The sequence below is a fragment of the Bacteroides sp. M10 genome (genome assembly GCF_014334015.1).
Taxonomy (GTDB): domain Bacteria; phylum Bacteroidota; class Bacteroidia; order Bacteroidales; family Bacteroidaceae; genus Bacteroides; species Bacteroides intestinigallinarum.
Window position 1 is genome coordinate 1,855,929 of the sequence record NZ_CP060488.1, and the last position, 57,671, is coordinate 1,913,599.

The window sequence follows — 57,671 nt, forward strand, 5'->3', positions numbered from 1 at the left end:
CAGAAAATATCGGTGAACTCGCTGGTTCCTGCTTGTTCATACTGTACGGCACGTGTCTTGTCTTCGTTCTTAATCCAAGTGTAGCATTTCTCAAAGTTCGGTCCCATGCCGGCTTCGTTACCCAGTGACCAGAAGATGATGGACGGATGGTTGTATCCGCGTTGTACATTGCGTTGGTTACGCTCCATGTGAGCTTTAGCATAACTCGGGTTCTTTGCCAGTGTCTGATCGCCGTAACCCATTCCGTGAGATTCTACGTTGGCTTCGGCCACTACATACAGACCATATTGGTCACAAAGGTCATACCAACGGTTGTCGTCCGGATAATGGCAGGTACGCACAGCGTTGATATTCAATTCTTTCATCACTTTGATATCCTGCAACATACGTTCGAGAGAAACGACATAACCGCCGTCCGGGTCCATTTCGTGACGGTCGGCTCCTTTGAAGAGTACCGGTTGTCCGTTGACGAGTATCTGTCCGCCTTTCAGCTCAATCTTGCGGAATCCTACTTTAACGGGAATTACTTCTACTACGTTGTTACCGTTTTTCAGTGTAGCGGTCAGCGTGTAGAGATTAGGCGTTTCGGCAGTCCATTTAGCCGGGTTGGAGATGGATAGGGTAGTATTTAATTTGCCAGAGCCTTTCAGGTCGGCAGTTGCTACACTGTTACCTTGCATATCTGTCAAATCCAAAGCTACTGTGCCGCTTCCTTTCAGGTCAACGGCTATGTTCAGCGTACCGTCTTTATATTGGCTGTCCAAATCTGGAGTGAGGCGAATATCCTGGATATATTTCTTGTCGCGTGCGTAAAGATAACAGTCACGTCCTACGCCAGAGTAACGGAAGAAGTCCTGATCTTCCAGATAACTGCCGTCGCACCAGCGGAATACCTGGAAAGCAATCACGTTTTTACCCGGTTTCAGGTAGTTAGTCAGGTTGAATTCGGCTTCCAGTTTGCTGTCTTCGCTATATCCTACGTAACGTCCGTTCACCCAAAGGTACATATTGGAAGTTACCGAGCCGAAATGTGCAAAAATCTCTTTGCCTTTCCAGTCGGCGGGAAGGATGATTTCTTTCCGGTAAGAGCCTACATGATTGTTTTCTGTCGGCACTAGCGGAGGATTGTTTTTGAATTGGCTTCTCCAGGCATATCCTACGTTGACGTAGATAGGATCACCGTAGCCGTTCAATTCCCAAACGCCGGGCACCTGAAGGTCGTCCCAACCTTTGTCGTTGAAATTAGTTTGATAGAAGTCAGTCGGGCGTGCATCTGCATGTCTCACCCAGTTGAATTTCCACGGACCGTTCAAGGTCATGAAATTCGTTGAATTTTCTTTAATGCCGGCTTTAGCTTCATCAGCCGATGCGTAAGCAAAGTAATTAGTGTGCATAGCGGAGCGGTTTACGGAATTCACTTCCGGGTCTTTCCACTCATTGAAGCTTTGTGCTTGAATTGCTGTCAGTCCCAATGCAGCCAAGCAGCAAGAGAGTAGTTGTTTCTTCATGGGTTTTTTGTATTAGGTTTGAATTTCGGGAGTCAAAGATAGGGAATATTTTATTCAGTGGAGGGCTAATTATCATTCAATTAGGGTTCGTTTTTAATAAATTAGCTAGAAAATAGAGTATTTTACTGACTCTGGTGCGTAAAAAAACGTGAGACACCCTTTTCCACTCTGGGGGGGAAAGGAATCTCACGTTAATAAAAATAGGCTGTTACATTAGTCAGCTCTTATACGTTGTTTATACGTACATATAACTCATGTCTTGTATAGCTCATACGCTATGCTGCAGGATCCGGAGCCTCACCGCTACCGCCTTCATCCGGATTTTCCGGTTTATTGCTTCCTCCATTTCCGGAAGAGGTGCTGCCGCCGTTTCCTTCCGTTTTGTAAATACTTACATTATCCAGCATATCCTTAAATTTATATCCCGGAGTAAATATAATTTTCACTCGCCGTACAGTATCGGCATCTACGTCTTTTTCTTCCTTCTGACTTTTGCAGCTCATGCCCGGACGGAAACATCCGAAATCACCTAATTGTACAGATAGTCCTTTGTTAAGGTTCGTGTTTAATGTGTCAATCAGTGCATCAATCACGTGTTTCACTGCACCTTCCGGAATCATACCGAACATGGATACTTCCTTGCATAAATCTCTGAAATTTACCGTATTGGTAATTACATTCTGTGCTACATACTTTTCAGTCTTTGTTTTGTCAAAGCCAAAAACTCTTTTCTTGACAACATACTTTAGTGCCATAATCTTTCTTTTTTAATAGTTAGTTAATCTGTTTTATTGTTGTTTTGTGATCACGACGCAAAGGTATGGTTTCCGAAATTCATGGCCAAGCTAAAAAAGAATTGTGCGTTCATAAATTAATTAATAAGTAGAGTGTTGCTTTACTGGGGATTTTATGTAAAAAGATTTGGCGGAAAGATAGAAGAAGATGCCGATTGAGATATTGGGATATCAGGGGTAGGGAAGGCATCCTCTCTGAATTACTAAAAGTTAGTATAAATATGATTAGCTATCATAGATAAATAGCTAGATATAATACTTTTGACTAAAATTTATCCCGTTTACCAATATAATGCTTACCTTTGCTAAAAACGTATTCTTATGGAACAGAAAGATAAATATATTCGTTTTGATTGGGCAATCAAAAGGCTTTTACGCAATAAGGCTAACTTTGGTGTGCTCGAAGGTTTCCTTACGGTATTACTAGGCGAGAATATTCATATTATTGAAATCCTTGAGAGCGAAGGGAATCAGCAACGGGAAGATGATAAATTTAATCGTGTAGATATTAAAGCTCGTAATAGTAAAGATGAAATTATTCTTGTTGAGGTGCAGAACACCCGTGAACTTTATTATCTGGAACGAATTCTATATGGAGTAGCTAAAACTATAACAGAGCATATTGATTTGGGTGAAATCTACTCTAATGTGAAGAAGGTATATTCTATCAGTATCCTTTATTTCGACATTGGGCAGGGGAGTGATTATCTTTATCATGGCCAGAATACATTCTTGGGTGTACATACGGGCGACCATCTGAAAGTTACTACCAAAGAGCAGGGAGCTATCGTTCGTAAGCTACCTGCTGAAATCTTTCCAGAGTACTTTCTTATCCGTGTGAATGAATTTAATAAAGTGGCTGTTACTCCTCTGGAAGAATGGATTGAATATTTAAAGACAGGATGTATACGTCCTGATACAAAGGCTCCTGGACTTGAAGAGGCTCGTAAGAAACTAGTTTATTATAATATGGATACGGCTGAAAAACTAGCATATGATCGCCATATAGATGCAGTTATGATACAGAATGATGTGTTGAGTACTGCTAAATTAGAAGGACAAGAAGAAGGACGACAACTTGGACTTGAAGAAGGGAGAGATATTGGACTTAAACAAGGACTTAAACAAGGAATAGAACAAGGAATTGAAAAAGGTATTGAAAAAGAAAAAATGATTACTGCTCGTAAACTGAAATCTCTCAATATTTCTGTCGGTACTATTATGGAAGCTACTGGTTTGTCGTCAGAAGAGATAGAACGACTCTAGTTACTGCTTTTACTATTAAGCTTCCCTATCCTTGTGGGTATATAAGAGAATCCTATACTGAACAATTATCTTTTGTTCAGTATAGGATTTTTGCCAATTTCACTAAATGATGATATTTTTACTCTTCTGTTTTCTTTGCATAAACCACCAGTTTCCCGGCTCCGTAGCGTATCAACAATCCGCGTTCGATGAAAGTATTCAGCTCATTAAGTGCCCGTTGCTTATCATGTCCTGTCAATCGGCAATAATCTGCACGGGTCAGACAGGGAAATCGTTGGAGATGTTCGTTGATGATGGCTAGACACTCTTTTTCACTGTGCCCTTTTCCGTTAGGACGGGTGAATGATTTGCCGCGCTCCGGTCTCATTTGCTGGCCTACTTCTCTTTTGAACTGTTTACCTGCCCGGAAATTGATATTTTTCAAGCTGATAGATTGTGCGTGCACATCTTTCTTTTTCATCACTGGAGGTCCTTGCAGAGAGACGGAAAAGTATCCGATATCGCCTAGCTCCACAATCCATCCGTTTGCAAGCAGATCTCTTAATTCATTTTGAAAAGATTGCATGGCACCAACCAATAAGCTACGGCTTATTCCGGTGAATTTGTGAACACGATCCAGAAATTCTTCCTGATCGATTGTTCCGTTGAAAACAACACGAGGATGAAGCGGCTGTTCTTCGCCTTTCTTCTGAATGTCGGGCGTGTCGTAAAGGTCATAATGTATACTCATAATCAGAATTGTTTTATACCGGTACTTTTATTTATCCGATTGCCTGTGAGGATTTGTTTCATTAGCTATTCTTACTTCGTATGACTATAGTCTTTCTTTCGTATAACTATAGTCATACGAAAGGGAGACTATAGTTATCTTTGCGAATAACTATAGTTATACGAAAAGATGTCAGGCAACAAAGGTAATCTCTTTAGGTAATAAAACGAAATCTATTAGTGAGAAAGAAATAAAAACGTCGCAAATATTGTTTATTACCTTATGTCACCCTTTCCTTTTTTAATAAATTAGCTAGAAAGTGTGGTGTTTATTGAATAAGAACCCTTATTTTTGCAGCATGTTACAATTTGAGAATCAAAAGATAAAGCAAATAGTTCGCAAGGTGCTTCCGGTAGTAACGCTGGGAGTTATGTTATATTCCTGCGCCAGTATTGGACGGCCGGACGGAGGCCCTTATGATGAGACGCCACCCCGTTTCATCGGTAGTACTCCTGCTGCGGGTGCCCTGAATAATGAAAGGACTAAAATTTCTTTGGTATTTGATGAGTTTATTAAGTTGGAGAAAGCAACCGAGAAAGTTGTTGTCTCTCCTCCCCAGATACAGCAACCGGAGATAAAGGCTTCCGGCAAGAGAATACATGTCAACCTGCTCGACTCTTTGAAGCCTAATACTACCTATACGATTGACTTCTCGGATGCGATTGTCGACAATAATGAAGGTAATCCGCTAGGGAATTTTGCATTTACGTTCTCTACCGGTACGGAAATCGATACGATGGAGGTGTCGGGAACAATGCTCGATGCTTCTAATTTGGAACCTATTAAAGGTATGCTCGTCGGACTGCATTCCAACCTGAACGATTCGGCTTTCAATAAATTGCCTTTCGACCGTGTGGCACGTACAGACAGCCGTGGACGTTTCTCTATCCGGGGTATAGCTCCCGGCAAGTATCGTATCTACGGTTTGATGGATGCCGACCAGAACTTCACTTTTAATCAGAAGAGCGAGATGATCGCTTTCCATGATTCGTTGATTATCCCTCGTATGGAAGAACGTATCCGCATGGATACGGCTTGGGTGGATTCATTGACTTACGACACGATTGTTGAGAAGAAATATATGCATTATTTGCCGGATGATGTTATCCTCCGTGCCTTTAAAGAACTCAACTATTCGCAATACCTTATCAAGTCGGAAAGACTGGTTCCGCAGAAGTTTACGTTCTATTTTGCCGGTAAGGCGGATACTTTGCCTGTGTTGAAAGGCTTGAACTTCGATGAAAAGGATGCTTTTGTTATCGAAAAGAATCAGCGGAACGACACCATCCATTATTGGGTAAAAGACTCCCTGCTCTTTAAACAAGATACGCTTGCCATGAGCTTGACTTATCTTTATACGGATACATTGAATCAGTTAGTGCCCCGTACAGATACGCTCAACCTCGTTTCAAAGCAGAAATATAAGAAAGAGGAGCCGGATAAGGACAAAAAGAAAAAGAAGAAAAAGAAAGGTGAAGAGGATGAACCCGAACCGACAAAATTCTTGCCGGTAAATGTCGGTGCTCCTTCGTCAATGGATGTATATGGTTCTATCTCTTTGAGTTTTGAGGAACCGATAGCCAGTTTCGATACTGCGGCCATCCATCTGCGGCAAAAGGTAGATACGCTCTGGAAAGATATACCGTTCGACTTTGAACAGGACTCTGTGAATCTAAAGAGGTTTAATCTGTATTATGATTGGGAGCCGACGCTGGAATATGAATTTTCGGTAGACTCGACTGCGTTCCATGGTATATACGGACTGTTTACAGACAAAATAAAACAAGGGTTCAAGGTGCGTAGTTTGGAAGAATATGCCAAAATCACGTTTGTGGTGACGGGAGCGGAACCTAATGCTTTTGTTGAACTGCTGGATGCGCAGGATAAAGTGGTACGCCGAAGAAGAGTAGAGGAGGGAGGTTATGCCGACTTTTATTACTTAAATCCCGGTAAGTACTCCGCCCGGTTGATTAACGACCGGAATGGAAACGGTGAATGGGATACCGGTAATTTTGAAAAAGGGGTGCAGCCCGAAGAGGTGTATTATTATAATCAGATTTTAGAGCCGAAAGCCAACTGGGATCTAGAACAAAGTTGGGATATTCATGCAGTTCCGCTGGATAAGCAAAAGCTGGATGAACTTAAAAAACAAAAACCAGATGAAGACAAGAAGAAAAAGGATCGGGAACGAAATAGTCAGAACCGCCGTCGTTAGCGTTCGACGCAATTTTATTATCGGATTAGTGGCCTTACTGATGGGAGCTTTCGCCCTCCCTGCCAGTGCCCAATGTGAAGCGAAGAATGATGCGTTTCAATCCGGTGAACACGTAATGTATGATTTATATTTTAACTGGAAGTTTGTCTGGGTGAAAGCCGGACTTGCCAGTCTGACGACGAATGCTACTACTTATCATTCACAACCAGCCTACCGGATTAACCTGCTTGCTTTGGGCAGTAAACGGGCGGACTTCTTTTTCAAGATGCGCGATACGCTGACTTGTGTGATTGGAGAAAAACTGGAACCGCGCTATTTCCGTAAAGGCGCCGAAGAGGGAAAACGTTATACGGTTGATGAGGCTTGGTTTTCTTATAAGAACGGTCTTTGCCTGGTCAATCAGAAGCGTACTTACCGGGATGGAGCGTTTGATGAATCTGAAGCTAGCGATAGCCGCTGTATATACGATATGTTGAGTATTCTGGCACAGGCACGTTCTTACGACCCTGCAGATTACAAGGTGGGAGATAAGATCAAGTTCCCTATGGCTACAGGCCGCAAAGTGGAAGAACAGACGCTTATTTATCGCGGCAAAGAAAATGTAAAAGCAGAAAATGGAGTGACTTACCGTTGCCTGATTTTCTCATTAGTTGAATATGATAAGAAAGGAAAAGAGAAGGAAGTGATTACTTTCTTTGTGACGGACGATTTGAACCATCTTCCTATCCGTCTGGACTTGTTCCTGAATTTCGGTTCGGCAAAAGCATTCTTGAATAATGTGACCGGCAACCGGCATCCGCTGACTTCTATCGTTAAATAGAGATAAAGAGAAAAAACAGATAGGGCTGAAAGTACACCCGCAAAGGTAGCTTTCAGCCCTATCTGTTTTTTATTCCTGAACTTCGAAAGGCACTTTCTGATCTTTCCGGAATACACTGGATTCAAAAGTGGCAATCAAATCTCCGTTCTGATTCGTTACGTCTACCTGATAGCAGCCTGTACTTCGACCGATGTAGCGTTCGCGTGCTTCGGCAAAAAGAGTGTCACCAGGTCCGCTTGCGCGTAGAAAAGTGATGCTGGACGAGAGAGAGAAAGCCAGTGTACCGTGCGAGTTGGCTGCTGCGGCCAGTGCCAGGTCTGCCAATGTGAAAATGGCTCCTCCTTGTGTACGGGCCCCTGCATTAAGATGCTCCGGTTTTATTTCTAACTTGGCTTTACTATATCCTTGGCGTACTTCCAGCAGTACTACTCCTGCATTTTCGGCGAACAGGTCGTGCTTAAAAAACTCTTGTGGGGTCATAATTCTTATTTTTGAAGATTCTTCATTTAGCTTCTTACTTTTTCAATGAATAGATATATACCTTATCTTTCTCAATTGAGTAGCTAAATTTATTTGTTTCGGCCATAATATCCAAAATTTTCTCCAGATTATTTGTTTCAATAATAAAACTTCCATGGAAAATCAAATTCTTGAGTTGCTCTGACTCAAATGTGAATATCACATCAAACTGGCGTTCCAACTCTTTAGAAATGATCGACATGGGAACCTCATCCCAAAAAACTCTGCAGTTGATCCACTGTTCTGCATAGTCAGCACTCTCGGTCAGTTTATAAGTTTGGTCAAGTTTGTTAACTATCATTGTTTGGTTAGGCTTCATTATAAACTCTTTGTTGATGCATGATAAGGCAATAGAACCCTCTAAGAGTGATACCTTTACATAATTTTCATCGCTATAATTTTTTATGTCAAACTTAGTACCCAGTACCTTGATCTGTGCAGAGTCTGTTTGTACAACAAATGGATGCTCTCCATGCTCTACCTCAAAATATCCTTCGCCTTCCAGTCGGACATTGCGATTTTCCCGACCAAAACTCTCGGAGTAAGAAAGTTTGGAATCTGCATTTAACCACACTGTGGAACCGTCAGGAAGCTTCATTCTTAACTTCGATTTTCTTGGAGCGTATACTTCAGAAATCAAAGAATCATCAGATGTTGTAAAATTGTTAATTATAAGAGGGGTGGTGAACAGTAATATAATGATTGCTGCTGCGTAACCCGCATACCTCACAAATAAGTCTTTTTTTATCTTTCTTGCCGTGGCAATCTTATGTTTACGGATTCGTTTCGCAAATCTGTTATAGGCTCGTTCTTCATGTACAGATACATCTTCATATTCGGCAGACAGAAGCCAGATTCGTTTCTGCTGTTCAAAATATTTCTGATTCTCCGGATCGGAGCATATCCATTCGTTCAACTTATGTAAGTCCTCTTTGGCGATACTTCCCGAGAGGAAATCATCTATCAGTTTATCAAATTCTTCTTTCATACCATCTTAAACTTAATATCTATTGAGAATCACATACCTGCGCTATTATCAGGACAGTTTGTCAATAGAAGAAGTATAGTGAATTATTTTACTTTTTAATATTAATTAAATATATTCGTAATAAACATTATGATCAGGGCAAGATAAGATTTTGCTGCTTCCTTCAGTTTATCTAGTGCACTTCGCATGTGATATTTCACTGTATGGATAGTGATTCCCATGATCTCGGCAATTTCGTCTTGTCTTTTGTTCTCAAAACGGCTTAATAAAAAGACCTTCCGGGTTTCCGGAGATAAGCCGTCAATCGTTTTCTGGATAATAGAATGTAGCTCTTTACCCTCTAAATGTTCAACCGGACTTTCGCCTAAAGACCATAAATCGCTGTAAATGGTCAGATCTTTAGACGAGCAGGTTGTTTCCCTTCTCACATATTCAAGCTGAAGATAATTGATGCACTTATTGGCCACACTTCTGAAAAGGTAGTTTTTCAATGAGGTGTTAATTGTTATTTTAGAGTGGTTTTCCCATAGGCTATACACCAAATCTTCTACTATAGATTCTGATAGATAAGAATCTGTCAAATACCCTCTCGCTATTCGGCAAAGATCTATATAGTAAGTTTTATAGATGTATCGGAATGCCTCCTCTTTACCCGATTTCAGGGCCTCGATAATCTCTGTTTCCAGGTTTTTTTCCATTATGTCTTTCAGAAATCGTATATTTGATTTATTAGTTAATATATTCAGGTGAATACTCACAGGTTGTGTTTCTCCGATGGATAATTCGGGGGCAAGGTATTGAAAAAATGTAAGATGACCAAACTCACTAATAAAAAGATGAGTTGGAGGGCTGAACGAATAAAAAAATCATTTCTCACTATACTTTTTATTAATCTGGCTGTCATATTAATGAATAGGCCAATAAAGCATATTTTAACCTGAATCTCTATGAATGGTAAAAAGAAGAATTGTAAAAGAGCATAGCGCGACACTCTTTTTTGAAGTTATAAGGTATACAAACAGCTGTTTTAGTTTAGTCATACAGGATAAAGATTGCTTTCAGGAATAACAGAAAATAAGCTATTTCTTATTTAAATAATATTGTATGAAGAAACTACATTTTCTATTAAGCACATTCCTTGTGTTTATATTCACGTCATGCGGAGAAGATGAACTAAAAGGTGTTGTCTTATCCGAAGACCCGGGGTACGTAAAAGAGCCATTGGTAGCCATACAGGCAGAAGATGGCACAGGGAATTGGATAAATGGTCTTATTGACCAGAACAGTAGAGTCATAGCCTTAGATTTTCGCATTTTGGATGACCAAAGTGCGGTGAATGTGAAACTCAAACTGGCGGATGAATGGGCAAGGCCTATTGATCCGCTCACTACTGACGCTGTACTGGATTTAAGCAGCGGTATTACCCGTATTAAAGTGAATGATGGAGCAGATGATATCGAATATACCATTTTCAGCACTTCTACCCAGTTGCTTCGAGGTGTAACGGCTACTTGTAATACAGAGCAGGTTAGTGGCAGTTTTATGAATGGTGTCGCTTCGTTACGTTTCAAACAAAACACTACATTTGCAGATGTAGTGTTGATGCCGACTTTGGCAGATAACGCAGAAATCATCTCTACGGATCCCTCTAGTCAAAAAGATGAAAATGGGAACCTGATTGTTGACCTAAATAGCACACTTACTATTACTGTAAAAGACAATACGAACAACATGACTAAAAAATATCAGTTGAGTGCTGTAAATGGAATTATTGACGCAGGGGTAAACTGGAAAAATATTACTGCTGATTTAAAGAGTCAACACAGTAGTATTCGTATTCCTGATTTCATGATTGTCTATGAAAATAAAAACTTGCATGGAAGGAGCGGTAATACGGGATGGTTGATAACTATTCCTGCCGGTAGAATAAATATGAAGGTTAGCTGGGATATGAATAAAGACAATGTAACATGGGCTGAACCCACTACTCAACATCGTACAACAGCTATCATGAATGATAATATGGATTATTCATTGTTTGTTCCGGGATTGTCCGGGCAATTCTGGGTACCGATATTTTATAGCCTCGGGTGGAATGATAGTGGGCTGCTATCCGCACCGCGTCTCGGATATAACCTATCTACTTCTTTGAAGTATTGTCCGGGAACTCTGGGAATTACAGCTGATGGAAAAGCGGAGATTTCGTATGCAGAAGTGATAGATAATAACTTGTATAAGTTTACCAGCGGCGGAGCCGGCAAACAAGCTGCCAATGGGGTACAGTGGTCTCCAACCAGTGCTGTCAGTGGATATTCCTATCCGTTGCAAAAAGGGCAGATCATGATTGCCGGAGAAAATGCAGAACTTTACAAGACATTTGCCACTAATGAAGGAAGAAATACTTCGACCCGTAACAGAGGAATGGATGGTGCATTGTCAGGAAGTAATTCATGGGCTGCTAATCCGGTAAGCATTTGGACTTTTGATGGCAAGCCTGTAGGACGCCGGGCTGTCGGTATCACGGAAGAAGGAGACTTGGTCATTTTTGTAAGTAATCGTTTTACGAATTCTTATAACTCGGTAAAAGCAGCTTGGAATGTCTTTAGTGATGGCTCTTCTTTACGGGAAGTTGCTGTGGCATTGCAGGAAGTGGGTTGTACGGATGCCATTGTGTTTGGTGAGAACTATCATAGTCCTGTTGTTATTCGGGATGATAGTAGAGGGGTGCCTTTAGGAAAGGTAGCCGGTAGATACGATTGGGAAACGAACGGCAATGTGAAAAATGCGGATAATGAAGCTAGTTCGCAATCCTGGATAATGTTTAAATAAGAACATTGTAAGACAATGAGTTAGTAACAAAAGATATACATATAAAAACTTAAATCAATGAGTAAAATCATCAAATGCATGTTCTTCGTGCTATTAGCCGCAGTTCTTCCACTGTCGGTTCACGCACAGCAGGTGACCTTACATTTGCAGGACGTAACGGTGCGCAAAGCGTTCCGGGAGTTGGAGGTCAAAGGAAATGTATCCTTAGTATATGAGAAAAATGATGTGGACCTGACCCGTAAAGTAACCGTGAAGGTAGATAATCAACCGATAAGCAAGGCACTGGATCAGATTCTGAAAGGGCAGGAATTAATTTATAAAATAAAAGATAATCATATTATCATCACCCGGCCTGTCATTCAGAAATCAGATAAGAAACGGCGTATCAATGGTATCGTCAGTGATGTCAATGATGAATTGTTAATTGGAGTATCGGTATCAATTCCCGGTACTAATATTGGCACGGTGAGTAATATGGAAGGGAAATTTGAACTGGAAATACCGGAGGACGCTAAGAAATTGCAAGTGTCTTATATCGGTTTTGACACGCAGGAAATTTCATTGTCGCCTGGCAAGACGACATTCAACATTGTAATGGGAGAGAATGTGAAAATGCTTTCAGAAGTAGTAGTGGTTGGTTATGGCACACAAAAGAAGGTGAACCTGACCGGTTCGGTTGCTACGGTAAATTTGGAAAAGGAATCACTTTCCCGTCCTTTGGTCAGTGCTTCGCAGGCGTTGAGCGGTATGACAGCCGGTTTGCAGGTGATGCAAAGCTCCGGGACTCCATATAATGAAGGCTTTTCTTTCAATATCCGGGGGGTGGGTACCTTGAACAGCTCTTCACCACTCGTGTTAGTGGATGGGATGGAACAAAGCTTGAATAATGTAGATCCCAATGATATTGCTTCTATTTCTATCTTGAAAGATGCGGCTTCGTGTGCTATCTATGGTAACCGGGGGGCAAATGGGGTTATTCTGGTTACTACCAAAACCGGACAAACAGGAAAGGTCAGCGTATCTTACAATGCTACTTTTTCACTGAATCAACCTACCAAACTGATAAAAACGGTATCTAACTACGCCAAGTATATGGAATTGATGAACGAAGCTGCTACTAATATAGGAGAATCTGCTCCTTTCAGCGACATTACCATCAATCAATGGCGTGAAGCTGAAAAAGATCCGAATGGCATTTCTGCCTCCGGCTATCCTAATTATGTAGCTTATCCCAATACAGATTGGTACGATGAGATATATAGTAATGACTGGATGATGAAACATTCGCTTTCCGTCACTGGGCAGGAGGGACGTACCGGATATAATCTTTCTATATCTTATACCGACAACCCGGGATTAATCAAAGATACCGGATACCAACGCTATTTTCTGCGTGCCAATGTTTATTCGGATATTACTAAGTGGTTACGTATCGGTACTCGTGTATGGGGGTATCACACCGACCAGAAGAAAAGCGATACCGGTTCACTCACCAATATCAATACCCAAAAAATGATACCGGGCGTATATCCATATTATGACGGAAAATATGGTGCGCCGGAAGCGAACGAGGAAGATCCGCAATCTCACAATCCTCTGTGGGACATGGCGCAATCGGAAGGGCATATCAAGAACACGCAGTTCTTCACTACTTTCTATGCCAACGTGAAGTTTCTGAAACACTTCTCATACGATGTTAATCTGAACTATAAGGATTATCGTTATGAATCGATGTCCGTAAATACGGATTATGGGAAATATAGTTTTAGTACAGATCAGTGGATAGCTGCCCCCAAAGATCCTGCCGATTTGTATACCCGTATGGCGTATGTCCGTGAAAACCATTGGAAATTAACGCACTTGCTCAACTATAACCAGACTTTTTATAAGCATGATATTGGTATGTTATTGGGCTTTGAAGAAGAACGTTTTGTCAAACGGACTACCGACACTGCCAAACTTGGATTAATAGATTCGTCTGTGGGTGATCCAAGTTCTGCTACTACTCCTTCTTCCATAGGTGGTACAGGTGAGGAATTTACATCCCGTTCTTACTTCGGTCGTATTAACTATGCTTTCGACAGCCGTTATTTATTCGAGGTTAATATGCGTTATGACGGTTCCTCCCGTTTTGCTCCGGATAATCGCTGGGGACTTTTTCCATCTTTCTCTGCCGGATGGAGAATCAGTGAAGAGAAATTTATGAAAGGACTTCCTATCGACAACCTGAAATTACGTGCTTCGTGGGGTAAGTTAGGAAACAATGCGATTGGTAACTATGAATGGCAGGCTGTGTACAACTCGGCAAAGTACGCGTTTGGAGGTAGCCTTAATAATGGTTTGGCAATTACTTCTATTTCCAACAACCTGTTGGAGTGGGAAAGTACTGCCATTACGAATATTGGTATCGACTTTGCAACTTTAAGAAACCGTCTGACGTTTGAGGCTGAATTTTATAATAAAGTAACGGATGGAATCTTATATCGCCCTGATATGTATATGTCTCTCGGGACAGCCAGTGGCCCTCGTCAGAACATTGCGGAAGTGACTAACCGCGGTATTGAAATGACCCTGAATTGGCAAGACCGTATCGGTAAAGTAGAATATCGTGTATCCGGTAACTTTGCCTATAACCAGAACAAGGTCAGTAAATACAAAGGAGAGTTGCAGCGTGGCTGGGTGACAGATGAAAACGGGAACCGTGTTTATCAAACCAATATCGGTGATGTCTCTACCGGAGGATCTACCCGTGTAATAGAAGGTAAAATGATTAATGAATACTATATGTTGCAACCATATAAAGGTAATGGAAACGGCTTTAACGCAGATGGAACAGTCAATATCAACGGTGGTCCGAGAGACGGAATGATCCGTACAGTAGACGACATGAAATGGCTGAATGCTATGGTAGGGGCAGGGTATAAGTTTTATCCGCGTCAGAACGTCAGTAAGAGTGGCATTTGGTATGGTGATTACATCTATGCAGACTTAAATGGCGACGGTGTATATGGTAATGACGCTGATAATGAGTTTCAGGGATGCTCCAATGTGCCCAAGTATAACTTCGGTCTGCAGGCAAGCGCTAATTGGAAAGGCTTCGATTTCTCCATGAACTGGTCCGGTGCGGCAGGTTTCAAGATTTACTACTATCGTTTGGCATTGAACAGCAGTGCTACCATCAAAGGATATGCTATTGGGGAAGCAATAGCAAACGATCACTATTTCTTTGATCCCAAAAATCCCAATGATCCGCGCACGAACTTGAGTTCAAAGAATCCTCGTTTGACAAATAACTCCGGTAACGACCAAAGTGGTATGACACAGTCATCAGTACATTTGCAAAAAGGGGATTATATTAAACTGAAGAACCTGACTATCGGATATACATTGCCTGCTGTCCTGTCGAAAAAAGTATATGCACAGAATATCCGTTTCTTTGCTTCCGGTGAAAATTTATTTACCATTACCGGGTATGAAGGAATGGATCCGGAAATGCGTACCGCAGTGGGATATTCTACTATGAGACAATATGCATTCGGTGTAAATATCACTTTCTAAACTTACTCTAAAACGATTTTATGATGAAAAACAAAATAAAAATATTTCGGAAATTAGTAAGATGTGCATCTATTGCCTTGCTGTCTTTCTCTATGGCTGGATGCGGTGCGGACTTTTTAGATACTACTCCTACCAATAACATAAGCGGTAGTAGTATCTGGACGAAAGCAACTTTGGCCGAACAGGCTGTTATCGGCGTATATAATGTCTTTCTGGATCAATATTGTCCTAACTCCGGCATTTTGGATTCGCACCGGATTCCATGGGATGCTTATTCTTCTGTGATGGATACAGACAAGAACTGGATTAAGCGAATGCCTAATTGTACAGGAGCAGCTACTCCCTCAAGTGGCCTGTTCAGTGATATTTATAAACGTTTTTATACTTTTATCTATCGTGCTAATGATGTGATAGATAATATTGGTCAGGTTCCTGATATGTCGACCGGAGAGAAGCAACGGGCTATCGCCGAATGTAAATTCTTGCGTGCATTTGCTTATATGCGCTTGAATATCTTGTATAAAGGAGTGCCGTTATATATGAATGCAATCACGAGTCCTGAAAACGGTAACAAAGCCCGTTCTTCAGAAGCGGATGTTTGGGCGGCTATACTCCAGGATCTGACAGATTGTGTGAATGAACCCAATCTACCGGGTAAATATAATTCGGGTGACTCTAACTATGGACGGGTAACCAAAGGAGCTGCTTATGCATTACGCGGACAAGTATATATGTGGCAGAAGAATTGGGAGGCGGCGGTTGATGATTTTAATTCTGTGGCTGACTGTGGCTTCGGGTTATATACTAAGGCCGGTGCTACCAGTTATAAGCAGTTGTTGAAAATAGCAAATGAACAATGTGAAGAAATGATATTCTCTGTGCAATGCATCAAGCAATACGGCTACTCCAATACAAGGAACATCACTTACGGCAACCGTTGTACAGCAGGTTCTATGTGGAATAACTATTTGCCTAATCCGCATTTTGTAGAATCTTTTGAGACGGCGACTGGAGAAAAGTTTAATTGGGATAACTACTTGCCGGGCTATAGTGCGATGAAAGAAAAAGAACGTGTGGTGTTTTTTCTACGCGATGGACTGTCTGCGGCGGAAAAGGAACGTATGGCTGCCTATGGGGCAGATATGAACAAATATCTGGATAGTGGCAATGAAGCACGTATCAAGAAAGCTTACGAGAGCCGTGATCCACGTCTGCAAATGGCTGTCATTACCCCTTACGCACAATACAATGGTGCTTCTTCTGGAATAGCTCATACTTATACATTGCGTTGGCCTTATCGTGGCTCCGACAGTGCAGAGCCTTTTGATATCCGTACTGATACAAACGATAAGTTTTACTACCTATGGAGAAAGTTTGTACCTGAAGGTCTGGAACAGACAGAACGTGATACTTATGGATTGGATATTCCATTAATACGCTATGCGGAAGTATTGCTCCTGAAAGCAGAAGCGCTAAATGAATGGGGAAGTACCCATGAAAGCGAAGCAATTAGATGTGTTAATGAAGTAAGACGTCGTGCAGGGCATGTCGAATTGAATAATGCAACTTATCCTGCTACGAAAGTTAACGGGCAGAGTGATTTGCGTGAACGTATCCGGAATGAGTATTACTGGGAAATCGGTGGCGAAGATTCCATGTATTTCCATGAATTGCGTTGGGGAACGTGGAAAGATAAGAAGTTTGATAATAATCGTAACGGTCTGATGCAGATGTGGGGTGAAACGACTTATACCTGGTACTGGTTGGGAGATCAGTGCTGGAGCTGGCCTATTCCTGCTAAAGAAATGGAAATGAACTCGAATTTGGAACAGAATGAAGGTTGGATAAATTAATCTTAGTTTTAACTAATAAAGTATATATGAAAAAATTATCTTTTTTAATTGCAACAGCATTGTGTATCATGGCATGTTCCGGTGGCTCTGACGAACAACCGGATGGGCCGGGTAACGGTAATGGAAATGGGGGTGGGGGGAGTACCCCTAACCCTGTTTCATTCTCCAATCCTATAGTCGGCAAACAGTTGCCTGATCCGACAATAATTCATGCGGCAGACGGGAACTTTTATTTGTATGTTACCCAACAGGATAATATCTATATTCCGATTTACAAATCTACTAATATGACACAGTGGACTTATGCTGGGGCAGCCTTTCTGCAAAAACCGAACTGGCAGCCGGACACTCGCTTATGGGCTCCGGACATTAACTATATCAATGGCAAATATGTGCTCTATTATACTCTCGGGCACTGGGACTTGCCTAAGAATAGTTGTATCGGGGTGGCGGTCAGCGACTCTCCTGTAGGACCTTTTACGGATCACGGAAAACTTCTTGACTACAATTCTGGTACTATGCAGTGCATCGACCCTTGTTATTTTGAAGATAATGGTAAGAAGTATCTTTTCTGGGGAAGTTATAATAGTACTTCTAAAGGCTATGAAGGAGGTATCCGTTATGTAGAGTTAAGTGCTGACGGTCTATCCATTAAAGGGGCTGTTTCCGAAAAGATAGCGGGTCCTTCAATAGAAGGCATCATGGTTCATAAACGCGGGAATTATTATTATCTATTTGGCTCTACGGGTAGTTGTTGTGAAGAGGAAAGAAGTACGTACCGTGTAGTGGTGGGGCGTTCTAAAAATATCGAAGGTCCTTATGTGGGTAAAAACGGTACTGTGATGAAAGAAAATAGTAGTTATAATGAAGTAATTCTACAGGGTAATAACCTGTTTGCCGGAACCGGACACAATTCCGAAATTATCACGGATGACGAGGGTAATGACTGGTTCTTCTATCATGCCTGGCAGAAAGCGAAAATAGATAATGGTCGTCAATTGATGTGTGACCGCATACAATGGAGCAGTGATGGCTGGCCTTATATTACTAATGGCACACCGGCATCCGTATCTCGTGCACCTGTATTTAAAAACGAAGAAGAAAAAGAGTAATCTATGAAACTATTCAACTATTTATTGGCCGGGATATTGTGTGCTTCTGTCACTTGTCTCCCGGCGCAGCATCGGGCTGATCCCCAGAAATTGGTCAATCCGGAATCCTTTTCTATGATTTTGCTCGGTGATCCACAGGGATATACCAAGTATGATATTAACCAGCCGCTTTTTGATCTTTGTACCGCATGGATTGCGGACAATATAGAGTCGCTTAAAATTAAAGCTGTCCTTTGTACAGGCGATTTGGTGGAGCAGAATGATAATAATGTATTAAACCGTAAGATGCTGAACCAGACCAGTCGTGAAATGTGGGAGGCAGCATCGCAGGCTTTGAAAAGACTGGATAACAAAGTACCTTATATTATTGCCGCAGGCAATCATGATTATGGATACAAAGCCGCAGAAAACGGTCGTACTTATTTTCCTGATTATATTCCTTTTGAACGAAATTCTACCTGGCGGAATATCTGTGTCAGTGAATTTCCTAATCGTGAAGGCAGGGCGTCTTTAGAGAATTCGGCTTTTGAGTTTGATGAGCCGGGATGGGGAAAGATTTTGGTTATAGCAGTAGAGTTTGTGCCTCGTGATGAAGTTTTGCAATGGGCGAAAGATTTGGTAAACAAGCCGAAATACAAGAATCATAAGGTGATTTTTATCACTCATTCTTATCTTGATATAGGTAATAAGCGTGTTACGAAAGATGGGTATAAGATTTCTCCACAAAACTCGGGGCAGGCTATTTGGGAGAAACTTATTTATCCTTCTTCCAATATCCGTCTCGTACTTTGCGGACATGTGGGAAGAGACACCGGTGAATATGAGAATAATGTGGCTTATCGGGTGGATAAGAACAGTGCCGGGAAAGATGTATCACAAATGACGTTTAATGTACAATATGTAGGAGGCGGTCCGGAAGGGAACGGAGGGGATGGTTGGCTTCGCATTCTGGAATTTATGCCGGATGGTAAAACGATCAAAGTACGTACTTATTCTCCCTTGTTTGGGATTTCAAAATTGACTAAGCATTTGGCGCATCGTACGGCACCGTACGATCAGTTTGATATTATATTGGAATAACTTGACCTAGTAAAAATACTCTTAATAGAAATAATGTAGATGAGAAAAATTGTATGTTCTTTAGTGATACTTATTAATAGTGTTTATCTATTTGCACAGTGGAAACCGGTTGGCGGTCGAATTATGACGGAATGGGCGGCGAAAATAGATGTTGAAAACGTGTTGCCCGAATATCCCCGCCCAATTATGGAACGTGCTGACTGGATAAATCTGAACGGATTGTGGAATTATGCTATTTCTCCGGTAGGTCAAGCTATGCCACAAAGTTATGATGGTCGGATTTTAGTTCCTTTTGCTGTAGAATCAAGCTTGTCCGGAGTGGGGAAAAGTCTTGGGGAGAAGAATGAACTTTGGTATCAGCGTCAATTCTCGGTTCCCTCCAAATGGAAAGGACATAGGATCTTATTGCATTTTGGGGCTGTTGACTGGAAAGCGGATGTTTGGGTAAATAAGGTAAAGGTGGGACAACATACAGGAGGATTTACTCCTTTTTCTTTTGATATCACGCCTGCCTTGCTGAATGGGGAAAATGAATTGATCGTGAAAGTGTGGGACCCGACTGATAAAGGTCCTCAACCTAGAGGAAAACAGGTTAGTAAGCCGGGAGGTATCTGGTATACTCCTGTCAGTGGTATTTGGCAAACAGTTTGGCTAGAACCTGTGCCAATCCGGTCGATTGGCAATATCAAAACGACTCCTGATATTGACAGGAATAAGTTGACAGTAGAGGTTATGACAGATCATCAGATGCTTTCAGATAAATTGGAGGTGAAGGTATTAGAAGGAAAGCAGTTGGTGGCTGTAGGAAGTTCCGTAAATGGTATTCCGGTTGAAATTGCTATGCCGTCTGATGTAAAGTGGTGGTCACCGGATTCTCCGTTTTTATATGATATGGAAATTTGTCTGTATTCAGAAAATAAGTTGATCGATAAGGTTAAGAGCTATACTGCCATGCGTAAATATTCAACGAAACGCGATAAAAATGGAATTGTACGTCTACAATTGAATAATAAGGACTTGTTTCAATTTGGTCTTTTAGATCAGGGCTGGTGGCCGGATGGCTTGTATACGGCACCTTCGGATGAGGCCTTAGTATATGATATTCAAAAGACAAAAGATTTTGGATATAATATGATTCGCAAACATATAAAAGTAGAACCTGCCCGTTGGTATACGCATTGTGATCGTTTAGGGGTTATTGTGTGGCAGGATATGCCGAGTGGCGATAAGAATCCCGAGTGGCAGAATCGGAAGTATTTTGAGGGAACAGAATTCAAACGGTCTGCTGAATCAGAGGCTATTTATCGTAAAGAATGGAAAGAAATTATCGACTGCCTTTACTCTTATCCTTGTATTGGCACATGGGTACCTTTCAATGAGGCTTGGGGGCAGTTTAAAACCCTTGAAATAGCAGAATGGACAAAGCAATATGATCCTTCCCGTTTAGTGAATCCTGCCAGTGGAGGTAATCATTATACCTGTGGTGATATGCTCGATTTGCATAATTATCCCGGTCCGGAGATGTATTTATATGACGCACAGCGTGCAACTGTACTCGGAGAGTATGGAGGAATTGGTTTAGTGCTGAAGGAGCATCTTTGGGAGCCGAATCGTAATTGGGGGTATGTTCAGTTTAGTACTTCCAAAGAAGCTACTGATGAGTATCTGAAGTATGCTAATATGCTGAAGGATATGATTGCACGCGGATTCTCGGCTGCTGTTTATACACAGACTACAGATGTTGAGATCGAAGTGAACGGATTGATGACATACGACCGCAAAGTAATAAAACTGGATGAACAGAAATTGAAGAGGGCAAATACGGAAATTTGTGAGAGTTTAAAGTAAGAAGCCGGATTAGCTATTTGGCTGAACAAAAAACTCATCTGTAATAACTCGAATTATAGATACTGTTTGCAATATTATATAATTGAGAAGAGGGTATCTGAAAATGAAGTGACTCCTAAAATTTTTTGTCTAACTTTTAGGGGTCACTTCATTTTCAGATACTTTCTTAAAGAATGAGATGTGTCAATATTTTATTAATCTTATAGGCCCTAATAATCCAGAAGGTAGTAATGCCGAATCAGATTTGAAAAAATGGTAGGATGTATAATATTGGGGAGTTACACCTTTTTGTTGATCACCTATTAGTCCATTTCTCCAAAGGTTGGTGACTTTTATTTCCAGAGTATTTTCTCCAGGATTGATTGCAGCGGTTATATCAACAATAAAAGGAGCTTTCCAAAATGTGCCGCATATTTTTCCATTCACATAAACCTCTGCAATATTTTTAACTGATCCCATATCAAGTAATAGCTTATCCGATTTTTTATAATTCTCCGGTTTGATAATAAAAGAGTTAGTATAAGTAGCAGTTCCAGAGAAGTATCGGATGGAAGGAGATGAGTAGTCGGTGAAGGAAACTAAACTATCCATTAAAAGAGATTCGGAATTTCCTATTTTAGGTTGAAATTTTACAGTCCAGTTAGAATCAATTGTAGTTAATTCTTTTTTGTGAGGTAAAGGAATCTCTTGTTTTATACGTTTAGTGGGTTTTATAAATACAACGAATACAGCATCATTTTGTACCATTGAGAATTTAACAATAGTCCGTCCGTCCTTCATCTCATAAGAAACATCCTCTGAAAGTCCGGTTTCAGGATGCCAAATTTCAGGTTTCAATCCAGATACCCGAAAAGAAACTTCCGTATATAACTCTTTATCAGAAGGATTACTGACCCAATAAATATGACCATGATCAAGCAAGCGGTGTCTGTATTTTAAAGTTATATGTTTATTATTGCGGTATATAAAGTCCGGTTGCACACCTGTTGATTCCAGGATTTCTTCTATAGGAGTATCGGTATAGACGTTTTTTCGGTTGGTATGCCAGATGGAAGTTACTAACGCTTTAAATTCATCAGCATTATCCAAATTGCTTCCGCGAAAAATAGGTTCTCTGCCTAAAACAGCAACACCTTCTTCTACCAAAGATGCTATTTTTTTCAATACTTTGAGTGACATTACTTTGGTATTCTCTCCTAATATTAAAATAGAATATTTTCGTCCGGAAGGAGCTAACAAGCACTTCTTGTCCATCTTGATATCATGCACAAATCCATATGGGTCAATAAAGTCGTATTCATATCCTGCAGGTATGTCCGGAAGAGTATGTGCATATAAACCTGTAATACAATTATCTTCTCCGTAATAGTATAAAATGTCTGCCACATTATTACCTTGTTGAAGCATATAACTACTGCGCGCAAGATAATCTATCCATACTTTTGCTTGTTCAGCCCAAGTTTCATGGCGGTTAAACCATTGCCCGTATTGTATTAATCCAAGTCCCGGTATTTTATCATCCACAGGCTGGTGCGATGTCTCATGAATAACAAAACGATTTAATCCGTTTGCTAAAGCTTTATCTGCGATAGGCTTAATGTTTTCTGGACAACATGCATATGCATGGTGGGCTATAGCAGAGCCAAATTCAGCTGCTACAATGTTTTGTCCATAGATATGGGCGACTGAAGCGCTTTCTCTAATATCCGCTTGTCCCATCTGTTGTGATGAACAGGCACCGGAATTAGGCATCCAAAGTGCTGCCATGGGGAATGTTGCCGTTCTTTTTATTTCCATTCCATCACCTACATATACTCTTCCGTTTTCGTGAGCTTCTGTATATCGTCCTTTTAAACCATATTCTTTTACAATAGAATTTATGCGGTCATAATTTTTACGATACAATTCTGCGATAGCCAGGCGCCAATCGCGAAGAAAACACTCGCTTTCACTTGTGTTTTCTATGATTTCGCCGGTTAAAACAGGCAACCAAGGTAATAAATCATATCCATATTTATGCTTAAAGAAGCTAGGTAACGATGGGGTCCAAGTCTGCCAATGCGCTTCGTAACTATCCGTTATAATATATTGGATTCCGCGTTTTCCCATAAAACCGCCGGCAGCTTCTTTATACATATCCATATAAGTGCGAAAATATGAAAGCCAACTTTCCGGATCAAGTTTATCCACTTCTAAACCGGTAGCCTCGGCTGGGGCAGGATGATTGCGTTTACCTGTAAGTGAATAGCCGAAACGGTAAATGCGCCACTTCCCTTCTGGGACATTCCATTTTAAAATGCCGTTCGAGTCGAGCTTGTTCGTTAATATAATAACATTTTTTTTATCAATGGGAGTATTTGTTTCCGGTGTTGGATAGTTCATCAGGTCGTGCGGAGAAGAAAACCCCGCTTTCTCTTCTGTGTGATTTATCTTTACAGTCGGGTGTAATACAAATTCTGGTATTTGAGTACCCGGAGCATTGTTTGTAGGATTAGGAACAAGTACCCGGAAATAACGTGCTGTTGTTTCCGGAATAGATATGGTTTGCTGAGCATTACCTCCATCCGGAATTCCGCAAACCATCCGATAATCAACCCCATTGTCACTACATTGTAGAAAATTTACTGTTTGAGGAGATTCTGAACGCCATTCTGTACGCAAACGGCCACTGACAAAAGATAAAGCTCTTATCGTTTGCGGTTTGGGAAAAGAATATTCTATCCAACCATATTTATCAAATGGGTTGAACGGTAGAAGCTCGGCATTTGTAAAATCTCCGTCTGTAAGTTTATGTAGTGAGAAATTACCACCACTTGAAGTTATTTCAGCATCTAACTCATTTAACGATAATTCTTCGCTTGGCAATCGTACGGCAATCGTGGCAATATCTTCGTAATATTCGGTATAGTTGTTCATGTTTCGTATGGGGATATTTTGAAATTCCCCTGTCGTGGTATATGGGCTTGGTAGTTTCCCGGAAAACATTTTTTGACCTTCTACCGTGAATGTTCGCCACACTAGTTTTTTCATAGCATTTTTAGGATTTACCCAAGGACCTCCCGTTGAGCTCCATCCTGGAGCACTGGCTATACCGACTTCCATATTTAAAGAGTCTGCTAGATGGATGGCATAGCGGAAGGCTTTTTTCCATTTGGGAGTCATGTATACAAGCCGTTCTTTGACAATCGGTTTGGTATACAAGGAAGCGTCAAATTGATGAAATCCTCCTATTCCGATCCTATTCATCCATAATAAGTCTTTATAGATTCCTTCTTCCGTAATATTACCGTCCATCCAATGCCACCATACTCTTGGTTTTGCTTCTTGTGGTGGATTAATAAATCCCTTGTAGATTTCGTGTTCGGAAGTCAAAGCAGATGCGTGTGTCTTTATTGAATATAAGGTTAGGATATAAGAAAACAAGAGTATTGTTACTATAGGGATATTGTTAAAGTGTTTCATATAATTATAATCGTTAAAAGTATGTTTGAAATTCTAAGTTTCTCGCAGAAAGAAGAAGTGCTTTTTCTGTAAGAAACATGAATCACATAAAATGTAGAGGGGTGTGTTAAATTAACGTATTACTCCCCAAATAGTCTCTGCAATCATTTGCATTCCTTCATCATTGGGATGCGTTATGATAAAATCTTGAGTGATTACATATGGCTTCTTATTTATGTCATAAAGTGTATCGCCTATTTGTGGGCGGACATTATATAGATTATCTATCCAATAGAGTGGCACGTAAGTAAGATCGTTGGTTCGTGCGGCATGAATGATGCTCCGTTCTTTACTGTCGTTTTTCCAGAAACAACCGGTAATAATAACACGCTTTGCTTTGCTCTGACAATATTTCACAAGTCGTGAAATTGCATCTGGAAAAGTGGTAACATCTTGTACATTTTCACCTAAACGTATAATAATGATATCTTTGTTTTTGCAATAAGATCCAATTAGGGAGTCAATATCGCATGATAGATTACGCTCCCAAGATGCAATGTTTAAGGGGGTGACAGTTGAGTTCGGATGATACTTACAAAGCATCTTTTCCAATTGATGGCAATAGTCATATTCTATATTGGAAGCAGCCATACCCCAATCGGAAAACCATTCGATATCTTCTTTTATCGGATGTTTTGTAATAGAGTTTCCTAAACAAAGGACCTGTAGCGGGTCATTGACATTATGCGGTTGTTGGCAGGCGATAAATAACCCTCCACAAATAGCTGTAAATAGTATCTTTTTTATTTTATTGTATTTTTTCATTGTTATAACACGATTAATATTCCGTAATGGCTGGTTCTCCTTCAAGCCAGGCTATCATATTTAGTACTTTTTATAAGGTTCGGACATGGCATGGAATGTTTGTGGTATCCATACCCTGTAACGCCCATTGGGATTCCAATCATTGCCAGAAGAAGAAAAGTCGCAAAAATTGATAAGTTTGGGAGTCTTGTTTTCTACGTTTTCTAAATCCGTACCCAATACGGCAGGAACTGTAAGTGTGATCCAAGGGAAGGTTCCTGTTTTGTTTTTTTTAATTTTCGCTTGTATTACACCTTGATTGTTACACTTAATGGTTGCACATTCGTCTATATCACCATCGTTGAAACGACTGTCTCGTGCGAAAAGTAAAGGACCGCGTACTATGGCTTGAGAATTATTTAGTTTTACGACTTTGGTTTCTATCTTGAAATCAAGTGTCACCTTATCCGCATTTTCCCAGATACGTTCTATGTATAGGTAGCCTCCTTTATGCGTTATTTCCTGCTCCTCTCCATTTATATAGGCTTTCATCTTTTCTATTTGAGTCGGTATACGTAACGCAAGCGTGAATTTCTCCTTTTTTTGTACTCCTATGTTTACATTTACCTTACCATGTATAGGATAATCGCTCTCTACATTTAAATGAACTTTATTTTTTTTATTTAGTGAAATAGTGGCCTGTAAAGGTAAATAGAGGTTGAGATAAATGTGGTTGTCTTTTATTGTACAAGCCGTTTTGGGTATTAGAGCAAACCCTCTTGGTCCATTGGCGTTACAACAATTTATATGCATACCACATTGCTCTTCGCCGGGTTGTCTTCGACCTTCCAATGGGCTGTATTTAGAGATTTGACTGCCGTCATTTTTCATGGTTGCCATCAAAGCGTTGTACATGGTGTGTTCAAATTCTTCTGCATAGAACGAGTTGCCGGTTTTGCATAGCAGGCGATGACATAGTTGCATGTAAGTAAATGTGACGCAAGTTTCCATGGTATGGTATGTAGGCAATGTTTGTTTCTCCTTTCCTTTATACCAGCATTCAAAAGCGGCTCCTGAACCTGCTATATTAATCTCATCTTCTTGGATATTGTTTACTGCTTTCTCTGCAATTTTTATGTAAAAAGGATCATTTACTATGGTGCCAAGTTCTATCAGCCCTTCATAACATGACATCATTTCATAAGCTTTCTGACCATTTTCGAATGACCACCAAGATTTTGGAAAAGCGGAACGCTCAGAAACAGGAATGTTTTTCAATGTTTTAGTTATCAGTTGAGAACTCCCTTCCCGTTCGATAGAAGAAACAATGCTTTTGGCAAAAGATAAATATCGGGGATTTCTGGTAATATCGTATAAATAAACCACAGGCTCCAAAATGGAGCAACTGGCCATGCCTAAATAATAACCGGTTGCAGCAATATTAATATTATGTATTTGTAATTGTTCCATGAGATGGTTTATCAGTCGTTCAACTGCATTCAAGGCTTTTTTATCGCCGGTGAGCCTATAATAAGAAAGCAAGGAGAGCGAAGTGTATTTTCTTCCCCAAATATCCCAATTGGTCAGTTGTGCTTCTCGTTTGTAATTTCCTATATATCCATCACTTGTTTGGGTATTCATGAGCTTTTCTACGCTGTTTGTTATCAAATTATACAATTCTTTATCCTTTGTATATTGGTATGAAGCTATTGCCCCGAGTAGCCATTTTCCGAAAAATTCAGATTGCCAGAGATGATCCTCGTTTCGATGCTTGAAAGGCTCGATTAGGTGGTCTGTATTTTGGGATTTTACTCGATGTTCTATGCAGGTGTTAATGCGATTGCCGATATAGCCATCAATATGAATATTTTCTATGTTATATTCTTGAGAGAGAGCTGGTAGTATATTGAGTATACATAATCCGATAATCCATTTTTTATAGTTCATATATTTTTGAGTATTAATTGTTTTCTGCAAATTCATTTGTCATATGTATTGTGTTATGGTAATATTTTTGTGTGCAAATTTGACAAAAACTATACTGGCAACTGTTTTTAACTATTAACAGCTGTCGGCAATCGAATGTGTAAACAGAAGTGAGGCCCCTTCTTGGTATGCAGACGTTTGCTAGTCTATGGGCACTCACTATGTCAGGCTCACGTTAATTTGTCTTCATTATAATTCTGCTTTTATCATAATAGGATAATGATCGGAAGAAAATCGTCCTTGACGCGCATCATCCGTAATGGTTTCAAAGGAGAGAACTTTAATGCTTTTTTCCACTAAAATATAGTCGATTCGATGTTCTGGGTTGAAATCGAAATTCCAATAATGCAAAGTGCCTGCAGGACCTTTCGGGGTAGTCTCTGATATGCTATAAGAATCTTTGAATAGTCCGGAATTTAGAATAAAGGAAATAGGTTCTTCATCTGGGTCACAGTTTAAATCACCGGTACAAAAGTAAGGCAGATCTCCTGCTATTTCTTGTACTTTCTGAACAAGTAACTTTGCGGAGTTGACGCGTGCTTCATTGCTGACATGATCAAAATGCGATGAGAAGAAGAAAAAATATTTGTCCGTCTTTTTATCTTTGAATTTACCCCATGTGCAGATTCGGTTGCAAAAAGAGTTCCAACTTTTAGACGGCTTGTCCGGAGTTTCTGAATACCAAAATTGTCCATGATATAATAATTCCACTCTTTCTTTTTTGTAAAGAATAGGGCAGAACTCTCCAGCTTCTTTTCCATCGTCACGACCTGTACCTATGTATTCATATTGTTTTAATTCTAACAGATCATTCAGTTGGTTTAAAAGACACTCATTAACGCCAAAGATATCAAAATCATGTGATGTGATGATTTCTTTTGCCATTGTCTTTCGGTTTGCCCAAACGTATTGTCCATCTTCAGGTGTGTCATAGCGAATATTGAATTGGGCTACGCAAAGAGAGTTGGATGGCGTTTCATTGTTAAATGGAGGCATTTCTAGTTCATCTTCTATTGTTGAATTGGAGCAACCAATAAAAAAAAATGAAAGAAGAAAGAAGTTGTAAATGAAATTTCTTTTAGAGTTCATAGGTCTTGTTTTAATTATTAGTATTTTATAATTCCATATATTAGTGAGATGGTAAGTTTGAAAATGAATTCAGGTGAAAAAGCGGAGTTATTGCATAAATAGAGAGTTAAAACTTGCATCCTTGCAATAGCTCCACTTGATTTCCTATTGAATATTTTCGACTAAAAATTTAAGCCGTCATCCCAGCCCGGATTTTGCGTAAGTGCACCATTTGTGATGAGACGTTCATTAGAGGGTATTGGGTAAAAATAATCACGTTGTTCATTCCAGAAAAGCGTGAGGCCTTTATGAGGAGATAGATAACCTTTATTTCCATCAGAAAGTTTAATGTCGGAATCTATCTTTAAGTATGTTATACCTTGTGCATTACCAGGCTTTGTGTCTGTATAAAGACAAATATCGTTTTGTCCGTCACCGTTAAGGTCATATTCGCCGGGAGATGGAAAATACATACCCAATATGGCTTGTTTCATGTTTTGCCCGGCTTTCCAGCGCAGGATGTCATCATAACGAAAATGTTCAGAAAGCAATTCGATTGTTCTTTCACGACGAATTTCCAAGATTACCCCTTGATTAGCGCCGGAGACATTTGGGTAGCCGGTAGTGTTTGCTAATAAATAGGGGTCTGGATTTGCATTGGCTGTTTTCATGATGAGATGGGGCATTCCTACACGGTCGCGCAATTTATTGATAGAAATATCCAAATCGTCTTGAGTTAATTGGTTGATTTCAGCTAAAGCTTCTGCATAGTTAAGGTAAACTTCTGCAAGTCTAAAATAGAAGAGATCAATATCACTTTTTCCTCCTACTGCTTCATCTTCATATTTAATTAACTGATATCCGGTCACGCAAGCATTAAGGTCTGGAATATTTTTTCTGTTTGATACTATGGGCTGATAACTTGGGGTACAAATAGACTGTGCAAGACGTGGATCACGATTTTTGCATTCATCTACAAAAGTCATAGTTTCCCAATTGGGATTGTCTGTAAACCGGGAACCATCATTCATCAGATAACTAGCTATAATTTTTCTAGTCACTCCAGGACGTCCTTCACCTACGCTTGTGTGATATGTACCAACTGTATTGTATATATCATACGTTAAATTATAATTTCTTGCCATAATTACTTCCGTTGTTGGAGCATTTTGTGAAGTAAAGAGTTTTCGGTATGCCTGGTTCGTTCCACCTTCTGTATATAAGGTATAATTGCTTTCCTTCATTAATTCTCTAGAGGCTGTTATAGATTCTTGCAAGAAAAAATCGGCATTAGTGCTAAGATTTAAATTGTGGTACTTTCTGAATGTGCCTTCAAAAAGGCAAACTCTGGATTTAAGAGACAATGCTGTCCACTTTGTTACTGTATAAACAGAAGGCGTTGTAGAAAGATTGGTGATGGCAAAATCGAGATCTTCCAATATATTTTTCATGACCAATTCTCGAGAGTCTCTCGGTTTGTTTAATTGGTCTGTTTCAGAAACGAATAATTCTGTGTCATACCATGGGACATCCCCAAATCTTTTTACCATTTCGAAATAAAAATATGCTCTGAAAAAACGGGTTAATGCTTGATAACGTGTCCTGACCGTTTTATCCTTACAATTGACAGAGTATTGCAATAGAGTGTTGAAACGCCGTAAGTATCCCCATTCCCAGCCTCCTCCTGAAGCTGGAACTGTACGGGAGTCTGTTGCCGCGCTATTGGGAGTACTATGAGTTATATTATCGGCATCATCTTTATAAAGATCTCTGTCTTTGGGGAGAGAATTGTAGAAATTTGTGCTAAAAGCCTGTAAATCAGCTTCGGTAGAAAAGAACGTTTCTGGAGTGATTTTGTCTTTCGGCGTTACATCAAGTAAATCATCACATGAACTAAAGCTCAGTATAAATATTGAAGCTGCGATGAGTAAGAATATGTTATTTTTCATATAGTCAAAATTAATTAGAAGTTAATATTAACACCAAATGTGAAACTTTTTTGCCAAGGATAGACCTTCAAAGTTCCGCCTTGTCTGGCTTGTTCCGGGTCGACATAGTCGGTTTTTATTGGTGACCAATAAGCAAGATTTTCTCCGGAAAAATAAAGACGAACTAAGTCAAGGCCTATTTTGTTAGTCAGAAACTTAGGAAGTGAATAACCGATTGTCAGGTTTTTTAATCGACAATAACCAATATTTTGAAGATAGCGGTCATTCACTGTTGAAAGTTCCGAATTTTCTGTAAGGGCAACAGCTGTTCTAGGTCTGGGGAAGTAAGCGTTGGGATTATCTTCTGACCAACATAATTTTTGAAAATCCTTCGGAATAAATGTTCCGTAGGGGCGGTTGTAATATCCCCAAAATGCTTGGGCTTCTCTTCCTGGATACCAATCTATGTGGCCGATACCTTGGAAGAATATATTAAAATCAAATCCATACCATTGGAAAGCCAAGTTAGTGCCATATTGATAGCGTGGAGAACTATTTCCTAAAATTTCGCGGTCACCGGAGCTTCCGACTCTGTTTTCACCGATACTTATAGTTTTGTTACCATCCAGATCCCGGTATTTTAAATCGCCGGCACGTACTCCCCGGTATTCACCCGATGAACTATTGATAGTGGTGTTTACAGATCTTTGATCTACTTCATAGTTCTTAGCTTCTTCATCGGTCGCAAAGAAGCCATCGACGCGATATCCCCATATTTCACCAATCCGCATTCCTTCATAATAAGTCTTAGCTAATAGTTTGTCGGGGTTGTCGAATTTGGTGATTTCACTGATGTAATCACTGAATGTAAAACTCAGTTGATAAGAGAAAGGTTTGTTGCCTAACTTAAACTGATCTCGCCAAGCAACAGAGAGTTCATAGCCCTTTGTACGCATATCTGCACTGTTCATTTTAGGAGCGGAAGTGCCATATACGGCGGGTAATGTGATGCCGGCGGTAAGCATATCCTTTGTATCCCGAATATAATATTCTCCGGTGAAAGTTAATCTGTTGTCCAAAAATGTCATATCCACACCAGCATTATGTTGTTGTACAGTCTCCCATGTCAGATTGTCGGCAGAGGGAGCGGAAATGTCTGCGTAAGATGGTCTCGCACCTCCGAATAAATATCCGGTAGTTCCTATACTGATAGTGCGGATATAGTCATAATAGCCAACTTGTTGGTTTCCTAAACTACCAAAAGAGTATCTGAACTTTAAATTGTTACACCAGTCTTTCATATTGCTGAAAAACTTTTCTTCCGAGACTCTCCAACCAACAGACATAGAAGGAAAGAATCCCCAGCGATGACCAGAAGCAAAACGAGAGGTACCATCATAACGTCCGCTTAGTTCAAGTAAATATATCCCTTTGTAGTCATAGTTTATACGTCCGAAAAAACCTGCAAGTTTATATTCATTTTGCCCTCCTGTCACTTCCATCCGTTTTTGGTTTGTGGCAGGATCTACTCCTATCAGGTTAAAATCATCCAAAACATCGGAAAGAAGATTATATCCTGTGCCACGAACAGTCTTGTTGTAACGAGTTTCATAATTAAAACCACCTGTAACTTTATAATTATGTTTGTTGGATACAGAACCTTGGTATGTGGCAAATACATTCGTTGCCCAATATTCATTGGGGGCAAATTGCTCAAACATTTGATTTTGGAAATTACCGGTATTAAGTATGGATGTTTCTCCCGGATATTTGGAATATGTTCCATTAGATTGCCGGCGTATGTCGTATTGGTTATAGAGCATGTATGTCAAGTTAGCTTTTATCTCCAACCCTTTCAATGGTTTTAATGTAAGTTCTGTAGTGGTCTTGAAGTTATCTTTACGAGTTTTATTTCTGAACCCTTCGCTGTCTAATATGACTAATAAACCGTCCATAATGGCATAGTCGGTCAGTGAAGTAGTATAAAGGCTTGTCCCGTCAGGATTTTGGGTAGGGAAACTTGCCAAACCATGGTTCTGGGCTTGAGATATGTTCGAATTTATACCTCCCAATCCAGGATAAGTATAATTAGAATTGAAAAATTCAGTATTGTTACTAATGTTAAGCCAATCAGTAATATCTGCGGAAATCCTTGAATGGAAATTTATTCTTCTGAATTTGTCAGTATTTCTTCGATACATTCCTTCTTCACTATTATAACCAGCCGAAAGGTAAAATTTCAATTTGTTTGTTCCTCCGGATATGGAAATATTGTGGCTTTGCAATGGTTTCTTGTCTTTGAACAAGTATTGCCACCAATCCGTATTGGCGTAGTATAAGTATACATTCTGTCCGTTTCTCTTATCCAATACGGTCCAAGGGCGGGCAGGATCTTCTGTCTTGTCGTTTCTTCTTTCCCATAACTCTTTCATGTCTTCTTCTGTATACGAGGTATAGCGACGCCCGTTATTGGGAATGTAAAACTGGTCAACCAAAGAAACATGGTAATAACCACGGTTTTCGTAATCCGTAGATGTAGTGGGTTCTGTCCAACCAACACGCCCACTATAGCTAATTTGTACTTTCCCATCAGAAGAACCGGATTTTGTTGTGACTAAAATAACTCCGAATGAAGCACGTCCACCATAAATAGCAGCGGCGGAGGCGTCTTTTATAACTGAAATTGATTCTATATCATTAGGGTTTACACGGTCAAGGTCCCCTTCAACTCCATCGACTAACACCAATGGTGAGCCTCCGTTGATTGAGTTCGTACCACGGATATTAAAGCTTGCAGTATTACCCGGTACACCGGAAGAAGTGGTGATATTGAGACCGGGTACACGTCCTTGTAGCATGTGTGTAACGCTACTGGCCGGTCTGTCTACAAGCTCTTGAGATGTAACGGTCGAAATTGCTCCTGTTAGATTAGTTCGTTTCTGAGAGCCATAACCAACCACCACTACTTCGTCTAAGGTCTTAACATCTTCCACTAAAAAGACTTTTAAGCTATTCAAGTTCTTTAATTTTATTGTTTGTGGAATGTATCCTATATAACTGAATTGAAGAACATCACCAATGTCGGCTGATAATGAAAACTTCCCGTTTATATCAGTTATTGATCCCTGTGATATACCCTTTACTGTTATTGTAACTCCGATCAAAGGCTCCCCGGCTCTATCTGTTACCACTCCGGTGATTTTTTTTATTGTCGGGGTTTGGGTAATTTCTTTTTTAGTGAGTATTATATGGTTTCCTTCTATTTTATAAATAATAGGAGATTCATGTAGTAATATGGACAATACTTCAGAAACGGGTCTGGCCTTCACGCTGATGCTTTTGTGCAAATTTACATCTACATTTTTTTTATAGATGAATAAGTAATTGGTTTGAGATTCAATTTCACTCAATATAGATTCCAGTCTGACATCTTGCTTATTAATTGTAACTTTGGCATTTTGAGAATTTGCATTCTTTGCCATTAAGCTAAATGAGCAGAATAACAAAAGGAATATAGATGTTCGCATAATTCTAAATAATTGTTTTGAATTTGGATTTTTTTTGCAGTAAAAATCCAATAAAGAAATATTTTTCATATATTTGTAACTGATTTATTAATACGATTTTATAAAAATTGTGTTAGGCAGGAGCTGATAGATAGGGCAAATATCTGTCAGCTCTTTTGTTTTTCAATTAGTATCATTTCATAGGCTTGTTTCTCCCGTGTTATTGAGTTAATATTCTTATTATTTTATATAAATGATGTCATCTGTTGTATGTTTGTTATAAATAAAAGGTACATCCTTTTGTAATATCCGAAGGGCGTAATCCAAGCCGTCAGAGATTCTGAATTTTCCTGTTAATATTATGTTGGTAATGCTAGGCTTGTCTACTATAATTTTCAGGTTATAATATTTCTCCAAGTCTTTTATTATTTCTATGAACGATTTGTTTTTGAAGCAATACAATCCTTCTTTCCAGCGATATATATTATAATCTTCAATTTTGCTTATCACTAATTTGCCATTTTTTAGGGTGCTCTTATAGTCAGGTAATAAAACTTGTGAAATATTATTGCCGGAAGGTGATTTGATTTTTATTTTTCCTTGTATTAAAGAAGCTTCGAAGTTTTGTTGTTTAGCATAAGCCTCTACATTAAATTTTGTGCCCAATACTTCTATGTCCATTGCATGAGTATGTACTATGAACGGGCACTTTTCGTTACGGGCAACATCAAAATAGGCTTCTCCGTCTAATATTATTTCACGTTTATCTTCCATGAATGAAACAGGATATTGCATTTGTGTTCCTGCATTTAGCCAAACATTTGATCCATCGGGCAATTCAATATTTACGCGTTGTCCGGCGGGGACTATTATTGTTTGCATAGCTATGTCAACATGCTTATGATGCTCATTCGTTATTGAAAAGATAGTAGCTGTAATACTTACCGCAATGATTATCACAGAAGCAATCTTTAAGAATTCCCTGATGAAATATCTGTTTCTTTTTGTTGTATTTATTGCTGTCCATTTAGGGTTTCCTATAAGAATCATTGCATTGAATAACTTGCGCTCTCGGTGAAACTGTTTGCTATGTTCTTCTGAACTTTCAGCCCACTCTTTCACTGCTCTCATTTCTTCAATAGATGCTTGTCCCTCGAAAAATCGGTATAATGAATTTTTGTCCATAGGTGCTTTTTATAATGATAGCGAACAAAGAGGGTTTATCCCTAGTGGAAAACTCATTTTTTGCAATTGTACAATTTTTTAAGTTTAGCCGCACACACAGGTTATAGAAGCTGTGTGTGCAGGTTATTTGAGTCGTTAATTAATTTGGGTAAATTTGATACATGTTATTTGTAGCCGATGGTAACTTTGTGTATAGCTTTGTTAGGACCGTCTGCTATGTATATGGTTCCATCTGTATCTTGTACAAAGTCAACCGGACTAGTGGTGCCTGAATCTTTCCAACCATTTTCGGCTTTACAAACGAGGATGATTGTGGCGTCCTGATAACCATTCTTTCCAGGTTTTAGGATCTTGGTTTTACGGGTGCCACTATTACCGTCACTGAACCATATGTAGCCATCCTTATCTACCATTAGCCCCTCTGCTTTTTCCAATTTGGCTGTTTTAGGATCTTCTGTTATATCCTCCGTTATAACTTTGTTACCTCCACCTGCAATCAATGTATAAGCGCCGCTAGAGTCTACTTTATAAATATAGCCGGCATTTGATCCGTCTGTTGCTGCTGCTATCAAGTTACCAGCAGCATCAAAAGCTATGGCTTGTATTTGACGGCCGGTAATTTTAACAAATTCCAACCTTGAACTGCTGTTATAATTTCCTGATGGATATTTTTGGATCGTTCCGGAATTACGGCAAACCGCATACATATTGTTGTATTGGTCAAATTTTACATCCATAAGGTTGTCCAACCCGTTGCGAGTTAACAAATCGGAAACTTGTTTTGTATTAGGATCCCATACGCTAATTTTATCTTCTCCTTTATATGCGAGGTAAAGTTTTCCATTAGTAGGATTAGTGGTGATTTTCAGCAGAACAGTTCCTGTGCCATTGGGGACGATTTTTTCTCGTTCCATTGTTCTTAAATCTATTGCCCAAGCCTCTGTAGCACTACCACCGTTAGTACTGTAAGCTAATCTGCCATCTTTTAAGAATGTAACGCTTTTTAAATCCTGGGTATTAATATCACTAGGTACAGTGATGAAATTTTGTGTACATTCGTAAATCCTCTCTCTTGTATCTTCGTATGTGAAAAGAGCCGGATTTTTGCCTGTTTTTACACCTACAGAGACGGTTACTGCATAAGTTCCTATTTCGTTTTGAGGTGCGATAATTTTCAATTCGGTCTCTGTGGCATATTTAACAGTTGCTATTGCATCTCCTATTTTTACAATGTTTTCTTCGGGGGTGGTACTGAAGTTCTCGCCGATGATAGTAATTTCCGTGTTTTCTGTTCCGGAGCTTGGGCTGATGGAGCTAACAACAGGAGTGTAGTCTACGTAAGTAAATCTTAAGTTCTCTGTCTTTTGGGCACCTACCATTACTTCTATAATACATTCTCCTGCTTCATTTGCCGGGGCAATTACCTGTAGTTGGGTAGCTGTTACCGATGTAATAGTAGCTTTGGCATTTTTTAAATATACTTTGGCTTGATCTGTAAAATTTTCACCGATAATGGTTATCTTAGTTCCTATTTCTCCTTTTGCGGGAGAACTGGTTGTTGTTTTCAGTTGGAGAGGTGTTGATTGCGAATTTTCATCATCACCGGAGCAGCTGAACATAAGTAAGGCTGTACAAACAGCCATGAATGCTGAAGTCGTTTTCATAATAAATTTGATTAGATGAATAAAAGTGTTTATAAATACAAATTATATAGGTTGAGTAAGAACGCTCTTCACTTTTGCGAATATAAATAGCTGTGTTTTCCATTTTTCATGTTCGCATATATGGTGGCTCTTTCATTGCGAAAATAATAGAGTAAGGTCTTATTCATAAATACTTTATTTTTTTGATGTATTTATAGTAATAACGAACAGAGTAAGTTTATCCCTAGTAAGAAAGTGTTTTTTTAGATTCTTCTTTTAAGTATTTGTGTTTTTTCTTTCATTCCGGCTTGCAGCACCTTTTTCGTGCGGAGAGGAAACCATGTGGATGTTTGTCATGTCATACTTACGTTTTTGTGCTTTTATTGATCAAAAGGTTCTGGTTCTAGAATATAGGATACATGGGAAGTGAAAAAGTATGATTGGAGTTGTAGTGGTTTTCTAGTTTAAGAAAAAAAGAAGTAGCGTTGTTGGCAAATAGTCTTTTAAAGCTATTCGTAGAACTTTTGTGGCTTTGTTTATATGATATTCGACACCTTTTGTTGTCATGTTCAATAGGTCTGCTATTTCTTTGTGGGATTTATTTTCGTATCGACTCATGGCAAAAATACGTCTGGTTTGCTCCGGTAAAGTTTCTAAGGTTCTATTTACGATTTCTTGAATCTCAGCTGTGAAAATTTCATTAGGTTCAAGTTCTTCTAGAGTTGCGATTCTATTAGATAACTCCCAAGAGTAGATTTGAAAGATTTTATCGGAAGCCATTTGACGAACCTGTTGATTTCGAAGATAATCTATACATTTATGCTTCAAGACAGTCAAAACATAAGCTGGTATGTTTATGTCTGAAGGCAATCGTTCCTTGTTTTCCCAATAATACATAATTGATTCAATGACAAAGTCCTCGGCCACGGCTTCATCATGCACGTACGTAGAGGCAAAATGAATGAAGCGGCGTTGATAGTCAATGAAAAATTGGTTGAAATTGTTGGTGTAATTGTTTTTATTGAACATGCGTTTTATAGTTATGCTCTGCAAATATACACTAATTTCCTATAAACGATGTCTTATTGGCTTCTTATAGAATTAAAAAAGGTTAAGTATTACCTTTTGGCGTGAAAGAAGCTATCTGTAATGTACTTGAAATAAGGTGTTGTTGTCATTTAAACTTCGAGTTTACACTAGTTTTATAGCGGTAGAATATAGTTTTATATCTTTAATAACAATGAATAGAAATGAATTTAATGAATGAGTTTTGAGATAATAAATACTGTGCTGACTAATTTGTTGGGTCAGTTGTGTTAAGACGACCAAACTGAGTTGGAAAGTCTTTGGAAATGCTTGTGCAAATAATTATTTCAGTAAAATGTACCAAAATAGTTCCTCATTTGGATTATTTGGGTCGGTCTATTCTCTTTAAATGCACTACTTTTGCCATCAGGAAAATTAATCACTTAATAAACAATCCATGTATTATGAAAACAATTCTTAGCGCATTAGGACTTTCCCTTTTGATCTTAACGAGTTGCGGTGGACAAAAAAAGGTTGAAGTAGACTTTATTCAGGACAACATCGACAACGCAGTTGCACAAAACACGATTCAAACGGATATTATTGAAAAATCTGGTAAGATCCTGAATCCAAGAACTATCAACAAAGACGGTAGCATTTCTTACATACCTATTGATGACTGGTGTTCCGGTTTTTTCCCCGGCAGTATATGGCTCACATATAAATTGACTGGAGATCAGAAATGGTTACCATTAGCCGAAAAATACACGGAAGCCCTTGATTCGGTAAAATATCTGAAATGGCATCATGACGTAGGTTTTATGATTGGTTGCAGTTATCTGAACGGCTACCGTTTTGCAGACAAGAAAAAATATAAAGATGTAATTATTGAAACAGCTAAGTCACTTTCTACCCGTTTTCGCCCGAATGCTGGCGTTATCCAGTCATGGGATGCTGATAGAGGCTGGCAGGGAACACGTGGATGGAAATGCCCGGTGATTATTGATAATATGATGAATCTCGAACTTTTGTTTGAAGCGACAGCTTTTTCAGGAGATTCTACTTTCTATAATATTGCAGTGAAACATGCCGATACAACAATAGCTCACCACTTCCGTCCGGACAACAGCTGCTATCATGTGGTAGATTACGATCCGGAGACAGGCGAAGTGCGCAAGAGACAAACTGCGCAGGGATATGCAGACGAATCTGCCTGGGCTCGCGGACAAGCTTGGGCTCTCTATGGATATACTACCTGCTATCGCTACACGAAAGATAAGAAATACCTCGACCAGGCGCAAAAGGTGTATAACTTTATCTTTAATAATAAAAACTTGCCGGAAGATCTCGTTCCTTACTGGGATTACGATGCTCCGAATATTCCAAACGAACCGCGTGATGCTTCTGCTGCTGCTTGTACAGCTTCCGCCCTTTATGAACTGGATGGTTACCTGCCGGGTAATCATTACAAGGAAACTGCTGATAAGATTATGGAAAGTTTAGGCTCGCCTGTTTATCGTGCAAAGGTTGGAACAAATGGAAATTTTATCCTGATGCATTCAGTTGGCAGTATTCCTCACGGTCAGGAAATCGATGTTCCTCTGAATTATGCTGACTACTACTTCCTGGAAGGACTTATGCGTAAAAGAGACTTGGAAAAGAAATAAGGAATGAGAAATACAAAAAAATAATGAACAGTAAACAGTGAACAATGAATAATCTACGGATTCTAACGTAACATGTTTACTGTTTATTATTCAATATTTATTGTTTATTATTTCCCTCTTATCATTTACTACTAACCTGTTTTTAATCATTTATCATAAACCATCATGAATAAACCTATAAACCTTCTTGTAGGAGGCTTGACGCTGTTTGCCGCACAAGGTTGCAAGGCTCCGAAGCAAGCGTCCCAACAAGCGGAGCATCCTAATATAATCTATGTATTTCCCGATCAATACCGTAACCAGGCGATGGGCTTCTGGAGCCAGGACGGATTTCGGGATAAAGTAAACTTTGAAGGAGACCCCGTGCATACTCCTAATCTGGATGCCTTTGCACGTGAATCTATGGTCTTGTCGTCTGCACAGAGTAACTGTCCGTTGAGCAGCCCTCATCGTGGAATGTTACTGACCGGTATGTATCCGAACAAAAGCGGTGTACCATTGAATTGCAATTCTACACGTCCGATCAGTTCCTTACGCGAGGATGCGGAATGTATCGGCGATGTGTTCAGCAAAGCAGGTTATGACTGTGCTTATTTTGGTAAACTTCACGCTGACTTCCCGACTCCGAACGATCCCGAACATCCGGGACAGTATGTGGAAGAAAAACGTCCGGCATGGGATGCCTATACACCGAAAGAACGCCGGCACGGCTTTAACTACTGGTATTCTTACGGAACATTTGACGAACACAAGAACCCGCATTATTGGGATACGGATGGTAAGAGACACGATCCGAAGGAATGGTCACCTTTGCACGAATCAGGCAAAGTCATTTCTTATCTGAAAAATGACGGTAACGTACGTGATACCAAGAAACCTTTCTTCATAATGGTGGGCATGAATCCTCCTCACAGCCCGTATCGCTCCTTGAATGACTGTGAAGAGCAGGATTTTAATCTTTATAAAGATCAGCCTCTGGATAGTCTGTTGATTCGTCCGAATGTCGATTTGAAGATGAAGAAAGCGGAGTCTGCACGTTATTATTTCGCTTCCGTTACCGGAGTAGACCGTGCTTTCGGACAGATTTTGACGACATTGAAAGAATTGGGATTGGATAAGAATACAGTCGTAATCTTTGCTTCCGATCATGGTGAGACGATGTGTAGCCAGCGCACTGATGATCCGAAGAATTCCCCTTATTCTGAATCCATGAATATTCCGTTCCTGGTTCGTTTTCCCGGTAAGATTCAGCCGAGGGTAGATGATTTATTGCTCTCCGCTCCTGATATTATGCCTACGGTGCTTGGCTTGTGCGGACTGGGTGATTCTATTCCGGCGGAAGTGCAGGGACGTAATTTCGCTCCTCTTTTCTTCGATGAAAAGGCTGAAATTGTTCGTCCTACAGGTGCACTGTATATTCAGAATGTAGATGGCGATAAAGATGAAAATGGATTGGTGCAGACTTACTTCCCTTCTTCAAGAGGTATCAAGACGGCTCAATATACATTGGCGTTATATATCGACCGTGATACGAAGCAATTGAAGAAAAGCCTCTTATTCGATGATGTAAAAGATCCATATCAACTGCATAACCTGCCTTTGGAAGAAAATAAGGAGATTGTGGCACAACTTTGCGGTGAAATGGGAGCTATGTTGAAGGAAATTAATGATCCTTGGTATACGGAAAAGATTCTGTCGGATCGGATTCCTTATTAGCGATTAGTAATTTATAAAACGCTGATTAACTCAAATAAGTGCCAATTTTAGGAGTAAATCTCTGCGACAATAATAGGTGTTAATCCGCATCCGCGTTTAAATTGAAAATAGTAATGAAAAACAGTTGTTTTATAGTATTATTCCTTTTGGGAATCATTCCTTCAGCTTTCGCTCAACTCATCGGATTTGAAGAAGAAGTGCCCGAAGCATTTACAGTTTCCGGAAAGGGAGAAGTGAAAATCTCTTCTCTTTTTTACAAAGAGGGTGAAAGTAGTCTGGAATGGGACTTTCAGCCCGGTTCTACGCTGGATGTTCAAATTGCTCCTTTATCGTTGAATACGAGAAACGAGAAGCAGTTCGGCATTACCTTGTGGATTTATAATGAGAAACCACAGCAGGATTCTATTCGTTTTGAGTTTCTGAATAAGGAGGGAGAAGTCTCTTATTGGTTCTCTTATCGTTTGCAGGCAGCAGGTTGGCGGGCTTGCTGGATCTCTTTTGAGTATATGCAGGGCGACAAGAAAGATAAGAAGATCGTAGCCTATCGACTGGTTGCCCCGCAACGGAAGGGACGTATCTTTCTTGACCGTCTGATTTTCCCGGAAAAGAAAATGAATCTTCGTACCACTCCCGACCAGCAGTTGCCTACCAATAATGGGCTGTCTAATCGTGACCTGTGGCATTGGTGTCTCGTGTGGAAATGGGAACAACAGTCGTATGATATTCCTCTGCCTTCTAAATTGACAAGCGAGCAAAAGAAGGAACTGAAGACTATCGAACAACGTTTGACTGACTTTCTGGAAGTGAAAAAGGCTCCGCAAGGACCGATTAATGCTGCCTATAAAACATTTGAGAAAGCGGCTATCAGTCCATCCATCGCCGGAACGGGATTTATAGGAACTCCGATTGTCACTCCTGATGAACAGGACAAGAAGAAAGGAGAAATGTCATGGAACGATATTGAAACGATGCTTTCCGGTTTTGCCTATGATGCTTATTATAACCAGAACGAAACATCAAAGAAAAACTACTTTACCGTATTCGACTATGCTATCGATCAGGGATTTGCATACGGTAGCGGTATGGGCACCAATCATCATTATGGTTATCAGGTACGTAAGATATATACAACTGCCTGGCTGATGCGTGATGCTATCTATAAACATCCTCATCGTGATGCTTATCTCTCCACATTGCGTTTTTGGGCGGCTCTGCAAGAAACTCGTCAGACATGCTCTCCAACACGTGATGAATTGTTGGATTCCTGGCATACGTTATTGATGGCGAAATTTATTTCCGCTATGATGTTTCCCGATGCAAGAGAACAGGCGCAAGCGTTGAGCGGATTGTCACGTTGGTTATCTTCTTCTTTGCGTTATACTCCGGGAACGATCGGTGGTATAAAGGTAGACGGTACGACTTTCCATCATGGCGGTTTCTATCCGGGATATACCACTGGAGTACTTGCGACTGTAGGAGAATATATTGCATTTACCAATGGTACAAGTTTTGAACTGACCGAAGATGCGCGCAAACACATGAAATCAGCCTTTATTGCTATGCGCAATTATTGCAATTTCTATGAATGGGGCATCGGAATCAGTGGCCGTCATCCTTTTGGAGGGAAGATGGGAAGCGATGATATCGAAGCATTTGCCAATATAGCTTTATCCGGCGATTTGTCCGGTCAGGGAAATACGTTTGATCGTGGTCTGGCTGCTGACTATTTACGTCTGATACGCAATAGTGATACTCCGAATGCGCGTTTCTTCAAGAAGGAAGGTATTCAACCGGCACAGGCTCCACAGGGATTCTTCGTTTACAACTATGGTTCGGCAGGCATTTTCCGTCGTGCAGATTGGATGGTGACATTGAAAGGATATACCACTGACGTATGGGGTTCTGAAATTTATACGAAAGATAACCGTTACGGACGTTATCAGAGTTATGGCTCCGTGCAGATTATGGGGAAAGGAAATCCCGTGTCACGTGCCGGAAGCGGTTTTGTGCAGGAGGGATGGGACTGGAACCGTTTGCCGGGTACAACTACCATTCATTTGCCTTTCGATTTGCTTGATAGCCCATTGAAAGGAACGACTATGGCACGCTCCAAAGAGAATTTCTCCGGAAGCAGTTCTTTAGATGGTAAAAATGGAATGTTCGCTATGAAATTGGCAGAACGGGATTATGAGAATTTCACACTAGACTTTGTGGCCCGTAAATCCGTTTTCTGTTTTGATAACCGGATGGTTTGCCTGGGAACAGGTATTTCGAACTCCAATGCGGATTATCCTACGGAAACGACTCTTTTCCAGACAAAATATAATGGTAAGGAGCCCAAAGTAGGAGAGGATAACTATTGGCTTCATGATGGTTATGACAATTATTATCATGTAGTGGACGGAACCGTTCGCGCACAGGTGGCAGAACAGGAATCACGGCATGAAAAGACGCGTGAAATAACCAAAGGAAAATTTTCTTCTGCCTGGATAGAACATGGCAAGGCGCCGAAAGAGGGGACTTATGAATATATGGTATTGATACAGCCTTCTGCTTCCGATCTCGACGAACTGCGCAAAACTCCTGCATACGAGGTGTTGCAACGGGATCAGACTGCTCACGTTGTTTATGATAAAAAGACTGGTATCACGGCGTATGCTGCTTTTGAAGCTTATCAGCCTGCCACTGATAAAGTGTTCGTGGCTATTCCTGCGGAAACAATGGTGATGTATGCAAAAGAATCTGATAAGGGGATCCGTTTAAGCGTCTGTGATCCGAATCTGAATATAGAAGAGAAGACGTATACAACGAAAGAACCCAGTCGTCCTATTACTAAGGAGATACGGCTTAAAGGGCATTGGACATTGACAAGTCCGATGGAAAATGTCCGGTTGGAACAGCAGGGAGATCAGACCGTACTGACGGTAACTTGTCTGCATGGACAGCCGATTGAAATGTTCATGGAAAATAAATAATTAGTGAATAAGATAAGAGGAAACAAGAATTTAAAGAGAGGGTATTAGTTATCATGTTTCTATGAAAAAAGAGAAGACCGGTTCGTGGTGAGCCGGTCTTCTTTGTATGTACAAGGTGCGTTGAGCACTTTCTTTTCTTGTTACTTATTCAGTCTCCATTCGAAACCGTCTTTGGTATCTTTGATTTCAAATCCGAGTGCTGTCAGTGTGTTGCGGATCTCATCGGAAGTAGCCCAGTCTTTGTTGGCTTTCGCTTTCATACGTTGTTCCAGTAACATATCTACTACCTTGCCGTATGCAGCTTCACGACCATCTGAAGAGCCTTTTTCTTCTTTCAATCCCATGATGTCGAAACTGAACAGATGGAATGTTTCTTTCAGGTCTTTCAGGTCTTCGGCGGAGATGGTGGCATTGCCGGCAATGATATTGTTTATAATGCGGGCGCCTTCGAAAAGCTGTGCGATGACAATCGGTGTATTCAAGTCGTCATTCATTGCTTCGTAGCATTTAGCGCGCAGTTCTTTCACGTTGATTCCCTCTGAAGTTGCCGATGAGGAAGTTATCTTATCCAATGCGTCAATGGCTTCCATTAGACGTTGCAGACCCTTTTCGGATGCTTGCAGTGCTTCATTGCTAAAGTCTACCGTGCTGCGGTAATGAGCTTGCAGGATGAAGAAACGGATTGTCATTGGTGTGTAGGCTTGCGCTAGCAGCTTATGAGTACCGGTGAAGAATTCGTCCAGCGTGATGAAGTTGCCAAGTGATTTACCCATCTTGGTTCCGTTGATGGTAATCATGTTGTTGTGCATCCAGTAGTGAACCATGTCATCGCCTTGTGAGGCTACCGATTGTGCGATTTCACATTCGTGGTGAGGGAAAATCAAGTCCATTCCTCCTCCGTGAATATCGAAGTGTTCACCCAGGTATTTGCGTCCCATAGCGGTACATTCGGCGTGCCATCCGGGGAAACCGTCGCTCCATGGAGACGGCCAGCGCATGATATGTTCAGGTTGTGCCTTTTTCCAAAGGGCGAAGTCGGCGGGATTGCGTTTTTCGCTTTGTCCGTCGAGGTCACGGGTGGTATTTAATACGTCGTCCAGATTACGTCCGGAAAGTTTTCCGTAGTGGTAATCTTTATTGTATTTGGCTACATCGAAGTAGACGGAGCCTTCGCTTTCATAGGCGTATCCGGCATCCAAAATCTTCTGTACCAGTTGGATTTGTTCAATGATATGTCCTGAAGCATGTGGCTCAATGCTTGGAGAAAGTACATTCAACGCTTCCATTGCTTTATGATAACGGTTCAGGAAATATTGAACAACTTCCATTGGTTCCAACTCTTCCAGACGTGCTTTCTTGGCAATCTTGTCTTCTCCGTCATCGGCATCGTGTTCCAGATGACCTACGTCGGTAATATTTCGTACGTAGCGTACTTTATATCCTAGGTGGGTGAGATAGCGGAATAACACATCGAAGGTTATAGCCGGACGGGCGTGTCCTAAATGGGCATCTCCGTAAACAGTCGGTCCACACACATACATGCCTACATGAGGTGCATGAAGCGGTACAAACAACTCTTTCTTTCTATCTAAGGTGTTGTAAATGGTAAGTTGATGTTCCATAACATTTTATATTTGTTTTATTGGAACCGCAAAGTTAGTATAAAATCTGAATATGCGCCCTATCTTTAATCGGTTGATTTTAAGTGTCGGGTCGTTTTTACCAGTAATGTGATTTGTTTCCCGGTATGAAACGATATAGGGCTCCGTGTGTCCGTAGGACATTTGGAGCCTTTGTTGTACGCTCTCCTTATTATGGGTATTCATCTCTCTTTTCTCTTTTTCGTATAATCTAATATTTTTGTTCGTTCTTTGTTTTTCAGTGTTTTTTGTTCATCTTCCTAGCTTCCTCCAGTCTTGTTCTTCCTTCTTTTGCCGTTTTTTCTTTCGTTTCCGTTCACTATAAGCACTAGTAATCTTCCCCCGCCACCCATTAGATTTCAGAGGTATCCTTTAAATGCTTAAAATACAGATTCTTGAAGTTTTGCTTCGAACCTGTTTGGTGGTGCTCTTGTACGGGCAAATACCTCTACAGTCACCATCTGTGCCTTTCCACAATGCTTGCACAGATTATATTCTTCCCAATTCTGCTTGCACACCTCCGTCCATATCTTCTTTCCCCTCTTCATTGAAGAAGGCGTAACATCCATCTGTATCTGTATGTTTCTTAGTTTCTCCCTGTTACAGCCAGCCAGAAACCCATAATGGCGTATACGTACAAATCCATGCGGAAGGATATGCAGACTGTATTGATGCAGAAACTCTTCTCCTGTGAGCTCACGCTCTTTGTGCTTACCTGCCGCCCGGTAATCTTTGTAATCAAAGGTCACAGTCCTGTCCGTCACATTCTTAATCCGGTTGTTACTGATAGCTACCCGGTGTGAGTACCTCCCCAAGTATTCCAACACTTTGCCCGCTCCACAAAAAGGCGATTTACTGTAAACGATCCATTCCGTACGGAATAGCTTCTTTCTGATCTGTGGCGTGACATCCGCCTGTCTGGTGAGTGCCGCCATAAATTTAGCTCTGAACACCTTGCTCATAGCTTTGACCGGAAACAGGAACGGGCTCTCTTTACCGGATGAGGAAAGTTTCTTCCACATACCGTTATTGTCCAGTCCCCCACAGGGAACAATGCAATGCAAATGGGGGTGATAATGCAAATTACTTCCCCAGGTATGCAGTACGGATATCATTCCCCCCTGTACCCCTTTGTTGCGGGCAAAGGTGCTCAAAGTATCCCAAGCGGCACTGAACAGAGAGTTGTAGACAGTTCTCATGTTGCCCAATGATACCGGATCCAATGCATCGGGCAGAGTGAAAACCACATGAAAGTATTTTACCGGAAGCAGGTCTTCCTTGCGGGCTTGTATCCATAACTCACGTTCCACTCCCTGACATTTGGGGCAATGCCGGTTGCGGCAGCTGTTGTAGCTGACACGTATGGCACCACATTCAGGGCAGGCATCCACATGACCTCCCAGTTCAGCGGTACGGCATTGTTCCAGATGGCCAAAAACTTTGCGAACTTGTGGGCAGGGGGCATATTTCTCATAAAACAGAGCTTTAAAGCGGGAGATTATCTGCGCAACTTCAAACTTCGTTCTCATCCTTGTGGGGCTGATTCACTCCAGCTATTACCCTGTCAAGTGGACTAAAGGACTTTCCACCTTGCTCAAGCCGGCTTATATGAAGATAAGTCATGGTTGTAGTAATGTTCGTATGCCCCAAAAGATCCCGGATGCGTAGGAGGTTTTCACCAAACTCCAACAAATGAGTGGCGTAACTGTGACGCAGGGTATGCAAAGTACAGGGTTTACGGATACCGGCAAGCAATACGGCTTCACGAAACAAAGTGCGGATGACTTCCTCGCTAATTGGATGCCCCGGTGTGCTGTTAAAGAGATAGAACTTGGGCTGATATCTGGAAAAGTATGCGCGCAAATCCAACAGGGTTTGCGCCGATAAAGGAACATACCGGTCCTTTTTTCCTTTGCCCTGATAAATCAACACTTGCATGCGACGGCTGTCAATATGGGAGATTTGCATATGACGAAGTTCGCTTACCCGAAGACCGCACGAGTAAATAAGAGAAAAAATAGCTCGCGAACGAAGACCCTCACAACTAGAGAGAAACAGAAGAATCTCCTCGCACGAAAAAACGACAGGGAGCTTCTTGGACTTGCGGATACGCGGAAGAGAAAAATGCCAGGCGGAAAGAGACATCATCTTGCGGTAGCAACGAAGGCTATAAATGGTGTGCTTGAACTTACTGATTTTACAGGAATTGCCAGAAGAAAGACAACTCAAGTAATCACGAACCTCCTCCTGACTCAAGTCTTCAGGAACTTTCTTGAAATGGAAACAAAGCGTAGCTAACTGGTGACAGTAACCGGTAATGGTACCCGAAGAATACTGTTGAACATGAAGTTCTTTACTAAACTTTTCGTACTTTTGCCTAAACTCTGGAATAGAGTCACAGGCACGCTCAATTATACTTGCCATAATGAAAATGTTTTTTTGTTGGAAAATTGATTGTTACTCCAAAGTACAACAAAAAAACGATCCCGCATGCAGAAAGCGAAACTTTAGCTATTACGTATGCGGGATTTAGTACAACTAACAGTTTCATTCCTTGAAACCAAAGGTTTCTCACCGAGAAACTAAAACTCTGCCGGCATGCCTGTAAATGTTTGGCTATTGTTGATTGCAAAACTTCTTGATTGCTTCTGCTACACCGTCTTCTTCGTTACTTAGAGTGATGTAATCTGCTGCTTTCTTTACAGGTTCTTGAGCATTTCCCATGGCAATCCCCAGTCCTGCAAACCTAATCATGGATAGGTCATTATATCCATCACCTATGGCTATAACTTCTTCACGCGCTACTCCTATTTCTTTTAACAGGACGGCCAAAGAAAGAGCCTTGTCGATACCTTGCGGGACTAATTCGAGAAAATAGGGTTCTGAACGGAAAACATTAATGCGACCTTGTAACCGGAGACAAAGTTCGGCTTCAAGTGGAATCAGTTTATCGGCATCTCCTACGATGAGGCATTTGGCTACGGGAAGCGTGATGTCTGTCAGGAAGTCATTTGTCTCCCGAACTGCCATTTTATTGAGAAAGGCTTCTTTTAATACGTATGGATCTTGAGAGTTTTCGGTTATTATCTCTGCTCCGTCATAGGTTAATATACTTAGTTGATGGGTACGGGCACATTCGTAGAGCACTGGAACAACTTCATTAGGCAACACATTTTCATATACCATCTCTTGTGTTTCCCAATTAATGATTTCTCCTCCGTTATAGGACAGGATGAATCCACCGAATTCATTCATACGTAACTCATTAGCTAATGGCACAATACCATAAGTAGGTCGACCGGAAGCTAATACCAGTCGTATTCCTTGCTCTTGCATACGTATCAGAGTTTCCCTGTTGCGGGGAGTGATTTCCTTTTTAGAGTTGGTGAGTGTGCCGTCAAGATCGAGCACGATAAGTTTGTATTTCATGTAGGGTTGTTTTGGATGCAAAGATAAATTAAAAAAGTTTTTCTGCAAGGTGGTGGGGGAAAAGATGTGGCTTTAGCTGAAATTGCACTGTGAAAGTGCAATTTGTTTTGTTATTTGCACTATTATAGTGCAAATAATCGTATCTTTGTCTATAAACCAATGCTATATGGATAAGTTATTTGAGTATTTTCACAAGATGATACGGGAGACTAATATTGAGTTTCACCGGTATATTTATTCCAGGATAAATTGGAATAGTCGCATGATAGGGCTTACGGGACCTAGAGGAGTAGGGAAGACGACTCTTGTATTACAGCACATTAAAGAAAAGCTGAATTTAAATGACTCTTTATATGTGACGGCTGAAGATTTTTATTTTGCCAGCCATCGTTTGCTTGACTTGGCAGATGCTTTTGTAAAAATGGGAGGCAAGTATTTGTTTATTGATGAAATTCATAAATATAAAGATTGGTCGAAAGAGCTTAAATTGATTTACGATTATCATTCAGAGTTGAATATTGTTTTTACAGGTTCATCTGTATTGGATATTAATAAAGGAGCTTCAGATTTGAGTCGTCGCGCTGTCATGTATCAGATGCAGGGACTTTCTTTTCGTGAGTATTTGTATTTATTTCATCGTATTCCTTCTGGAATATACAGTTTGCAGGATATTGTAGCGCATAAAGTGGAAATTCCGGGTTTGGAGCATCCGCTTCCACTCTTTCATGACTATTTGCAGAAAGGCTACTATCCTTTTGCATTGGAGGAAGATTTTGATATACGTTTGCGACAGATCATCAATTTGACTTTGGAGTCGGACATACCTCAATTTGCTGATATGAATGTTTCCACTGGGCGTAAACTTAAGCAACTTCTTGCTATCATTGCTAAGAGTGTGCCGTTCAAGCCTAATTTTAGCAGTATAGCTAAAATTCTTGAAGTGAGCCGTAATAATATATCCGATTATTGCCTTTATATTGAAGAGGCAGGGTTGATAGCGCAGTTGAGAGATGCTACCGGCGGAATACGCGGGTTAGGGAAAGTAGATAAAATTTATCTGGATAATACCAATTTGATATATAGTCTGGCTCAAGATAATTCTAATATTGGAAATATCAGGGAGACTTTCTTTTTGAACCAGACCCGTATTTTTTCGGATGTAGTAGCTTCTCCTGTTTCTGATTTCTTGATTGATGATATGACATTTGAGGTGGGAGGAAAGAAAAAGGGACAAAAGCAGATTCAGGAGGTACAGAAAGGATTTGTGGTGAAGGATGATATTGAAAGAGGCTTTATGAATGTGGTGCCGTTGTGGCAGTTCGGAATGGGATATTAGTCAATAAAAAAAGGATATCCAAATTCGGATATCCTTTTTTATTGATGTTGTAATGTTTTCTTATTCTATGTTTGCTCCGTATCCATCCATATCTGTTGCCAAGACAAATATACCGTTTTCTACATCAGTAATGGTCAGTGGTGCAGTGGCGTGAGGAGTCAATACATAGGGGTCAACTTTCGCACTTGCATCACAGTTGCTATGGTAATTATACCATTTACTGTTACTTGTTAATCCATATACGATATTATCTTTAACATCTACTGTAGTTACACTTACAGGATGAGTATCATTTCCCACGTAAGTATAAAGGTTGCTATTCTTTGCAAAACTTGAGTCTACATAAAAGATGTTTTTTGTCATCGTGAGACTACCTTTATTATGTCTGAAATATGGATTGTTTCCTGCAATATTAATTACTGTATTATTAGATATTATTGCAGTAAGATTTCCTTCTGTAAAGTCTGTTTGTAATCCCCAATTCAATATTTGACCCACATAAGGTGTTTTACTGTATACTATATTATTGGTAAATGCAAATTTCTTGTATGGAGCCAAGTTTTTGGTTGTATATAGATGTATGAGAGCTTTGTTGTCTGCATTGACCATAATACGAGTTCTATTAATAATGATCGTATTGATACCATTCAAATTGTCTTTTGCTGTATCTTGATAAATTGGGTTTTTAACGTCGCTGATCTTACATTCATCTATGATCAAAGCTGTGAAATCAGTAGCACTTGAAGTATTCGAATTGTTGAAATATTGTCCATCAGTAGTGAAACTACTCATATCTAAATGAATATTCTTTATGAAGATATTTCCAGAGACTGTTTTCCAAACCCTACTAGGTTTAATGACAGGTTTAGAATCAGAATATTTCCCAATGATAATAATTGTATTATTAAGGTTTACAGGATTGATTGTTGTAAAATCATTATTTCCTGTTAAGAATAAGATTTTGACTTTCTTGGAATTATTGATATAGCTGTCAAGTTCTGGTTCTGTTCCATCCAACTCTACTACTTCTGCATCGGGATAAGTATTTTTATCAAATGTGATATCACCGATTGTTATACTTTCTCCGTTATCGAATTTTGCTTTATAGTCAATCCGTGTTTCTGCTTCTCCAAGCTCTACCTGTATTTTTGCGATGGCAGCATATGCTCCTGAAGTTGCAAGAATAGATACGTCTTTGGTATTATCAGCGACGGCACGCGATAGAGTTTTTGCTGTTGCAGGAGCTTTTATTGTCAATGTTCCTTCATCGTTATCTGCGGACGGTTCAGACAAAGTCGCTTCCCAACCTTCGGGAGCGGTAATGATATAAGATTCTACGCCCTTCATGTGTACAATGAAATCTTTCGTAGATCCTGCTGCGATTCTTTGTATACCTACAATACTTTCATCAAACTTGCAGTAGAAGTTGCTGATGATAGGGATAGATAACTTTGTGCCATCTCTTAATTCAATATTGAAGTTGTTGCCAACCTTTTCTACAGAGTTGAAAAATTTATCTTTTACGGCTTCCCCGTCGGTTGCTTTTACAGGATTGCCTGCAGAGTCCTTTACGTTCTCATAAGTACTACCGTCGTAGCTGACTTGCCAGTATCCTGTTGCTGCATCGATTTGGAAAAGAGGAGTCTTTCCATTTTCAGCCGTTGCTTTTATAGGATTCCCGCTTTTATCTTTCAGTTGTGTGAAAGTGCTTCCGTTGTCATAGCTTACCGTCCAATAACCATCGTTGTCGATGCCCATTTGAGGAATCAAGGCACCCGCTCCAGTTTCTTCAACGAGTTTGAGTGTCTTGCCATTACTTAATGTAATGGTATATATACCATCCTTTAATTCAATATCAGTAATGGTAGCGCCTTCTTTGCAAAGTTCGCGTACGGCTTCAATGTTCCAGTTCAAATCTTGAACGGTTTTTTCAAGGGCGGTAACACGAGTCTTTAAATCGTTAACGTCGTCCCATAAGTCGTCTGTCTTATTGCATCCTACCAGACATACAGTCAGTAACATACATACGTACCAAAGTTTCTTCATAATTGTATCTTGTTTTTAAAGTTATTACTGGAGTGAATTTAACCAAGCCGGAACTGCACCTAAACGTTTGCGTAATTGGGCTTCATAGAGTGAATATGGAGTAACGGTATTACCCTGTTCTTCATTCAACTTCATTTGGCTTTCATCGAAATGAATACTACCGCCATGATATCCCACTACGATAGGAGGAAGGAACTTCCACCAAAGAGAATTGTTGTCCCACCAGATGAATGGAGAATCCGCAACATTGTTCTTGGCATTAAAGTTCCACAAAGTCAAATCGGCTAAGTGATTAGGCATTTGGTTGTAATCACCTCCCTGGCGGAATCTCATAAAACCACCTGTACAACGGTCAATCAGCGTTGCACGAGGTTGTGTGGCATGAGACTCAAAGCAACCGTCAGTTCCCCAGTCTACATTCCAAATGACAGCACCTATACTTTGCTTGGATACACCACATGCGTGGTATTGGCCTGCTCCTTGTTCGTATACATTTTTGTTATCTATAAGGAATCCGTTTGATTTGTCCGTCACTTTGCCTATAAATACGCGTGACGAGGCTTGCGAACGGATAGCTGCGTGACCACGGTTTCCGTCAATGACCACATCGTATACGGATACATTGGAACTGTTGACGATCGAACTTGCTTCGCTGACGCTACGAAAGCCCACGCGGCGCATCCATGAATTTGTCAGGCGAATAAGATTGATAGGCTTGTAGGCTCCATCGTCCTCCCATGAACCGTGATGAGTAAAGTCAACTTTAGCTTTTCCTTCAAAGGTCATATCTTCCACACCTACATTCTCATAGTGGGGATATTTTTGGATAGTCCATTTCCATTGTGGATCTACAGCATGCATGATTGGCTCTTTGAAAGTAACAGTTTGCCCGTCGATGGCTGCTACTAAATGATAATCGAAGACCTGTACGCCATCTTCATGTAGATTAGTCATGTTTGAAGTGGGTTGGTAAGGTGCTAATTCTGCTTTGATAAGTTCCGGACTATTATCAGCCAGTTGTAAACATACCCAATCTCCGACTTTAATACCTGTGGTGGAGGCCACTTCTACTGAGAAAGTCCCCTTTTCGGCGTTTCCCGTAACCTCGGTAATAGGGGATAATCCACTATTATGCTTGATTTCCAGCATGACAGGTGAGGAATACATGACACTTGGATTGGTCGGTTGGTTAGGGGCATCCATTTTTATGACAGTTTGGTCGCGTCCGTCACCTTTCAGGATTACTCCTCCCATTAATAACTGAATTGTTTGTGATTTTCCATCTACATCATCGGCTGCCGTATGCAGAATGTATTCTCCTTTAGGAAAATAGATTATCGCCTTGGCATTGTCCACTTTTGAGCCTATTTTGGCTAATATTTTGGTTAAGGCTTCCCGGTCGGACTTGCCGTCATTGGGAATAGCACCGTAATCTTTTACATTATATATAGTGTAACCTAAAGACCATACATCGGGAGGTGCGACTTCACCATGTTTATAACCAGCATAAGAGAAATCTAGCAGTACATTATCTGCTTGTCCTAAGTTAAATTTGTTCCATACATCACATGTGTTGGCATCGTAGCCTGTTGTCAGTAGTCGTACTTTGAAAGATATTATGCGGATATAGTTTTTAGAAGAAGTAATAATAATATTGATTGTTTCTTCTTTATTCTCTATATCATTTGCTTTCGGTGAAGTAATGGAAAGTTCATTATCTTTTAAAACGACATTCCATCCTTGTGGAGCTTTAATCACCGCTCCTGTAACATCTTGTTGTTCCACTTCATAAAGGCGTGTTTCGTTTAACGGGAAAATAGGAGTGTTTTCCATACCTTTTATCTTTAGATAGAATGTATCGATCACTTGAAGTTCAATGGTCTTATCGCTACCATATATAATGGTTAGTTTCTTGCTGGTAGTATCATATTCTACCTTGTCAAAGATCGAATTTTTTCCGGCACTTTCAATGGCTTCAATTTTGCTGCCGTCATTATTGGTCAGATACTGATAAGTTTTTCCATTATCATAGCTAACTAGCCAATAGCCTTCTGCATCTACTTTTAGTTTAGGAGATTGAATAGGGGTGGACGGCCCGTTAGGATCGGTCGGCTTACTGGTTGGAATGGCATATATCTTATTGCCATTAGCATCTTTTAGAGGCATGTAGGTGGTGCCTCCATCAGTGCTATAAATCCAGTATCCTTCGTTATCTACGGATAAAGTGGGGACTAGCGCATTAACGTTTTCTCCACTCATGACGGTGATACTTTTTCCGTCACTTAATTCTACAGTATAGCCATTTTCGATAGGTGTGATACCCACGATGACCGGATCATTTAATAAATACTGTAAACTTTCGATAGAAGTGTTCAGTTGATTAGCTGTTTCTTCCAATACTTGGACGCGATTTTTTAGCGAATCAATTTCAGAACGCAGGTCATCCGTTTCTTGGCAAGATTGCAGAACGAATAGCATGCTGCAAATACCAAATAGAAATAGGTAGGTAATGCTCCTGTTTTTCATACGTTTATTATTTCGGGTTATTTATAATTTTCACAATGGCAAAGATAACCGGATAAAATAAGAGTATATGGATAAAAAAATTCAGGAATACGATGAAATAATACATTTTACACGCCTCTGTGATAGATTGCGACTTTATGTATTATTAGAGCAGGTCTACCCATTGCTCGTTGCTTAACATAGGCAATGGCTCACTATCGGCAACAAATGTTTCTGCCAGTTTCCGTTTCTCATCTTGTAGGTGAAGAATCTTTTCTTCGATACTGTTTTGGGTAATGAAGCGGTAAGCAATCACTTGCTTGTCCTGCCCGATACGATGGGCGCGGGCGATTGCTTGCGATTCGGCGGCGGGATTCCACCAGGGATCTATGATAAATACATAGTCGGCTTGAGTCAGATTAAGTCCCACGCCTCCTGCTTTTAGTGAAATCAGGAATGCCTGGACGTCTTTTTGGTCGGTGAAATGGGCGATTTCGGAAGGACGGTTGTTGGTCGATCCTGTTAATAAGGCATATTTCCAACCCCGTTCGTGGAAAGCTTCAGCGAGCACCTCCAGATGTCTGACGAATGAGGAGAAAATTAAAACTTTGTGGCCTTCGCTCTGTAGCGTATCGAATGTTTCGATTATCTGTGCCGTTTTTCCGGATGTTCCGGTATAGTCGGGAAGGATAAGTTGCGGGTGGCAAGATAGTTGTCGTAAACGTAAGATGCCATTTAATACACTAAACGAATGAAGCCTGTCGGTACTTTGAGGATGCTGAAGAAGGATGTTACGCAGGCTGTTCTTCTCCTGTTCGTAACAAGTATTCTGTTCTTCAGTCATGTCGCAGTAGATGGTCTCTTCGGTAAGTGCCGGAAGTTCCGGAGCTACCTCTTTCTTGCTTCTACGGAGGATAAATGGGGCTGTCAGTTGTTGCAATAATACTTTTGCGCGGGCATTCCCCTGACGAATCGGCATTATAAACTGCTTTTGGAAAGCACTTTCTGTACCCAGTAAGTCTGGTTGTATAAAGTGAAATTGAGCCCACAGGTCCTTTAATGAGTTTTCGATGGGAGTACCTGTAAGCACAAGTCGGTGTTTACTTTGTAGTCGAATGGCTGACCGGAAGGTGAGCGATTCACTATTTTTGATATTCTGGCTTTCATCGAGCACGATGTATTCGAAACGGTATGAGCAGAGTATATCAATGTTATTCCTCATCATGCCATACGTCGTAAAGATCAAGTGAAAATGACCGAAGAATTTTTCCGGTTGTTCCTTGTCTATGGCCACGGTGTTGTTGTATTCCGCCATCGAGAGTGCTGTAAAGCGTTTGGCTTCCCGTCGCCAGTTATGAAGTAGCGATGTGGGGACAACGATCAGGGTAGCCGGTTGCCTGGGGGTAGATGGCTTATATATATACTGTAATAGGGTAAGAGTTTGAAGTGTCTTCCCAAGTCCCATGTCATCTGCCAGGCATCCGCCAAATCCTTGTTTATGCAAATGTACCATCCATGAGAATCCTTTCTGCTGATAGGGACGTAACGTTGCTTTGAGTTTTTTGGGTACGGCAACATTTTGTATCTGTTGCTTCACCGGAAATTTCTTTAATTCCTCTTCACCTAAGGCGGTCTGTGCAGCGCCCACAAATGTATGTTTCAAGCGGATTCCTTTTTCCGTTTGAATTCCCATCTCTAGTAAATTGGCATATTTGCTGAACCATTCCTCTGGCAGGAGAATCATGCGGCCATCAGGTAACAGATACTCTCTCTTTTCCTCCAGGATATGTTTGCGGAAACGTGAAAAAGGAATACGCAGATTACCGATAACAACGGTGATGTGCAATTCAAACCAGTCGACCTCATCGTCGCAACTTTGCTCGATGCGTATCTCGTCCAGGCAATAAGGTGTGTTTCCCATATTGCTGGTGAGGTGGAAGGACCGCTGCAACATCTCCCGATGGCTGTTGATCCATTCGATAATCGTTTTCTCCGGAGCTTCAGGGGATAGGCTGAAATGTGTATCATTGAATTGTTGCAAGCCTGCATCCGTTAAGAGCTGAACGGCTTGTTCTTCAGCAGTGATGTTCCGGTGAAAAAAGAAGATTCCACCGGATGTTTTCCGATAAACGATTTTCTTCATTTCAAGGGCACTATCCGGTGTAAATGTCTGATCTCCATAACGGAAACCAAGCTGCAATGCTTGTCCGTTGTATGTGCTGTCTTCGAATGAGAGAATTGCTTCACAGGGGCATTTCTCTTCCGTCATACTCAAACCGTGAGTCTCGATTTCATGATAACGAGCAATCGGGATAACAATGTTATCTATGTATTTTTCAATTTGGGAAGCGTCTACGCTGATCGATCTTTTCTTTGTAAAAGGTAAGATGCGTGCGCTTTCAATGTGCGGAAAGAAGTATAGTTCCATTCCCAATAATAGCGTGGCTGGTGCGGAAGTCAGTACAACCACAGGTTTCAACTCGCTCAAAGAGAATGGCTGTCCTTCATAATAGCACTGCAATTGATAACGGAACGTTTTATTGTCAACATGAAACGTTACGAGAATTTCTACATTATGCGGATTTATGTGATAGGCATGATGGGCGTATAG

General features: G+C 40.4%; 35 protein-coding genes (2 of these 35 cut by a window edge). 13 read left to right on the forward strand and 22 right to left on the reverse strand.

Going from position 1 to position 57,671, the window contains the following annotated elements; all coding sequences use genetic code 11:
• Together H8796_RS06660 and H8796_RS06665 are read right to left on the reverse strand one after the other, a co-directional pair.
• On the reverse strand, positions 1-1,508 hold the start of the coding sequence (locus H8796_RS06660) for a glycoside hydrolase family 2 TIM barrel-domain containing protein (RefSeq protein ID WP_117936479.1). The gene continues 1,600 nt to the left of window position 1, outside the view; the window shows 1,508 of its 3,108 coding nt (coding positions 1-1,508); it begins with the start codon at positions 1,506-1,508; its stop codon lies beyond the left edge, outside the window.
• Positions 1,509-1,783: 275 nt separating this feature from the next.
• Entirely contained in the window at positions 1,784-2,263 is a 480-nt protein-coding gene (locus H8796_RS06665; protein WP_117936481.1) for an HU family DNA-binding protein, read from the reverse strand.
• A gap of 360 nt (positions 2,264-2,623) precedes the next feature.
• Here H8796_RS06665 and H8796_RS06670 point away from each other — a divergent pair, with 360 nt between their 5' ends.
• The gene (locus tag H8796_RS06670) at positions 2,624-3,568 is read left to right on the forward strand and encodes an Rpn family recombination-promoting nuclease/putative transposase (protein ID WP_117936483.1); all 945 of its coding nucleotides are present in this window, start codon (positions 2,624-2,626) and stop codon (positions 3,566-3,568) included.
• Between the two features lie 118 nt (positions 3,569-3,686).
• Here H8796_RS06670 and H8796_RS06675 read toward each other — a convergent pair whose 3' ends face one another.
• Positions 3,687-4,298 (reverse strand): DsbA family protein, encoded by a 612-nt coding sequence (locus tag H8796_RS06675; protein WP_117936485.1) that lies wholly within the window; start codon positions 4,296-4,298, stop codon positions 3,687-3,689.
• Between the two features lie 337 nt (positions 4,299-4,635).
• On the opposite strand from H8796_RS06675, the gene H8796_RS06680 reads away from it, so the two are divergent.
• Positions 4,636-6,552, forward strand: coding sequence for an Ig-like domain-containing protein (locus H8796_RS06680; protein ID WP_117936487.1), 1,917 nt, complete (start codon positions 4,636-4,638; stop codon positions 6,550-6,552).
• Entirely contained in the window at positions 6,497-7,372 is an 876-nt protein-coding gene (locus tag H8796_RS06685) for a DUF3108 domain-containing protein (protein ID WP_117936489.1), read from the forward strand. Before H8796_RS06680 ends, H8796_RS06685 begins: the two co-directional genes overlap by 56 nt.
• 69 nt (positions 7,373-7,441) lie before the next feature.
• Here H8796_RS06685 and H8796_RS06690 read toward each other — a convergent pair whose 3' ends face one another.
• From H8796_RS06690 to H8796_RS06700, 3 genes are all read right to left on the reverse strand, one after another.
• Positions 7,442-7,852, reverse strand: coding sequence for a PaaI family thioesterase (locus tag H8796_RS06690; RefSeq protein ID WP_117936491.1), 411 nt, complete (start codon positions 7,850-7,852; stop codon positions 7,442-7,444).
• A 34-nt stretch (positions 7,853-7,886) separates the two neighbouring features.
• A complete protein-coding gene (locus H8796_RS06695) occupies positions 7,887-8,879 on the reverse strand; it encodes a FecR family protein (protein ID WP_117936493.1) in 993 nt (330 codons plus the stop codon).
• 101 nt (positions 8,880-8,980) lie between these two features.
• Positions 8,981-9,577, reverse strand: a complete 597-nt coding sequence (locus H8796_RS06700) for an RNA polymerase sigma-70 factor (protein WP_117936495.1) — start codon at positions 9,575-9,577, stop codon at positions 8,981-8,983.
• A 406-nt stretch (positions 9,578-9,983) separates the two neighbouring features.
• On the opposite strand from H8796_RS06700, the gene H8796_RS06705 reads away from it, so the two are divergent.
• Genes H8796_RS06705 through H8796_RS06730 form a run of 6 tightly spaced genes read left to right on the forward strand, consistent with a single transcriptional unit; the run spans position 9,984 to position 21,159 of the window.
• Positions 9,984-11,708 (forward strand): hypothetical protein, encoded by a 1,725-nt coding sequence (locus H8796_RS06705; protein WP_117936497.1) that lies wholly within the window; start codon positions 9,984-9,986, stop codon positions 11,706-11,708.
• Positions 11,709-11,765: 57 nt separating this feature from the next.
• Entirely contained in the window at positions 11,766-15,266 is a 3,501-nt protein-coding gene (locus H8796_RS06710) for a TonB-dependent receptor (protein WP_117936499.1), read from the forward strand.
• A gap of 20 nt (positions 15,267-15,286) precedes the next feature.
• Positions 15,287-17,119, forward strand: a complete 1,833-nt coding sequence (locus H8796_RS06715; protein WP_008776094.1) for a RagB/SusD family nutrient uptake outer membrane protein — start codon at positions 15,287-15,289, stop codon at positions 17,117-17,119.
• Between the two features lie 26 nt (positions 17,120-17,145).
• Entirely contained in the window at positions 17,146-18,231 is a 1,086-nt protein-coding gene (locus H8796_RS06720; protein WP_004307466.1) for a family 43 glycosylhydrolase, read from the forward strand.
• A 3-nt stretch (positions 18,232-18,234) separates the two neighbouring features.
• A complete protein-coding gene (locus H8796_RS06725; RefSeq protein ID WP_117936501.1) occupies positions 18,235-19,311 on the forward strand; it encodes a metallophosphoesterase in 1,077 nt (358 codons plus the stop codon).
• Between the two features lie 39 nt (positions 19,312-19,350).
• The gene (locus H8796_RS06730) at positions 19,351-21,159 is read left to right on the forward strand and encodes a glycoside hydrolase family 2 protein (protein WP_117936503.1); all 1,809 of its coding nucleotides are present in this window, start codon (positions 19,351-19,353) and stop codon (positions 21,157-21,159) included.
• 183 nt (positions 21,160-21,342) lie between these two features.
• Here the strand turns inward: H8796_RS06730 and H8796_RS06735 are convergent, their stop codons facing one another.
• The 9 genes from H8796_RS06735 to H8796_RS06775 all read right to left on the reverse strand — a co-directional run bounded on the left by H8796_RS06735 (position 21,343) and on the right by H8796_RS06775 (position 37,749).
• The gene (locus H8796_RS06735; RefSeq protein ID WP_004324296.1) at positions 21,343-24,621 is read right to left on the reverse strand and encodes a glycosyl hydrolase; all 3,279 of its coding nucleotides are present in this window, start codon (positions 24,619-24,621) and stop codon (positions 21,343-21,345) included.
• Between the two features lie 111 nt (positions 24,622-24,732).
• A complete protein-coding gene (locus H8796_RS06740) occupies positions 24,733-25,425 on the reverse strand; it encodes an SGNH/GDSL hydrolase family protein (RefSeq protein WP_229036760.1) in 693 nt (230 codons plus the stop codon).
• A 60-nt stretch (positions 25,426-25,485) separates the two neighbouring features.
• Entirely contained in the window at positions 25,486-27,387 is a 1,902-nt protein-coding gene (locus tag H8796_RS06745) for a beta-L-arabinofuranosidase domain-containing protein (protein ID WP_225473442.1), read from the reverse strand.
• Between the two features lie 192 nt (positions 27,388-27,579).
• On the reverse strand, positions 27,580-28,479 hold the full coding sequence (locus H8796_RS06750) for an endonuclease/exonuclease/phosphatase family protein (protein WP_004324299.1): 900 nt from the start codon (positions 28,477-28,479) through the stop codon (positions 27,580-27,582).
• A 161-nt stretch (positions 28,480-28,640) separates the two neighbouring features.
• On the reverse strand, positions 28,641-30,407 hold the full coding sequence (locus tag H8796_RS06755) for a RagB/SusD family nutrient uptake outer membrane protein (protein ID WP_008998194.1): 1,767 nt from the start codon (positions 30,405-30,407) through the stop codon (positions 28,641-28,643).
• 14 nt (positions 30,408-30,421) lie between these two features.
• Positions 30,422-33,982: a TonB-dependent receptor gene (locus H8796_RS06760; RefSeq protein WP_050554756.1), complete on the reverse strand. Its 3,561-nt coding sequence runs from the start codon at positions 33,980-33,982 to the stop codon at positions 30,422-30,424.
• A gap of 150 nt (positions 33,983-34,132) precedes the next feature.
• Positions 34,133-35,077 (reverse strand): FecR family protein, encoded by a 945-nt coding sequence (locus H8796_RS06765; protein WP_117936505.1) that lies wholly within the window; start codon positions 35,075-35,077, stop codon positions 34,133-34,135.
• A 164-nt stretch (positions 35,078-35,241) separates the two neighbouring features.
• Entirely contained in the window at positions 35,242-36,741 is a 1,500-nt protein-coding gene (locus H8796_RS06770) for an IPT/TIG domain-containing protein (RefSeq protein WP_004324302.1), read from the reverse strand.
• A gap of 438 nt (positions 36,742-37,179) precedes the next feature.
• Positions 37,180-37,749, reverse strand: coding sequence for an RNA polymerase sigma-70 factor (locus H8796_RS06775; RefSeq protein ID WP_004307454.1), 570 nt, complete (start codon positions 37,747-37,749; stop codon positions 37,180-37,182).
• 461 nt (positions 37,750-38,210) lie between these two features.
• On the opposite strand from H8796_RS06775, the gene H8796_RS06780 reads away from it, so the two are divergent.
• From H8796_RS06780 to H8796_RS06790, 3 genes are all read left to right on the forward strand, one after another.
• Positions 38,211-39,413 (forward strand): glycoside hydrolase family 88 protein, encoded by a 1,203-nt coding sequence (locus H8796_RS06780; RefSeq protein ID WP_117936507.1) that lies wholly within the window; start codon positions 38,211-38,213, stop codon positions 39,411-39,413.
• Between the two features lie 165 nt (positions 39,414-39,578).
• Positions 39,579-41,129, forward strand: coding sequence for a sulfatase (locus H8796_RS06785; RefSeq protein WP_117936509.1), 1,551 nt, complete (start codon positions 39,579-39,581; stop codon positions 41,127-41,129).
• Between the two features lie 113 nt (positions 41,130-41,242).
• Positions 41,243-44,104 (forward strand): chondroitinase family polysaccharide lyase, encoded by a 2,862-nt coding sequence (locus H8796_RS06790; RefSeq protein WP_117936511.1) that lies wholly within the window; start codon positions 41,243-41,245, stop codon positions 44,102-44,104.
• A 140-nt stretch (positions 44,105-44,244) separates the two neighbouring features.
• Here H8796_RS06790 and cysS read toward each other — a convergent pair whose 3' ends face one another.
• The 4 genes from cysS to H8796_RS06810 all read right to left on the reverse strand — a co-directional run bounded on the left by cysS (position 44,245) and on the right by H8796_RS06810 (position 49,173).
• On the reverse strand, positions 44,245-45,726 hold the full coding sequence (gene cysS / locus H8796_RS06795; protein WP_117936513.1) for a cysteine--tRNA ligase: 1,482 nt from the start codon (positions 45,724-45,726) through the stop codon (positions 44,245-44,247).
• Between the two features lie 398 nt (positions 45,727-46,124).
• Entirely contained in the window at positions 46,125-47,273 is a 1,149-nt protein-coding gene (locus H8796_RS06800; RefSeq protein WP_187343852.1) for an IS91 family transposase, read from the reverse strand.
• Positions 47,257-48,168 (reverse strand): tyrosine-type recombinase/integrase, encoded by a 912-nt coding sequence (locus tag H8796_RS06805; RefSeq protein WP_187343853.1) that lies wholly within the window; start codon positions 48,166-48,168, stop codon positions 47,257-47,259. Before H8796_RS06805 ends, H8796_RS06800 begins: the two co-directional genes overlap by 17 nt.
• Positions 48,169-48,360: 192 nt before the next feature.
• Positions 48,361-49,173 carry a Cof-type HAD-IIB family hydrolase gene (locus tag H8796_RS06810; protein ID WP_004307449.1) on the reverse strand — a complete coding sequence of 271 codons (813 nt, stop codon included), beginning with the start codon at positions 49,171-49,173 and terminating at the stop codon, positions 48,361-48,363.
• 166 nt (positions 49,174-49,339) lie between these two features.
• Between H8796_RS06810 and H8796_RS06815 the strand changes: the two genes are divergently transcribed.
• Positions 49,340-50,509 (forward strand): ATP-binding protein, encoded by a 1,170-nt coding sequence (locus H8796_RS06815; protein WP_004324308.1) that lies wholly within the window; start codon positions 49,340-49,342, stop codon positions 50,507-50,509.
• A gap of 60 nt (positions 50,510-50,569) precedes the next feature.
• On the opposite strand, the gene H8796_RS06820 is transcribed toward H8796_RS06815, so the two are convergent.
• The 3 genes from H8796_RS06820 to H8796_RS06830 all read right to left on the reverse strand — a co-directional run.
• Complete coding sequence (locus tag H8796_RS06820; RefSeq protein WP_004324310.1) at positions 50,570-52,555, reverse strand: PL29 family lyase N-terminal domain-containing protein; 1,986 nt, start codon at positions 52,553-52,555, stop codon at positions 50,570-50,572.
• Positions 52,556-52,579: 24 nt separating this feature from the next.
• Complete coding sequence (locus tag H8796_RS06825; protein WP_117937639.1) at positions 52,580-55,081, reverse strand: DUF4955 domain-containing protein; 2,502 nt, start codon at positions 55,079-55,081, stop codon at positions 52,580-52,582.
• 145 nt (positions 55,082-55,226) lie between these two features.
• Positions 55,227-57,671 carry the 3' portion of a DEAD/DEAH box helicase gene (locus tag H8796_RS06830; protein ID WP_117937641.1) on the reverse strand. 396 nt of this gene lie beyond the right edge of the window, so the window shows 2,445 of its 2,841 coding nt (coding positions 397-2,841); the start codon falls outside the window, past its right edge; it ends in the stop codon at positions 55,227-55,229.

Bases quoted from the DNA above. Each gene is read 5' to 3' on its own strand.
- cysS (WP_117936513.1), bottom strand. From the start codon at position 45,726: ATGGAACATCAACTTACCATTTACAACACCTTAGATAGAAAGAAAGAG.
- H8796_RS06720 (WP_004307466.1), top strand. From the start codon at position 17,146: ATGAAAAAATTATCTTTTTTAATTGCAACAGCATTGTGTATCATGGCA.
- H8796_RS06705 (WP_117936497.1), top strand. From the start codon at position 9,984: ATGAAGAAACTACATTTTCTATTAAGCACATTCCTTGTGTTTATATTC.
- H8796_RS06735 (WP_004324296.1), bottom strand. From the start codon at position 24,621: ATGAAACACTTTAACAATATCCCTATAGTAACAATACTCTTGTTTTCT.
- H8796_RS06680 (WP_117936487.1), top strand. From the start codon at position 4,636: ATGTTACAATTTGAGAATCAAAAGATAAAGCAAATAGTTCGCAAGGTG.
- H8796_RS06700 (WP_117936495.1), bottom strand. From the start codon at position 9,577: ATGGAAAAAAACCTGGAAACAGAGATTATCGAGGCCCTGAAATCGGGT.
- H8796_RS06670 (WP_117936483.1), top strand. From the start codon at position 2,624: ATGGAACAGAAAGATAAATATATTCGTTTTGATTGGGCAATCAAAAGG.
- H8796_RS06780 (WP_117936507.1), top strand. From the start codon at position 38,211: ATGAAAACAATTCTTAGCGCATTAGGACTTTCCCTTTTGATCTTAACG.
- H8796_RS06800 (WP_187343852.1), bottom strand. From the start codon at position 47,273: ATGAGAACGAAGTTTGAAGTTGCGCAGATAATCTCCCGCTTTAAAGCT.
- H8796_RS06765 (WP_117936505.1), bottom strand. From the start codon at position 35,077: ATGGACAAAAATTCATTATACCGATTTTTCGAGGGACAAGCATCTATT.
- H8796_RS06715 (WP_008776094.1), top strand. From the start codon at position 15,287: ATGATGAAAAACAAAATAAAAATATTTCGGAAATTAGTAAGATGTGCA.
- H8796_RS06770 (WP_004324302.1), bottom strand. From the start codon at position 36,741: ATGAAAACGACTTCAGCATTCATGGCTGTTTGTACAGCCTTACTTATG.
- H8796_RS06750 (WP_004324299.1), bottom strand. From the start codon at position 28,479: ATGAACTCTAAAAGAAATTTCATTTACAACTTCTTTCTTCTTTCATTT.
- H8796_RS06790 (WP_117936511.1), top strand. From the start codon at position 41,243: ATGAAAAACAGTTGTTTTATAGTATTATTCCTTTTGGGAATCATTCCT.
- H8796_RS06815 (WP_004324308.1), top strand. From the start codon at position 49,340: ATGGATAAGTTATTTGAGTATTTTCACAAGATGATACGGGAGACTAAT.
- H8796_RS06730 (WP_117936503.1), top strand. From the start codon at position 19,351: ATGAGAAAAATTGTATGTTCTTTAGTGATACTTATTAATAGTGTTTAT.
- H8796_RS06685 (WP_117936489.1), top strand. From the start codon at position 6,497: ATGAAGACAAGAAGAAAAAGGATCGGGAACGAAATAGTCAGAACCGCC.
- H8796_RS06820 (WP_004324310.1), bottom strand. From the start codon at position 52,555: ATGAAGAAACTTTGGTACGTATGTATGTTACTGACTGTATGTCTGGTA.
- H8796_RS06755 (WP_008998194.1), bottom strand. From the start codon at position 30,407: ATGAAAAATAACATATTCTTACTCATCGCAGCTTCAATATTTATACTG.
- H8796_RS06710 (WP_117936499.1), top strand. From the start codon at position 11,766: ATGAGTAAAATCATCAAATGCATGTTCTTCGTGCTATTAGCCGCAGTT.
- H8796_RS06775 (WP_004307454.1), bottom strand. From the start codon at position 37,749: ATGTTCAATAAAAACAATTACACCAACAATTTCAACCAATTTTTCATT.
- H8796_RS06785 (WP_117936509.1), top strand. From the start codon at position 39,579: ATGAATAAACCTATAAACCTTCTTGTAGGAGGCTTGACGCTGTTTGCC.
- H8796_RS06690 (WP_117936491.1), bottom strand. From the start codon at position 7,852: ATGACCCCACAAGAGTTTTTTAAGCACGACCTGTTCGCCGAAAATGCA.
- H8796_RS06675 (WP_117936485.1), bottom strand. From the start codon at position 4,298: ATGAGTATACATTATGACCTTTACGACACGCCCGACATTCAGAAGAAA.
- H8796_RS06740 (WP_229036760.1), bottom strand. From the start codon at position 25,425: ATGAAAAAATACAATAAAATAAAAAAGATACTATTTACAGCTATTTGT.
- H8796_RS06760 (WP_050554756.1), bottom strand. From the start codon at position 33,982: ATGAAAAATATTTCTTTATTGGATTTTTACTGCAAAAAAAATCCAAAT.
- H8796_RS06695 (WP_117936493.1), bottom strand. From the start codon at position 8,879: ATGAAAGAAGAATTTGATAAACTGATAGATGATTTCCTCTCGGGAAGT.
- H8796_RS06665 (WP_117936481.1), bottom strand. From the start codon at position 2,263: ATGGCACTAAAGTATGTTGTCAAGAAAAGAGTTTTTGGCTTTGACAAA.
- H8796_RS06725 (WP_117936501.1), top strand. From the start codon at position 18,235: ATGAAACTATTCAACTATTTATTGGCCGGGATATTGTGTGCTTCTGTC.
- H8796_RS06805 (WP_187343853.1), bottom strand. From the start codon at position 48,168: ATGGCAAGTATAATTGAGCGTGCCTGTGACTCTATTCCAGAGTTTAGG.
- H8796_RS06810 (WP_004307449.1), bottom strand. From the start codon at position 49,173: ATGAAATACAAACTTATCGTGCTCGATCTTGACGGCACACTCACCAAC.
- H8796_RS06745 (WP_225473442.1), bottom strand. From the start codon at position 27,387: ATGAATTTGCAGAAAACAATTAATACTCAAAAATATATGAACTATAAA.
- H8796_RS06825 (WP_117937639.1), bottom strand. From the start codon at position 55,081: ATGAAAAACAGGAGCATTACCTACCTATTTCTATTTGGTATTTGCAGC.